The sequence below is a fragment of the Companilactobacillus halodurans genome (assembly GCF_009600985.1).
Classification (GTDB): Bacteria; Bacillota; Bacilli; order Lactobacillales; family Lactobacillaceae; genus Companilactobacillus; species Companilactobacillus halodurans.
On record NZ_VDFP01000002.1, the window covers coordinates 1 to 57,159 of the forward strand.

Here is a 57,159-nt window from a genome sequence, read left to right on the forward strand (position 1 = left end):
TTGCATCAAGACGAAAAACCTCTTTCATTGTTTGTGGAGAACTCCAATGATACCTGATTTTTTCGTCTTGGTGTTTTTATTTTGGAATTTTATTGAAAGTGGCTAACTTGATTATAAAATTCGCCGTCATGAATTTTGATTTAGAAAATAAAAAAAGCCACTAGACAGGCATCTAGTGGCTAAATGATATAAAAAAATGTCACAGGTGAGATTCGAACTCACGACCTACGGTTTAGAAGACCGTTGCTCTATCCAACTGAGCCACTGTAACATCACTTTTACTATTATAGTGAAAAGGTTCTATTTATGTCAATGTAAATTTCAATATAAATTAAAAAAATCTTAGTTAAGATAAAATAAAAGGTCCACTTAAAATTAAGCGGACCGACCCTTATAATAATTTACTAAAATTGCGTCATTTGCCAAAGATAAAAGCCTTGTTCTCGGCTTCTAGTTCGGATAGTACTTCTCTATCATGAGTGGAAGTCTCGTTTTTTTCGGCTTTTAATAATGATTTGATCCAATTTGTCAATTTCATAATCTTCATCTCCGAAATAATTGCAGCTTTTTACGTCATCAGCTTCTGGACTTTTGCGTTTAAGATAAGGCTTCCGTTTCCCCTATCTATGACAATATTATAACAAAATTATTACATTTGACATAAAAATAGCTCTTATTTCGGCAAAAAAGATTTTTGAATCAAATATGACTATATATTTTAATTAAATTTGATTACTCTGGATCTGCAGATAATTCTTTCCGACGATCTTCAATAATGTTTTGAAGTTCGATTAAATCATCTAGTGTTGACTTTTTTCTGATGAAGCTTCGAGCCGATGAACGCATTGCAATATAGTTTGCGCGATCACGGTGGTTCTTGTGCCATTTTTCATTGGCACGCTTTTGAGCGTCTGTTAATACCATATATTTCTCTCCCTTAAAAAACATATCTTTGAAATTATATACAAGACTATTTAACTAGACAAGGAAAATTGAGAATATTTTACATATAAGTTTATTGTTAGACTGATTACATGAAAATCTTGTACATTATTATTATTAGTTTAAAATGTTAACTAAATCGGTATTTTGTTCATTGGGGGTTTATTAATGAAGAAGATAATAAAAACTACCACAGGTACTTATCACGGAACCGTTGACCATGATCACATTGATTTTCTAGGAATTCCTTTTGGTTATGGTCGGAGATTTAAACGAGCTGAAGAATTTTCTCTAGCAAAATTTGGACCAAATGAAGTAAATAAGCTTCATTATGCCGTACACCATGGCGTTCAACCAATGCAAGATGAAGCTTTGGATCAGTCGAATAAATTACGCTTCGGCGAAAATTGTTTGAATCTTGATATTTGTACCCCTGATATAGAAGGAAAATATCCAATTGTTATTGAATTGTATGGTGGAGGATTCTTAAGAGGTGGAAATCACAGTAAACAGATGTCTTGGCTTGACCACGAGTCAGTCGTTCACGTGGTTCCAAATTATCGTTTAGGACTCTTCGGCTGGAGTAAAGTCGAGGGCGGAGATACTAATGTTGGATTATCTGACCAATTGATGGCGATTCAGTGGGTCATCGACAATGCCAAAAGTTTCGGTGGCGATATCAAGAATCTTACTTTAGTAGGTTTATCAGCTGGGGCAAAATCAGTTAGTGCTTTAATGTCTTCGAATTCAAACCTTTTAGATTGGGTAAAAAAAATAATTGTCTTTTCTGGTGGAGTTCAAACAATCAGAGATTTACAAACAGCTAAAAAGGTTACAGAAAATATTTGTCGAGACAATAATATAAAATCGACTCAGGACCTTTTCAATTTGACAGATGATGGACTACAATTAGTACAGGAGCATACCTTAGGGACTCATATCTCAACTAATTGGTTCGGACCAGTCATTGATGATGATTTAATTTCAAGCAATTGGCAAGATAAATTGATTCAGCGTGTCAAGAGGACACATTTTAAGACAATCATTTCCGCCGGTACTAATGAATTAGGTGCATATCGGAAGATGAATATCAATCATTTGGAAAATGAGGTGATGGTCGATTTATTTGGTGAAAATGCTGGCATTTTAAAGCAGTCTTTGATTAAAGAACCATATTCTAAAAATGAATTTGTCAAAATGCTTGGAATGGCGATGTATACATTGCCAGGCAGACGATTAGCTGAACTATTGACCCAAAGAAGCGATGCAGAGGTTTATTGTAATTTAGCTAGGGTATATGAAGGACAGCACGGTGGAGTTATTCGTTATTTAAATACACCAGAAACTGAAATTAATATCGATTATCGTAAGAACCGCCGGAATTTCTTGAATCTTCTACGAGACTTTATCGCCACTGGTAAGCCATATGTGGAAGATATCAAGTACGAATGGCCCTTGTACGACAATGATCGATTAGTTTTGGAGCTAGATTCAGATGATTTGAAGAGTGTTTCAATCATAGGTCATCGTTATCCAGATGATTTACCATGGCAGTCTTACAAATTATAAAAAAATAAATACTGTCACATGAACGTTTATAGGTTACCGATAAAAATGTACCTTGCAAAAATTATAAGTAGAACTTACAATGAAACGGTTATGCTTTGAGTTTAAGCGTTTTTAATGCTTGGGATTTTAGAGGTGGACGAATTTTGAAAAGAAAGTTTGCGTTTATGATTACAATTGCTTTCATTCTTATAGATGTTTTTGCTGCGTTTTTGACGCAAGAAGCAATTATTAGTAATTTAATGGGCGTCTTAATCGGCGTTGGTCTAATCATTGCATTGATATTAATAACGAAAGTCTTAACGAAACTTAACATTAGACAGGGGAAATTAGTATTTGTAGCAGTCTTTTTCTTCTTAATTTTAGGACGTCTAGTTATGACTACATTAACTGTGTAGTAAAAAAATGAATATTATCAAAGGATTGTGTAGTATAGCACAATCCTTTTTTAGTATAATAATTTTATAAATTATTAATAAAAGGGAGTCATCCCATGTCTAATCGTTCATGGAAAAGAATAATTTTAGGGATTATTTTTTTATTGTTAAGCATTTTTTATAGTGTTATGTTTTTTCAAAAAGCTGCTTTCAGCGACACGATGATTTTTAATATTGCCCATCTGAAGAGTCTGGAAAATATTTTTTCTTCGCCAATCAATTTTGATTATTGGAATCATTCCGGAAGCCAAATCAACTTGTTTAGCCCGTGGCTGACTATTTTGTCTGGTTTTATCTTTTTAAATACCAATATTTCGTATGGATTTGCAACCTATTTAACGCTGATAACTTTTTTAACTTTCGTGAGCGCTTATTATTATATGAAACGTTTTTCAAAAGATACCTTTGAATCGTTATTAGTATCAGTCATTTATACTTTTTCCTTGAATAGATTTTTTCAGGTTTTTTTGGAACAGCGAATCGAAAATTATTTAGTCATGATCTTTTTGCCAATGGTCTATTACGGATTATTTTGTTTTTTAAAGAATAAAGACTGGCATTTGTTGACCTGGGGGATGCTGTTGGTGATTTGGACTTCTCCATATATGGCAATTGCCGTTTTGCTAACAATTATCCTAGCAATCCCACTAATGATTTTTTCTAAAACGACCCATCATTGGAAGTATTGGGGTCAATTGATTTTAAATGGATTATTACTTTTAGGAATGACTTTTTTGACGACAATTGGTTTTATAGGGCCACTGTTCTTAAAACAATGGCAAACAAAGTTTAGGCAAGCTGGAATTAAAAATCCTAATTTTGTAACTATGTACCAAAACTTGAATTTATCGTTGATGAAACAATATCTTTTGTTAGGAATTTTAATTTTATTAGTTCTATTATTATTGTTAATTTTTCTAAAGAGCAATTTCAGTTATAAAATCATTCTGATAGAAATGATTCCATTGATTTTGAGCCTATTTTATCGCTTAAAAATTCCGGGAATCGAAGTAAGCCGGCTTTATCCAGCTTTGTTAGGTATTCTGGATTTGTTTTTGACTATTATCGTAAGTCGAATAATTATTATGATTTTTCAAGAGACCTCAAGCGTTTGGAAACTTTTGCTGGTAATTGCTTTTGTGAGTGGCCTCAGTCTTCTCGTTTTTGAACAGGCGCAACAATTAAACTTTAAAAAGACGTTAAGTACTAGTGAAAATGTAAATTATGAAAAGTTTGTACTTGATTATCACGATCACGCGAGCCAAATCCAACCAAAATTTTTAGCCAATGGTAAAAAAACAAAAGTAACTTTTTATACGAAAAAAAGCGACTACTGGATTCAATACTACAATCCAAAATCAGTTCAATTGGATTTGCCAATTCAAAGATATGATGGCTATCGTGTGCATTTGAACAATGAGTCTGTAAAAGTGACGACATCTAAACGACAAACATTGCAATTAAGAACGCATCCTGGTAAAAATATTATTGAGATTCATTCACGATATAATTTAATAAGTATACTTTTGCTTCTAATCAACTTAGTTGGATTTATTGGATTAGGATATTTGAGTTTAAAAAAATTCGTTTGGAAAACTAAAAAAAGTTCTTATAACGGTTGAAAAGTCAAGCAAAATTTGCTATATTTTATAAGTTGCAATCACTATTGCATCTACAACCGCTCAAAATTAGGTTTAAGCTATGTGCACCTAGTTGGCGAGTCTTAGAAAGGAGTGTACGCTTATGTACGCAATTATTAAAACTGGTGGTAAGCAATATAAGGTTGAAGAAAATTCTTCAATTTATGTTGAAAAGCTTGATGTCAAAGAAGGGGACGCAGTTACATTTGATGATGTAATCTTAGTTTCTGACGGCAAGTCTGTTAAAGTTGGTAGCCCTGTTGTTGAAGGTGCTAGTGTTTCTGGTAAGGTTGAAAAACAAGGTAAGGAAAAGAAAGTTGTTACTTACAAGTACAAACCTAAGAAGCATTCACACACAAAGACAGGTCACCGTCAACCATATACAAAGGTACTTATCGATAGTATCAAGGCTTAATCATGATTAGGGCAAGTTTTCACCAGAATTCAGATCAACAGATTGATTCTTTCTTAATTAAAGGGCATGCTGACTCAGGGCCATACGGTCAAGATTTAGTCTGTGCCGCCGTTTCGGCAGTCACGATTGGAACAATCAATAATCTGGAAAAACTTACTAAGGCCAAACCTCAGGTTGTCATGGATGAGGTAAATGGTGGTCATCTCGGCTGCCAATTTGACAAAGCGATATCACACGATACTGCCTTGTTATTGGATAACTTATTTTGGATATTGAAAGATATTGAGGGCAGTTATTCCAAAAACATTGAAGTCCAAGTACAAAAAAATAAAATAGATCTTGATTAGGAGGTAAACTTCATGCTTAAGATGAATTTACAATTTTTCTCTCACCATAAAGGTGGTGGATCAACAAGTAACGGCCGTGACTCAGCTGGTCGTAGATTAGGTGCTAAACGTGCTGATGGACAAGCTATTACTGCTGGTTCAATTATTTACAGACAACGTGGTACAAAGATTCACCCAGGTGCTAATGTTGGTCGCGGTGGCGACGATACATTGTTCGCACTTACTGATGGCGTTGTTAAGTTCGAAAGACTTGGCAAAGACGGAAAGAAAGTTTCAGTATACTAAGATATTGATTAAAAGAGGACAATGTTCCTCTTTTTTTTATATAATAAGTATGAGTTATTGCCATTAGTACTAAAATATTGGTAAGATAATGTGTAGTGTTCTATCGGCAAATTTTATGAACTAAGGGAGAATAGAATGTCAATTTCTGTAAATGATTTTAAAAATGGATTAACAATTGAAGTAAAAGATGGTATCTGGCGTGTTGTAGAATTCCAGCATGTTAAGCCTGGTAAGGGTAGCGCCTTTGTTCGTTCAAAGTTAAAGAACTTAAGAACTGGTGCCGTTCAAGAAATGACTTTTAGATCAACTGCTAAAGTTGAAAAAGCTAACATCGAAAACAAGAAGATGCAATATCTATATGCTGATGGTGAAAACCACGTCTTCATGGATACAACAACATACGAACAGTTGACTATCCCAGCAGAACAAATTCAAGAACAATTGAAGTACTTGAAAGAAAACATGGAAGTTAGCGTTTTGATGTATAATGGTGAAACAATTGGTGTCGATGTACCAAACACTGTTGACCTCAAGGTTGTCGAAACTCAAGCATCAATCAAGGGCGACACACAATCAGGTGGCTCAAAACCAGCTACTATGGAAACCGGTGTTGTTGTGCAAGTGCCATTCTTCGTCAATGAAGGCGATATGTTAACAATTAATACACAAGATGGTACTTACATTTCACGTGCTAATTAATAACTGATTATGGAGATAAGTTTATGGCTGAACAAAAATATGTTTCTCTACAACAAGATAGTGGAAAAATAAACGGTAATGTTGAAATATCACATCAGGTTATTGAAATCCTGTTAGGGATTGCTACAAATCAAGTTGATGGTGTATACGAAATGCGCGGAACTATTTCTAGTCGAATAGATTCACTTTTCGGAAGAATCAACCATGGTAAGGGCGTTGATGTGTCATTCAATGATGACAAAATATCTGCAGATGTATATGTATATTTGGATTATGGCGTATCAATTCCCAAAGTATCATTGGAGATTCAAAAATCAGCCATTGAGCAACTTGAATTCATGACCGATTTAGATTTAAGTGAAATTAACGTACATGTTGTAGGATTGATCGCTAAAAAAGAAACTGGCGAAATAGAACGTGTAACAACAGATAAAAAGGAATAAAACTAGTGATAAGTAGACATAAAATCAGAGAACTCGCAGTTCAATCACTATTTTCTATCGAGACTACTAAGGATGCTCCGCAAGACGCTATTTCTTCTACCATGCAATTATGCGATTTAGCTGATGAAGCGGTACCAGATTATTTAACTTTTTTAGTTTCAGGTGTAGTTGAACATCAAGATGAACTTGATAAAGAAATTGCCGCTCATTTGAAGAATAAATGGACAGTCCAACGTCTGTCCAAAATCGATCGCGTAATTTTACATGTTGGGTTATTTGAAATGGAAAACAGTTTGGAAGTTCCAAGAAAAGTAGCTATCGATGAAGCTATCGTTTTAGCTAGCGATTTTGGAGATAAGGACTCAAAGTCCTTCGTTAATGGTATTTTATCTAATTTTGTAGAAGGGTAAGGGCTGGTATATTTACCAGCCTTTTTATGGTGATTAGTGTGAAATTATTAGAAGGTAAAAAAGTAGCTCAAGCATTAGATGAAACAATGACAAAACGAGTTGAAGAATTGAAAGCTAAGGGCGTTACTCCTGGACTAGCCGTGATTTTAGTTGGTGACAACAGTGCTAGTGCTGTTTATGTTCGTAATAAGAAACGCCGTGCTGAAAAATTGGGAATTAATTTTCAATTGATTCATTTTGAACAAGATGTAACTGAAAAAGAATTGTTAACAAAAATCGATGAACTGAACCATGATAAAAATATTGATGGCTTCATCGTTCAATTACCAGTTCCAGATCATATTGATGAAGATAAGGTAATTGAAGCAATTGATCCAAGAAAAGACGTTGATGGCTTTACTCCTATCAGCGTTGGAAATCTCTGGATTGGTACACCTCTGACAAAACCAGCTACAGCTTCAGGTATTTTAATGATGCTCGACCACTATAAGGTTGATCTTGATGGCAAAAATGTTGTGATCGTTGGTCGTAGCAATATTGTTGGTAAGCCAACGGCTGCTTTAATGCTTGATCGTAATGCCACTGTTACGATTACGCACTCTCACACTAAGAACCTTAAAGAAATCACAAGTAAGGCTGATGTGCTAGTTGTAGCCATTGGTCAAGCTAAGTTCATCAAAAAAGACTACGTCAAAGACCAAGCCATTGTGGTCGATGTAGGAATGGATCGTGATGAAAATGGAAAACTTTGTGGCGACGTTGATTTCGATGATGTTTCCGATAAAGTTTCAATGATTACACCTGTTCCAGGTGGCGTTGGTCCGATGACAATCACAGCTTTGGTTGACCAAGTGATTGAATTAGCTGAAGGCAGGGCAAATGGATAGTGATAAGTATTTAACAGTTACCGCTTTGAGCCAATACTTAAAAAGAAAATTTGACGTGGACCCTTATTTGGGACACGTCTATTTAATGGGCGAAATATCTAACTTTCGATTAAGGAAAAATGGTCACCAATATTTTTCTTTGAAAGATGATAAAAGCAAGATTTCAGCGATAATGTTTAAAAGTAAATTCGAAAAGGTGAAATTTAAACCTGAAGAGGGGATGCAAGTCTTAGTTCAAGGCAGAATTTCTCTTTATGAACCCTCTGGCTCTTATCAAATCTATATTGATTCGATGGAACCAGTTGGTTTGGGGGCTTTATATGCGGCTTATGAGCAGTTAAAGAAAAAGTTAGCTGCTCAGGGCGTATTTGATTTGCCCAAAAAAGAAATCGTTAAATTTCCTAAGCGAATCGCAGTGGTAACGAGTCAATCTGGTGCAGTCATCCATGATATTATGACTACTGTTGCAAGACGTTTTCCAATCGTACAAATCGTTTTATATCCAGCGGTAGTCCAAGGTGAAGAAGCTGCTGGAACAATCGTGCAACAATTAAAACGAATCAATGAAGATGGCAATTACGATACGATTATCATTGGTCGTGGCGGTGGTTCAATTGAAGACTTATGGCCTTTTAATGAAGAAATAGTGGCTCAAGCAATCGTGCAAAGCAAGATTCCTGTTATTAGTTCAGTTGGACATGAGACTGATACCACGATTGCTGATTTGGTGGCTGATTTACGTGCAGCTACACCTACGGCTGCTGCAGAATTGGCAACTCCTGTTTTAAGTGATGTCATAACTCATTTGCAGGACTTGCAGACACGCCTTTACAGGGCACAAATGAATATTATTAATAACGACAAGCAAAGGGTCGATTCATTGTCTCAGAACGTCTTTTTGCAGCATCCAGAGCGAATCTATGACGTTTACTTACAAAAAGTTGATTATTTGCAAGATAAATTGCGTCAAAACGTTACTAATAATTTGAATCAATCTAAAACGAGATTGATTCAAGATGCTAATCGTTTAGTTCAAGTTTCACCTCGAGATAAAATTTATAGTTACGGCAATCAGGTAAATCGTTACTATCAAATTTTAATCAATAATGTAAATAAAGTTATCAATAAAAATCGTAATATATTTAATAGTCAGGTCGCAACGCTTGATTCTTTAAGTCCTTTGAAGACTCTAAGTCGTGGTTATGCAATTCCAACCAATAAAGCGGGTAAGGTTTTAAAAGACGTGACTGATTATCAGGTCAATCAAGAAGTTGACCTAAAAGTTAAAAATGGTAGTGTAAAGTTAATGACCAAAGAAGTAAGTGAGGATAATAATGGCTGAGAAAAAGAAAACATTTGAAGAAAATTTGGCTGATCTTGAGGCAATTGTTACCAACCTTGAATCAGGGAATGTTCCCTTAGAAGAGGCCATGGAAAAATTCAAAAAAGGTGTTACTTTAAGTAAAGAACTTGAAAAAACACTTAGTGACGCTGAACAGACAGTGACTAAGATCATGACTAAAGATGGTCAAGAAATTGATGTGAAAAATGATCAAAGCAATCAAGATGAAGGAAATGATTAGTAATGCAAATTAAAAAGTTTCCAGAGTTTTGCGAACAGGTTTTACCTGATTTCAATAAATTTTTGAATGATAAGCTAAATTCTGAGGTCAAACAAGACACATTAAGAGAAGCAATGCTGTATTCGCTCAATGCAGGCGGCAAGAGAGTTCGCCCAATGCTATTTTTAGCTACTGCTTATTCTTCCGGCGTCAAGTTGGAAGATTTATCAGATTATTTTGATATTGCTGGAGCAATTGAATTAGTTCATACTTATTCTTTGATTCACGATGATTTGCCTGAAATGGATGATAGCGATTATCGTCGTGGCAAATTAGCTAATCATAAGAAATTTGGAGTCGGTCCAGCTGTCTTAGCAGGCGATGGTCTGTTGACGCAAGCCTTTTATTGGATTGCTAAGTCTAATTTAAATACTGATAAACGTATGGCTGCTGTTAGAATTTTGGCCCACAACGCCGGTCCTATGGGAATGGTTGCTGGCCAAATGACTGATATCACCATGGAAGATAAGAAGCTATCAGAGAAAGATTTGACTACTTTGCATCAAGAAAAGACGGCCGATTTGATTGTTGCTGCCGTGACTATCGGGGCTTTTTGCGCCGATCACGAGTTATCGAAGAATTTGGTTTTGTATGCCAACAGCATTGGTCTCGCTTTTCAGCTTAAAGATGACTTAGATGACGCTGATGATGGTGAAGATGCTGATAAGAATACTTTCCCAAATTTGATTGGTAAAAAAGCCACTGAAGATAAATTAGCCGATTTAATCAAGCAAGCACTCAACGCAGTTTTAAAAGAAGAAAAATTCGATAAGAATTTATTGGTAAACTTTTTGGATTATTTTAAAGAATAGGTGACACATATTGGCAAAAAAAAGAATTGATGTTTTATTAGTTGAACAAAATTTATTTGAATCAAGAGAACAAGCTAAGCGCTCCGTGATGGCTGGTGAAGTTTATAATCAAGACAATTTACGCTTTGACAAGCCGGGTGAAAAAGTTGATCCGGATACTATTTTTCATTTGGCCAAGAATGCACATAGTAAATATGTCAGCCGTGGCGGTTACAAACTAGAAAAGGCAATTAAGTCGTTTGATATTGATTTGAGCGACCGTATTTGTCTTGATATTGGTTCCTCCACAGGTGGCTTTACTGATGTCGCCTTACAAAATGGTGCTACTAAGGTCTATGCCTTGGATGTTGGTTACAATCAATTAGCTTGGAAATTGCGTCAAGATAAACGAGTTGTCGTTATGGAACGTGTCAACTTTAGATACAGCAAACCAGAAGATTTTCAAGAAGGCTTGCCACAATTTGCGATGACTGATGTTTCATTTATTTCTTTGGAACTAATTTTGCCACCAATGTTCAACATCATTTTACCGGGTGCAGATGCTGTTTGCTTGATTAAGCCCCAATTTGAGGCTGGGCCTGAAAACGTTGGTAAACATGGAATCGTTCGCGACCATAAAGTTCACCAAATGGTTCTAGAAAAAATAACTAGTTTTGCTAAAAATGCCGGATTTATCGTTTCCGGTTTAGACTTCTCACCAATTAAGGGTGGCGAAGGAAATATTGAATTTTTAATGCATATCAGAAAACCAGAAGAGAAACAAGCTGGCGAAATCCTAGATAGTGTTTCAATTGAACAAACAATGGAAGCAGCATACTCAAATCTCAATAAATAGGTGAAATAATGCTAAAAAAACTAATAATCAATAATTTTGCAATCATCAATAAATTACAGATTGATTTTCGTGATGGGATGACTGCTTTAACTGGTGAGACTGGTGCCGGTAAGTCAATTATTATCGATGCCTTAGGATTATTGGTTGGAAGTAGATCATCGATTGATTTTATTAGAACAGGGCAGGAGCAATTAAAAGTACAAGGACTATTTGAGGTCAAATCAGGTAGTCCTCTTTTTGCTATATTGGACGAATACGGAATTGCTCATGAAGATCGTCAAATCATTATCAAACGAGAAATCAATCGCAAAGGTCGTAATGTTTGTCGGGTCAATAATGAATTAGTTAAGACCAATGTTTTACGACAAATGGGCCAATTCCTTGTTGAGATTCATGGTCAAAATCAACAACAAGAATTACTTGATGAAGAAAATCATATTAATATTTTGGATCGTTTTGCTGATGATAAATTTCAAAAGCAATTGGCCAAGTATCAAAATATTTATACCAATTATCAGGAAAAGCGCAGCCGCTTGCGCACGATTCAAAAAAATTCTCAGAATTTGGCTCAACGAATCGATATGTTGAAATTTCAAATTGAAGAGATTGACAGTGCACAAATAAAGGCTGGAGAAGATGACCAGCTAGAAGATGAAAAAAATCAATTAGCTAACTTTGAAAAAATCAGTTCAGCTTTACAAGAAAGCTATCGCGGTTTGTCTGAAAATAATGTGGGTGTGGTCGACGCTTTAGGTAATGTTCGTGATCAATTAGAAGATATTATGGATTATGATAATTCTTATAAAGAATTATATGATTCAGTTAATGGTGCTTATTATCAATTGCAAGATAATGCAGCGACGATTTCCGACCAATTAGAAAATTTAGATTTTGATGAAGGCCGTTTGGATAATATTCAAAAGCGTTTAATTACTTTAGATAGTTTGAAAAAGAAATATGGTCCTACCTTAGATGAAGTAATCGACTTTGGTAAAAAAGCTCATCAAGAACTGTCAGAAATTGATATTGATGACAACACTGAAGATAAATTAACTTCTGAAATAGATAAATTGCAGTCTGAATTGATTGATCTGGGAAAAGATTTATCGAAAAAGCGTCATAAAACAGCCACGACTTTGGAAAAATCGATTAATCATCAATTAAAAGATTTATACATGCCTAATGCTAAATTTGGAGTATCGTTTGTTTCCGGTGATGAATCATTGGCTGATAATGGGATTGATCAAATTCAATTCGATTTGAAGACTAATGTTGGTGAAGACTACAAGCCATTGGTTAAAGTTGCCTCTGGCGGTGAGCTTTCTCGAGTGATTTTAGCTTTCGAAGCAATTATTGCCGAAAAGATGAATGTGGAAACGATTGTTTTTGATGAAATAGATACTGGTGTCAGCGGCCGTGTTGCACAAGCCATTGGCGATAAAATCTATAAAGTTTCACAATCATTGCAGGTTCTTTGCATTACGCACTTGCCTCAAGTGGCAGCAATGAGCGACTTACAATTTGAGATAAAAAAAGAGACCGTTAAGGATAAAACTGAAACAAAAGTTTCATTACTTAACGATCACCAAAGAATTGAAGAGATATCATTGATGTTAGCAGGGACTAAGGTAACTGACTTAACCAGAGAACATGCCCAAGAATTGTTGGAATTAGCTCAAGGCGAACAAAAACGCTTAGATTAAATTAATCGACTTAACTAAATTTAACGAAACGATGCTAAAAAGCTTGGAATTGACCTGAAAAACGTATTTATTTTGATTAACTTGTGAAACAAATTTGCCTTGAACTTGTTTGTCGTTTAACATTGTAATAACGACAGAATAATTTTTTTGGAAACTTTGTTCTGCAAAAATTTCTAATTGCATTAAAGGCATTTGCTTTATTTTGATTTTGGGTGCAGTTTTGATGTTAAAATCAAAATTGTTATTAATAAAATTGGTTGTATTGTTGATTAAATTTGCAGTGAAACGATTACGTAATTGTCTTGCTTGCATTTTTAAGCCCCCGAACACTTGTTTGTACTTACATTATACGAACCTGTGTTCGAAAGAGCAACTTTATTTTGTTATTTCTTAAGTAATTTTTATCATGTAAAAGCCTAAAGTCTTGAAAAACATATGAATTTATTGCATGATAGATAACATATTATAAATAGATAGTAGGGATATTTTAATTATGTCAAGGGGAATGTTAATCGTTTTATCAGGTCCATCTGGAGTAGGTAAAGGAACTGTTCGCAAAGCAATGTTAAAGAATTCTTCAATTAAATTTGATTATTCTGTTTCGATGACTACTCGCCAAATGCGTCCCGGAGAAGTCGATGGAGTCGATTATTATTTCCGAACAAATGATGAATTTGAAGAAGAAATAAAAAATGGCGGAATGCTTGAATATGCTAAATACGTTGATCATTACTATGGAACTCCTTTAAAGTACGTCAATCAAAAGCTAGATGCTGGAATTGACGTTTTATTGGAGATTGAAGTTAATGGTGCAATGCAAGTCCGTGAAAAGATGCCCGATGGCGTGTTTATTTTCCTTACGCCACCTGATTTGACTAGCTTAAGAGATAGAATCACTCATCGTGGAACTGATGATGAAAAGACTATTGATAAGCGCATGGAAAAAGCCAAAAAAGAAATTCAAATGATGACAAGCTATGACTATGCCGTCGCTAATGATAAAATACCTAATGCAGTTGAAAAAATTGAAGGTATAATTAGAAGTGAACACTTAAGAGTGCCACGTGTAATTGATAAATATAAAAAAATAATAGGAGATTGATAAGTTATGATTATTTATCCATCCATTGATAAACTTTTAGATCGAGTTGATTCTCGTTACTCACTAGCAGTTTTAGCTGCTAAGAGAGCTCACCAATTAGAAGCTGGCGATATTGAATTATTGAACAAGTATGAATCACCAAGAACAGTTGGTCGTGCTTTTGAGGAAATTGCTGATGACAAGATTGAAATAGATCCTAATTCAATTCTTCTTGAAAAAGAAGCCGAAAAGGTTGAAGAAGAGAAAAAAGAAGAAAACGAATAAAATTATTCCTTCACTGATTTTCGAATTAGTGGGGGCTTTTTTATTCTTAAGTGAAAAATTTAAATAGGTGGTTTTTATGTCAGTAGCTGAAGTGATTGTTGATGTACCTACTATGCAAACTAATCGACCATTTGAATATCAGATACCAGAAGCATTAGAAGATGTAGTTGTTGCCGGTATGAGGGTGGAAGTCCCATTTGGTCGAGGTAAAAGAAGAATACAAGGATTTGTCATGAAGGTTAAAGATACTAGTGACTTTCAAGGCAAATTAAAACCTATTATACGTGTGATCGATTTAAAGCCAGTTTTATCTAAAGAAATGTTGGACTTATCTTATTGGCTAGCTGATCGGACGTATTCTTTTCAGATATCCTGTTTACAGACTATGTTGCCAAGCGTAATGCGGGCTAAATATAAAGAATATGTGATTCCATTAGATGATGCTAAAAACGATTCTGAAGTGGAAAATTTGCTAAATGGAGCCCAAACTCTAGAGATAACTAATCAAACTGATGAAAAAACTGTCAGGAAAATTAATAAACTACGAAAGGCAAAAAAAGTAGATATTCAATATGTTGTGGAAAATCACGCTTTACAAATAAAGCGTCAGGCTGTGACGACAGATTTGAATGTGATTCAACTCCATGAACAAAAGAGTAAATTACGTGCTAATGCTAAAGCACAAATAAAATTGCTCGACTTTTTAGCCAACCATTTAGGAGATCTTCCAGTCGAATTTAATGTTTTGCAAAAAGAATATGGAATTTCAAGAGCAGCAATCAAGACAGCTGAAAAAAATAATTTAGTTAAAGTAGTTGAAGTCACTAAATTACGTAAACCAGTTGGAATAAATGCTAAGAAAACTACAAATTTAGATTTAACTCCTGAACAAAAAACTGCCGTCGATAAAATTAATAGCTCGATTGTTAAAGAAGACCCACAGACTTACTTGATTGAAGGAGTCACAGGGAGTGGTAAGACAGAAGTTTATCTCCAGGCAATTGAAAAAGCTATTAAAAAGGGAAAAACGGCTTTGATGCTAGTTCCAGAAATTTCCTTAACGCCACAGATGGTCAATCGAGTGGTTGGTCGTTTCGGTGATCAAGTAGCGGTCCTACATAGCGGTTTATCTAGTGGCGAGCGTTATGACGAATGGACTCGGATTGAAAATCATCGTGTAAAAGTGGTTGTTGGCGCTAGAAGTGCCGTTTTTGCTCCCTTAGAAAAAATCGGTTTGATTATAATTGATGAGGAACATGAGGCTAGTTATAAACAAGACGATAATCCTAGATATCATGCAAGAGACGTAGCGTTGTGGCGAGCACAAGTCAACAAATGTCCAGTGGTCTTAGGAAGTGCGACTCCGTCACTAGAATCAAGAGCCAGAGCGCAAAAGGGCGTTTATCACTTGATTAGGATGACCAAGAGAATCAATAACCAAAATTTGCCACATGTACAAATCGTCGATATGCGGGATGCTGAAAATTCTGCAGTTAAAGGTGATTTTTCACCAGCCTTAAAAGAACATCTACAAGAAACTTTAAATCGGCATGAACAAGCAATCGTTTTGTTAAATCGTCGCGGTTATTCATCATTCATGATGTGTCGTGAATGTGGATTTGTTTTGAAGTGTCCCAATTGTGATGTTTCGCTGACTTATCATAAAGATTTACGTCGAATGAAGTGTCATTATTGCGGTCATGAAGAACCCGTACCAAATTCTTGCCCCAATTGTGGCAGCAAGAAGATTGGCTTTTATGGGACTGGCACACAAAATATTGAACAACAACTGAATGATTTGTTTCCTGAAGCAAGAATTTTACGAATGGATGTCGATACGACTAGAAGAAAGGGTGCTCATGCAAAAATTCTAGCCAAATTTGGCCAACATCAAGCTGATATTTTGTTGGGCACGCAGATGATTGCTAAAGGCTTAGATTTTCCAGATGTTACCTTGGTTGGAGTAATCAATGCTGATACGACTTTGAGTTTGGCAGATTTTCGAGCCAGTGAGAGGACCTTTCAACTTTTAACGCAGGTCAGTGGTCGAGCCGGTCGAGCTCAAAAGCCTGGTAAAGTAGTAATTCAAACGTTTAATCCTGATCACTATGCAATTAAGGATGCCGCCAAGCAAGACTACGAAACATTTTTCAAACAGGAAATGTTTATCCGTCATCAATCCAATTACACGCCATACTATTTCACGACTTTGATTAGTGTTGCTAATCAAGATGAAGGAAAAACTTTGAAACAGAGTTATTGGTTAAAAAAGCAGCTCCAAGGGGCATTGTCTAAGGATGCGATTCTTTTGGGACCTAGTCCGACGATGATTTCAAGAAAACAAAATAAATATTATTATCAAATTATTGTAAAATATAAACATGAGCCAAATTTACATCAACGATTGCTTGAAATTCTAAATGAAACGCAAGCTGATGCTAAACAAGGATATACAATTGCAATTGATAACGAACCACAACATATTGATTAAGCGAGGGTGATTGAATGACAAAAGTAATATTTTTAGGAACACCAGAATTTTCCGCTACTGTGCTTCGGGGACTTCTTAAAGAAGGGTATGACGTTATAGCGGCCGTAACGCAACCAGATAAGCCAGTTGGACGCAAACAAAAACTTCAAAAGAGTCCAGTTAAATTAATTGCTGAAGAAGAGAATATTAAATTATATCAACCAGCAAAATTGCCTGGTAGTCCAGAAGTTGAAGAGTTAAAAGAATTGAAGGCTGATTTGATTATCACAGCTGCTTACGGACAATTCTTGCCTACAAGTTTTTTGAATTCAGCTAAAGTTGCGGCAATCAATGTGCATGGCTCACTTTTGCCAAAATATCGTGGTGGCGCTCCAATCCAATGGTCGCTCTTAAATGGTGATAAGGAAACAGGGATTACCATTATGTACATGGTCAAGGGAATGGATGCCGGCGATATTATCAGTCAAGAAAAATTGCCAATTTCAAAAGACGATGATAATGGCAGTTTGTTTGAAAAATTAGCTATTGTTGGTCGTGAATTATTGCTAGATACGATTCCTAAGATTTTAAGCAATGATATTACGCCTATTAAACAAGATCCAGATAAGGTTGTTTTCTCACCTAATATCTCCAAAGAACAAGAAAAAATTGATTTTACTAAATCAGCACAACAAGTTTTCAACCAAATTAGAGCTTTAAGCCCTGATCCGGGTGCTTGGACAATGTTAGATGGTCAACGGACTAAGTTATACAAGACTGAAGTCGTGGACATCGATACTGACCAAGATGTTGGAACCGTTTATGATTTGGGCAAGAAGAAACTTATTATTGTTGCCGGTGACAAAAATGGCGTTTCAATTAAAAAGATTCAACCAGCCGGTAAAAAAGAAATGGATATTGCCAATTATATGAACGGATTAGGCAAAAACTTAGAAAAAGGACAACAAGTTATCAATGAAAAATAATCCCCGTGAATTAGCTGTGGAAGCATTAACTAGAATCTTTCAAAATAGAGCTTATTCAAATATCGAAATCAATAATATTTTAAATAAGGCCGATTTGTCAGATGCTGATAGTCGTTTGATGACAAATATTGTTTATGGCGTGATTCAAAATAAATATGTTTTGGAATATCAATTGGAACCATATTTGAAAGATAAGAAATTAGACTTGTGGCTAGATTTATTATTACAAACTGCGATTTACCAACTGGTTTACTTAGATAAAATTCCAGCTCATGCGGTTTTAAATGAATCGACTGAAATTGCTAAAGTAAAAGCCAATCGTGGTGCCGGTAATTTAGTTAACGCGGTTTTACGTAATTTTCAACGTAATGGCTATAAACAATTGCCAAAAAGTAATTCAGTTTACGATTTAAGTCGCTTATATAGCGTGCCACGTTGGTTAGTAAGTCAATTTATTGAGCAGCAAGGCTTAGCTAAAGCTAAAGAAATTTTGAAGTCGATCAATCAAGCTTCCAGCGTCTCGATTCGCGTTAATACTAATAAGACAACTGTGGCGGATTTGAAAAAGATTTTAAATGATAAAGGATTTGAAGTTCATCAAAGTAAAATTTCTTCAGTTGGACTAGTTTGTGATGGCGGCAATTTGGTCAATACGGATGAATTTAGGGATGGACTATATACGATTCAAGATGAGAGTTCAATGTTGGTTGCTCCAGCATTAGATATCAAGCCTGACAGTCACGTACTAGATGCCTGTGCTGCTCCTGGTGGCAAGACTACTCATATTGCCAGTTATATTAAAGATGGCGAAGTTACAGCTTTGGATATTCACAAACACAAAACTAAGTTGATTCGTGATAATAGCCAAAGAATGGGTTATAGCGATATTATTAGTACCGGAGCAATCGATGCTCGAAAAGCCAAGGATGTCCTCAACACAAAATTTGATCGAATTTTAGTTGATGCTCCTTGTTCTGGGTTAGGTTTGATTAGAAGAAAACCTGAATTAAGATACTTCCGTCAAGAAGAAGATCTTTTAAACTTACAAAGAGTACAGTTGCAAATTTTGGATAGTTTAGTTGATTTATTAGAAGTGAATGGAAAATTAGTTTTCAGTACTTGTACTTTTGATGAAGAAGAAAACGAAATGGTCGTAAAGAAATTCTTAGCAAAGCATGATAATTTTGCGATAGAGCCAGTTAAGCATGAAGCTGTGCTGGATAAATCAGTTAAAGATGGTATGCTCAAGGTATTACCTAGCGATTACTTTACAGACGGATTCTTTATAGCAACATTCGTTAGAAAAAATTAAAGAGGTAAGGTTGGAACTGATGGAATATGCGTTATTAACTGATGTTGGAAAACTCAGAGAAAACAATCAAGATTATGTGAATGTCTTTAAGAACAAAAAGGGCATTGTTTTTGGAATCGTGGCTGATGGTATGGGCGGACACCGTGGTGGTGACGTTGCTTCTGATATGGCTGTATCCCATTTAGGACATAACTTTGAAGAATCTGAAGTAGACAACATCGATGAGCTTCGCGAATGGATCATTCGCGAATTGAGTAAGGAAAATGACAGAATCGTTTCCGTTTCGAATCAGTTCGATGATTTGAGCGGAATGGGGACCACTATGGTTGGCGTTTTCTTTGTTGGTGGCAAAATGATGGTCGTAAATGTCGGTGATTCAAGATGTTATATCTATACTGACGGCGATTTGAAGCAATTGAGCGTCGATCATTCATTAGTTCACGAATTATTGGAGACAGGTCAGATCAGTCCTGAGGAAGCTAAGAACCATCCTCAGAAAAATATTATTACTCAAACATTAGGCGTTTCTCAAACTGTACAGCCGCGAGTTAAAGACTTCGACTTAGTAGAAAATGCTATTATTTTGTTATGTACCGATGGTTTGACTAACATGGTACCAGAACCAGAGATTAAAAAGATTCTCTCAGAAAAAATAAGTTTGGAAGCTAAATGTCATCTGTTAGTTGACAAAGCTAACTCTGCTGGTGGAAGAGACAATATCACCGCCTTACTCTTTTCTACAAAAGATAACGGAGGTAATCATTAGATGGAAAAAGGTTATCTAGTAGGCGGTCGTTATGAGATTCTAGGTACACTTGGTGAAGGCGGAATGGCTAATGTTTATTTAGCCAATGACACACTGTTAAATCGCAAAGTAGCAGTTAAAGCGTTGCGATATGATCTTCAAGATGACGAATCAGTTAAACGGAGATTTGGGCGTGAAGCCAAGGCAACTAGTGGTCTCTCGAATCCAAACATAGTAAATGTTTTAGATGTTGGTAATGACAACGGAGTGCAATACATTGTAATTGAATATGTCGATGGACCTAATTTGAAGAAATATATCCGGATGCATTTTCCAATTCCGTATCACGAAGTTGTCGATATAATGAAGCAAATTTGTATGGCAGTTTCAGATGCACATGAGCACGGAATTATTCATCGTGATTTGAAACCAGAAAATATTCTGGTCGAAGAGAAAAAAGATCCGATACAAGTCAAAGTGTCTGATTTTGGAATAGCCCTAGCTTTAAGCGAACGTTCGATTACGCGTACGAATTCGCTTTTAGGTTCAGTGCATTATATGTCGCCAGAACAAATCAAAGGACGCTCAGCAACCGTTTTGTCCGATATCTATGCTTTAGGAATAATTTTATTTGAATTATTGACCAAGCATGTACCTTTTACTGGTGACACAGCCGTAACAGTCGCATTGAAGCATTCTAAAGAAGAAATGCCTGACTTGAAAAAAATTGATCCTAATATTCCCCAGCCGCTGGAAAACGTTGTCTTAAAAGCAACAGCTAAAGACCCAGATCAACGTTACCAATCGGTCAAGGAAATGGGTGAAGATCTTAGCACTTGTTTAATGCCAGAACGTTCCCAAGAACCTAAATTTATCCCAACTCCAATAAATGATTTAGAGGAAACTCGAGTAATGGAGCCTTTGGATGAATCAAAGGATGAATCTACTTCGCAAGAAGAGCGTCCCAAGAAGAAAATGAGTCGTAAGAGAAAGATTGTTTTATTAGCGTCACTTGTGCCAATAGTATTGATATTGTTTGTGATAGCGATGGTAATTAAAAGCAATCAAGAGACGACAGTCCCTGATTTATATAATTTGACAGTCAAACAAGCTGGAGTCATGTTGAAGAGCTCGAATCTGTCGACCGGCGATGTTTCAAAAGAAAATGATGATGATATTGAAGCAGGTCATGTCATCAAATCAATTCCGGTCAAAGGTTTAAAATTGAAAAATGGCGCTAAAGTTAATTTGGTTGTTAGCTTGGGTGCTAAGTACTATAAAGTCCCTAAGCTGGTTGGTAAACAATATGACGACGTTTCTGATAATTTGGAAAAACGTGGTTTTAAAGTCAAATTGAAATATAAAGCTACGAATGATTATTCTGCAGGAACAATTATTAAGCAAAGTATTCCTGGTGGCAAAAAAGTCGTTACCAAGAATAAATCTTTGACATTGACGATAGCTAAAGTTAAAACCGTCAAACCGAAGATGGTCAAAGTACGTGATTTGACGGGTTATAATTTAAAGAGCATTCAAGATTATGCAGATGAAGCTGGTTTGACCTTGAGTACTTCTTATGAATATTCAGATGAAACTGAGGAAGGAATCTTGATAAGTCAAACTCCTTCCGCAAATAGTACTATTGCTAAAGGTGGCACATTATCAGTCGTTATTTCTAAGGGCCAAGATGAAAGCAAGTCTAATTCAAGCGATAAAGATAGCGACAGTGACAGCGATAGTAATAGCAGTAATGACAGCAATAATAGCAATAGTTCGTCAAGCACGACGACGGTAAATAAAGAAATCACGGTTCCTTTTGATAGCAATGGCGATAATGAAGTGACGATTTATATTTCTGATGCGACCCACAGTATCAATACGCCGTATAAGTCAATGACGATAACAGCAGATACACCAGTAACATTGAGTTTCAATTTAAGAGATGGACAAACTGGATCCTACGTAGTTGAACGTGATAACAAGACAGTTCTAGGCGGTTCAGTAAATAGGTGATGTATGGAAAAAACAGGTAGAATTATAAAATCAATCAGTGGATTTTATGATGTCTTAGATGATGAAAGTGAAGAACTGATTCGCACGCGTGCCAGAGGCAATTTTAGAAAACGTAAGATTAAGCCTTTGGTCGGCGACAAAGTTAAATTTGATGCCACCGGCGATTTAGGCTATATTTTAGAAATTTTGCCTCGTGACAACAGTTTAGTTCGTCCACCAATTGCTAATGTCGATCAAGCAATCGTGGTTACTTCATCAGCTGAGCCTAATTTTTCGAGTAATTTATTAGATAAAATTTTGCTTAATATTGAGCATAACGGGATTACACCTTTGATTTATTTAACGAAGGCTGATCTCTTAACAAATGAGCAATATTTAGAATTAAAACAAACTTTATCGGGTTATCATGAGGCAGGATATCAAGTATTTGATGACCAAGACAGTTATAATGAAAAGCAGGTCGATAAACTCAAACAAACTTTTGCTAATAAAGTGACTGTTTTTACAGGTCAATCAGGAGCTGGCAAATCAACTTTGTTGAATCATATTGATAAAGATTTGGGACTAGCTACAGCTGCAATCTCACAAACCTTGAATCGTGGGAAACATACAACTAGACAAGTTTCACTATTCGATATTTTTGACGGATTAGTGGCTGATACGCCCGGATTTTCATCGATTGACTTACAAACAATCACTCCAGAAGAGTTACCAACGTTATATCCTGAGTTTTTGAGATACAGTGGCGAGTGCCAATTTAGAGGCTGTCGTCATGTTAATGAACCAAATTGTAAGGTTAAAGAAGAACTTGCCGAGGGTAAGATAATGCAGAGTCGTTATGACAATTATCTATACTTTTTAAACGAAATTAATTCGTACAAAAAAAGATATTGAGGAGTTGAATTATATGACAGTAAAGATTGCACCATCAATTTTATCTGCAGATATTATGAATTTAGAGCGTGACGTGAAAGCAGCTGAACAAGCTGGAGCAGACTTATTCCATATTGATATTATGGACGGTCATTTTGTTCCAAATATGTCCTTTAGTCCTAGCGTGGTCGAAGGGATGTGTAGAGTCACTGATAAACCATTAGATGTACATATGATGATTGAAAATCCAGATGCATATGTTAAACCAATGGTCGATGCTGGTGCCGATACGATTTTAGTTCATGCTGAAAGTACGCAACATATTTACCGTTCAATTGATTTAATCAAGAGTTATGGCGTTAAAGCTGGAGTAGTCGTTAATCCGGGAACGCCTTTAGAAACAGTTAAAGAGTTATTCCCAGTGATTGATCAGATTCTTGTTATGACAGTTAATCCAGGCTTTGGCGGTCAAAAATTTATTCCTAATATGATTAAGAAAATTCAACGTTTGGATCAACTTCGTCAAACAGCAGCCGACGACGATTTTGAGATTGAAGTTGATGGTGGAATCAATGCTGACACAATTGCTAAATGTTCCAAAGCAGGAGCAGATATTTTTGTAGCCGGCTCATATCTTTTCAATGGTCAAGATGGACTGAAGGATAGGATCGACAACTTGAAGAAATTGGCAAAGAAAGAGGAATAATGAAACGAGTTAATATCCTCTTAGGCGGTCCTGAAAGTGAGTACCCTGATGAATTGAGCCAAAGTATCAAAGCTATTCCTGGACCATGGGTTGGTGCCGATCGTGGAGGCTTGCATCTTTTGGCTAACGGCATCATTCCAGAAATTGTTATCGGCGATTTTGACTCGATTGGGAAAAAGGAACAAAAACTCTTACGTGATAACGTACCTGATTTTGAGAAATTTCCACCAGAAAAAGATGATACCGATTCAGAATTATGTTTGTTAGCAGTTAGGGAAAAATTCAATCCTCAAGAATATTATGTTTATGGTGCCACGGGCGGAAGAATTGACCATTTTTTAGTTAATTTGTTCTTGCCCTATGACCCAAGATTTTTAGACTTTTTTGATAAATTGTATTTTAAAGCAGCTACGAATACGATTAGATTCTTTCGTCCCGGTCGCTATACGATTTATCACGAAAATAGCATGCAGTATGTGGCTTTCGTAAACCTGGGACCAGTGACGCATTTGAATTTGTTCGATGCTAAATATAAATTAAAAGATTTCAGCGCTGGTCACCCAATCAGTTGGGCCAGTAATGAATTTGTCAAAGGAACGATTGATTTCAGCTTTGAAAGTGGAATTGTCGCTGTCATCCAAAGTAAAGACAAAAAATAAAAATAAGTATTTCATAATCGTTTAATTTTTTTCGATATGAAATACTTATTTTTTTATTTCATAAGAGAATTGCTCTGTGAAATTTTCATGAACTTAAATAATGATAGAGGATTGTTAACCTCACAATTTGTCCTGTGTTTATAATTATTACACAGAGAACATTACTAGAAGATAAAAATGGAGAGAGGGAGCAATCTATTATTCTATATAATATTTTTCTTTAGTTATGTAATTATTTGCTTAATAATTTCAACAATTAAAACACTGGCGGGGCGTTTAATAACGGGGAAGAAAAAACATTCAAAAAAACTTTTTAGATAATTTTTTAAAAATCTTAGATCCAACAAAATGGATTTATTTATTTTTATAGAGAAACTAATAAATTTATCTATAAAACTACTTAATTAAAAAATTAAAAGTTTTTTTGAATTATTATTGACAAGATGAGTTTATAGGCGTAGATTTATCATCAATCAAACAATTAAAACTTATTTAATTTCATTAGGCGTTGAAGAGAAGAGTAGATCAATTATTAGTTTAGATAGTGACCGCTATTTAGTGAAAAGGCGGGACGAAAGTTGATTGAAGATGAGCTTGGAGTCTTACTGAGGTGAAAGCCAAAGTACGCAAGGATGCGATATCATCCCGGACATGTTAGTGTCGTTGAGGTATCTTGTATGAGCAAGATATGAATTAGGGTGGTACCACGGTGATCGTCCCTACATTGCAGAGTTAGTTTGTGTGCAGTGTAGGGGCGATTTTTGCGTTCTCTTAGTGGTTTCACCACTTAGAGAACGCAAACGGGGGCGTCTAATTGACGCCCGTGAATCATATTTCATAAAATCCATTTCCTTAATTTTAAGCACTTCAATTCAACCACCAAACCAATTCCTACCAACCAAGAACTACCACAAAAATACCACAAAAAAGCTGGTGGGAATTAACCAATAGAAATTAAATAAACCACATCAAACGAGGAGGCTTTACATGTTTGAGTTTTGGCTGATGCCAAACTGAAAAATTAGAGTTTGATTAGAACAATCGAGGGGGAGAATCATGAAGAATTCAAAAAGGATATTATTTTCAATCGTTTTAGCATTATCGGTGTTCTTATTAGTTGGCTGTGGCAAACAAGCTAAAGCAACTGAGGAAGGTAATGTGGTGATTGGTTCGCAAGGCTCAGACTTAAATATCTGGGAACATATTGCTAAGAGTCCACAAGCTAAAGATTTAGGCTTGAATATCAAGACCAAAGAGATTACTGATGGAGCTCAATTAAACAAAGCTACTACCGAAGGTGAAGTTGATGTCAATGCCTTTCAATCCTGGTCTTATTTCCAAGCTTACAATAAGCAAAATCCTAAAGGTAAATTAGCAGCTTTAGGTACAACTTACTTGGAACCTTTAGGAATTTATTCAAAGAAATATAAGAAAGTGAGCGATATTCCTGATGGTACGACCATTGCTATCGCTAATAATCCAGCCAATACATCACGTGACTTATTGTTATTGCAAAAAGCTGGTTTGATTACCTTGAAGAAGAATTTCAATGCTTTAGGCAATACCAAAGATATCACTGCTAATCCTAAGAATTTGAAATTCAAGGAAATCGATGATACTACCGGACCAAGAGTTTTGAATGATGTGCCAGTTGTTTTGATTTCTAACACAGTTGCTCTTGAAAGTGGTTTGCATGTTTTGACTGATTCGATTTATCACGAAAAAGTTGACCAAAGCACTCAAGATAACATCAACATCTTGGCAACAGCCAACAAGAATAAGAACAACAAAACTTATCAAAAACTTGTTAAGTTGTACCACAACAAGAAGATTCAAAAGTATATTCAAAGGAAATACTACGGAACAAAGATTGAGGTTAATAAATCAATCTCAGATTTAGATAAATAAAAATTTAGGAGATATTAATTATGGCAAAAGTTGAAAGTTTTACATTGGATCACACAAAAGTAAAGGCACCTTACGTTAGATTGATTACTGAAGAACATGGAGAAAAGGGCGACGCTATTTCAAACTTTGATTTGCGTTTAGTTCAACCAAATGAAAATGCAATTCCTACCGCTGGCTTACATACGATTGAGCATTTACTAGCTGGACTACTTAGAGATAGATTAGATGGCGTGATTGACTGTTCACCATTTGGCTGTCGTACAGGTTTTCACTTAATTACTTGGGGTGAACACTCAACAACCGAAGTTGCCAAAGCTTTGAAAGGCTCACTTGAAGAAATTGCCGATAAGGTTGAATGGAAGGACGTTCAAGGAACAGACAAGTACAGCTGTGGTAATTATCGTGACCACTCACTATTCTCAGCTAAGGAATGGTCAAAGAAGATTCTTGACGAAGGTATCTCTAACGACCCATACGAACGTCACGTAATCTAGTCAAAAGAAGGTAGAACAATGAGTCTATTTACATCCTTAGAAAAAGAAATTGTTCTTGTCACAGGTGGTTTTCAAGGGATTGGTCGACAAGTCGTTGAAACCTTCCAAGATGAGAAAGCAATTGTGATAGCGGCTGACTTAGCCTACCAAAACACGCAATTGGAACAGAAGAATGATCAAGAATATCAAATCAAGTTAGACGTCAGCAATGAAAAAAGCGTTCAGAATCTCGCTGAACAATTGAAATCGCAAAATCTAACTCCAAATATTTTGGTAAACGTTGCCGGAATTTCAACTATGGACTATTTGGTCGATAGTAAAACTTCTGACTTCGATAAGACAATTGCTGTCAATACTCGTGGGACTTATCTAGTGACCAAATATATCGTCAAATTGATGGTCGCAAAGAAACGTCCTGGAAAAGTTGTTTTGATTGCTTCACAAGCCGGTAAGAATGGTTATCGAGCTATGTCAGCCTATGTAGCTTCAAAGCATGCCGTTTTAAGTTTGACCAAGACCTTAGCGATTGAAGTTGCTAAAGACCAAATCAACGTCAATGCTGTCTGTCCCGGAATCATCGAAACTTCCATGAAGCACCGTGAAAGAAAAGATGGAGCAAAGATTCGTGGGTTATCACCAGATGACATTGAAAAAGAAGACAATAGTCAAGTTCCACTGGGAAGAACTGGAACTCCTCAAGATGTCGCTAACGTAGTGTTGTTTTTGGCTAGTCCACTGTCAGATTATATGACAGGACAAGGAATCAACGTTACTGGCGGCATGACGATGAATTAAAGATTTTTACTTATAAAATTCAAAAGTACGCACAGGATGCGAGTCATCCTAGATAATAGAATTTATTGAAATATTTTGTGAGAACAAAATATAGGGTGATGTCGCATAAAATGCGTCCCTATATCGTAGATTAACGATGTAGGGACGCATTTTTTTCAAATTTTTCTACCACGATTAAATTTTTGAAAAAGCAGAATATAAGGGGAAACTAGGGATGAAGAATTCAAAAAGGATATTTTTAGTAATTGGTTTAGCATTATCGATTATTTTATTGGTCGGCTGTGGCAAACAATCGAAGGCAGCTTCAGAAACAGGCACGGTCACGATTGGTTCGCATACTTCAGATTTACAGATTTGGGAACATATTGCTAAAAGTCCTCAAGCTAAAAAACTAAATTTGAAGATTAAAACTAAAGTAATTTCTGACGGAGCACAATTAAATGCTGCCACAAGCGATGGTCAAGTCGATGTCAATGCTTTTCAGTCGTATTCATACTTTGAGGCCTATAACAAACAAAATCCTAAGGGTAAATTAGCAGCCCTTGGAACGACTTATTTGGAACCAATGGGGATTTATTCAAAGAAATATAAAAAAATTAATGATATTCCTGACGGTACAACGTTCGCAATTCCTAATGATCCGGCTAATACTTCGAGAGCCTTGAAATTGCTGGAAAGTGCTGGTTTAGTCACATTAAAGAAAAGCTTCAATGCTTTTAGCGATACGAAAGATATTAAATCTAATCCGAAGAATTTGAAATTTAAAGAAATTGATGATGGTACAGGACCACGTGTTTTAAATGACGTACCGGTTGTCTTAATCGGAAACAGTATCGCTCTTGCTGGGGGATTGCACGTCTTGCAGGATTCAATTTATCATGAAAAGATTGACCAAAGCACTAAAGTAAATGTTAATGTTTTAGCGACAGCGCAGAAGAATAAAAATAATCCCACTTTCAAGAAATTAGTCGAGTTATACCACGATAAGGAAATTCAGAAATATATTAGTAAAAAGTATTATGGAACTAAAGTCGACGTTAATAAATCAATTTCATATTTGAATAAATAGGTTTGAAAACATTAAGAATTTAGTTATTCAGAAATAAAAAATGAGCAACTTCCAAACCTTTTGGCTTGTAGGTTGCTCATTTTTGTAAAAGCTTTTAAATCATTTTTTCAAAATTTATTAAGCTAATTCGTTAACGATAGCTTTGTTGAAGGCATCCAAATCATCAGGTGTGCGACTTGTGATCAAATGACGGTCGATAACAACTGGTTCGTCTTTGACGATTCCACCAGCATAGTAAAGGTCTGTTTGAACTGTTTCATATGAAGTCAAAGTTCTACCTTTAACGAGACCTGTTTGCATCAACAATTGTGGGCCGTGGCAAATTGAGAAGACGGCTTTGTCAGTCAACATGAACTTCTTAGCTAATTCTACGAAACGGTCATCGCTACGTAGATTGTCAGGTGAGAAGCCACCAGGAATCAAAAGTGCATCGTAATCGTCAGCCTTGATGTCATCGATACCTTTGTCAGTTGTAAATTCAGTACCGTGCTTACCAGTTAATTTTTCATTAGCGTTAGCACCAACTAAAGTAACTTCGTTACCTGCATCTGTTAAAGCCTTGGCAGGGGATGTATATTCGATATCCTCGACATCGTTTGCCATTACTGCAATAATTTTACTCATTATTCATACTCCTTCATTAATCAATAATTATAATTCTACTAGTAGTTAAAGGGATGAATCAAATATTTTACCTTATAAATAAAATTATTGTTAATATTAGAGGCGTGTGAGAGATAATTTGATGTTTTTGGTAAATCGATTAAGGAGGAAAAATATGACAGAATTCGATACGAAATTAGTTCATGGAAAACCACAAGATGATAATAATACAGGGGCGGTCAATGTCCCAATCTATAACTCTTCAACTTATATTTATCCATCGGTGGAAGCTGATGTGAAATATGATTATGAACGTTCAGGTAATCCAACTAGAAATTACTTGGAGGAGCAAGTGGCGCAATTAGAAGATGGTTATGGAGGATTTGCCTTTTCATCTGGTTCAGCAGCAATTCACGCTGTTTTAGCAATCTTTAAACCTGGCGACCACTTGATTATTGGAAAAGAGATTTACGGTGGCACTTTTAGAATCATCAATGAATTTTTTAAACGCTGGCAAATTGAATTTACTGCTGTGGATACACAAAATCCTTCAGAAATTGAACAGGCTATTAGACCAAATACTAGAGCAATTTATTTCGAGAGTTTTACCAATCCACTGTTACACGTCACAAGTGTCAAGAAAACGGCAGCAGTCGCCAAAAAGCATCAATTGTTAACGATTGTTGACAATACTTTCTTATCGCCTTACTTGCAACGTCCCTTAGATTTAGGAGCTGATATTGTGATTCATTCGGCTACTAAATATCTCAGTGGCCATTCGGATGTCATTGCCGGTATAGCTGTTGCAAAAGATAAAGCGATTGCTGATCGAATTTATTTCAATCAAAACAGTATCGGTTCGACTTTATCGCCGGAAGATTCCAATCTGGTTCGTCGTGGGATTCAAACATTAGCCGTTAGAATGGATCGACACCTCAGTAATGCTAAAAAAATCGTCGAATTCCTTCAAAAACGACCAGAAATTGAAAAAATTTACTATCCAGGCATCAGCGGCACGAAAGACCATGAAATAGCTCAAAAAGAGGCTGATGGCTTTGGTGGGATTGTCTCATTCGAGTTAAAAGAAGGATTAGATACAACCAAGTTTGTTGAAGGGACAAAATTGATTCAGTTAGCAGTCAGTTTAGGGGCTGTCGAGAGTTTGATTGAGTTGCCATATAAAATGACTCATGCAGAACTTTCGCCTGAAGAACAATTAAAGGCTGGCATCACGCATCAATTAGTTCGTCTATCAGTTGGAATTGAAGATCCTAAGGATTTGATTTCTGATTTAGCTCAAAGTTTAGACAAATTATAATTTAAAGTATGAAACAAAAAAGGCACTCGCAATTTAAAAATTGTGAGTGCCTTTTAATATTTAATCAGTTGGTGGTCGTCTGCCATCAACTAAAATTCGAGATGCTTCATCAAATTTGAAATGGATTCTTTGTGATTCCGGTTCAAAGTTATCCACCGCAAAGCTGCTCTTGAGAATTCTGATTTGAGGAGAATTCCTAATAAAAATTAAATCTTGGCCAATCATTTCTGAAGAGCTTTTAACAGCCAAATCATTTTTATTGAGAGTTTTCGTAGAATCGACAGTCAAATTCTTGAAGAATAATTGTGAGTGACGTCTTAATTCCAATTTATGAGCCACAAAAGAATTTCTCAAAAAGACGGTCGAATTCTTTTGGAACAACAATTGAAAGAAAGTACTGTCCGCAAATAATTGACTGTTCTCAAGCGAAAGTCCAATGGCTTTAGTTTTAGCACCGGTCAAAATATTGGAGTCTTTAAATGAAAAGGAGGCATTTTGACCATAGATTGTATCCCAATCATCAGAAGTATTGCGGTCAATAGTGATGTTATTGCCGTATACCTTAGCTCCATCATAAGCAGATAGGGTATTATCAGAATCTGCCGTATAATTAATGGTGAGATTTTTAAAAATTACCAAGCAGTCGGCGCCAATTGTAAAGCTGCAATATAATTTAACGGCACCTTTAGTATTTGATTTGCCGACAATGGTTATATTTCGTCTAACGGTACAAATAAAGGGATTATTTTTTGAAAAATATTCTCCAGGCATTAATTCGATTATGTCGCCATCTCGAGCATTGACGATAGCTGAAGAAAGCAGTTCATCAGTGTTATTTTGATTGCCAATTGTGATTTTCATAAAAATCCCTCCTTGATCTACTACTATTGTAAAATAAAAGAGACCAACAACTTAAGTGTTAGTCTCTTTTAAATTATTAAGTGATAATTATACACGAGTAACTTTTCCTGATTTCAATGCTCTAGCTGAAACCCATACACGTTTTGGCTTACCATCAACCATGATACGAACTTTTTGCAAGTTTGGCTTCCAAGAACGTTTTGACTGGTTAAGAGCGTGTGAACGTTTGTTACCGAACACTGTTTTACGGCCTGTAATAATATCTTTTGCCATGGGACCGACCTCCTTTGGCTACATGTTTTTTCTTTAAAATATCACCTGACTAATTTACCATAACTAGAAACCTAAATCAATAGAATAATTAGGGATTAATCTGCTTTTCTGTGGTTTAAATCTTTAATTAGAATTGTTGCTATGATAGAATTTTATTGTTTATGATAGATTTAGGTCCAAAGAATAGGAGGATCCAGAAATGGCAGTTACAATTAAAACAAAACATGGTGAAATTGATGTTTCAACAAATACTGTTGCCACAATCGTTGGTGGCGCTGCATCTGATATCTACGGTATCGTAGGGATGGCAAGCAAGAATCAATTGCGTGATGGCATGAATACAATTTTGAACCGTGAAGATTTTTCTAGAGGTATAGTGATCCATCAAGAAGATGGTAAACTGGCCGTTGATGTCTACATAATCGTTGGATATGGCATTAAAATATCTGAAGTAGCAAAAAATTTAAAAGAAAAAGTAAAATACAACCTAGAAACAATGCTTGGTACACCAGCTGGCACTGTTAATGTTTACGTTCAAGGAATTAAAGTTTTGGACGATATTGAATAGATAAAGCTGGTTGGAGGGGAAACTTTTGAGCAAAGAAACAATTACAAAAAAAGAATTTTCAGATATGGTGCGAGTTGCATCCCATAGACTGGAAAAGAATGCTAAGTTTGTTAACTCATTGAACGTCTTTCCGGTTCCTGATGGCGATACCGGAACTAATATGAGTTTGACAATACAAAGCGGTTTTAAAGCTGTTAATGAATCAGAAAGCGATCACGTCGGTACTTTGGGAAAAGCTCTGGCAAAGGGAGTTTTGATGGGTGCTCGTGGTAATTCTGGAGTTATTACATCACAAATTTTCCGTGGCTTTTCAAAAAGTATCGAGAAAAAGGATAGCTTAACGGCTATGGATTTAGCTAAAGCTTTTGACGATGGGGTCAAGACGGCTTATAAGGCTGTTATGAAACCAGTTGAAGGAACTATCTTAACAGTCGCACGTTTTGGTGCCGAAGCTGGAATGAAAAAAGTTAAAACGACTAACGATTTAGTTGAAGTGATGAAGGCAGTTGTTAAGGGTTCTAAAGCCGGTTTGGAGAAAACTCCATCATTGCTTCCAGTTTTAAAGGAAGTTGGCGTAGTTGATTCAGGTGGACAAGGATTAGTCTTTATCTATGAAGGCTTCTTAGAAGGCTTGAGTGGCGAAAAGGCCAGTGACGAAGAATATATCCCTGATGAAAGAGATATGACTGAGATGGTCAATGCTACGCATCATCAATCAGTTCAAGGTCAATTCAATACCGATGAAATCAAAAATGGTTTCTGTACTGAAATGATGGTTGAATTGGGTAAAGATGCTACGACTGATGAAAAATTCGATAATGATACATTACGCAATTATTTAGATAAAATTGGTGATTCATTAATTGTTGTCTCTGATGATGAAGTCGTCAAAGTCCACGTTCACACTAACTATCCTTATAAAGTTTGGGAAGCTGGTCGAAAATATGGTGCTTTAACTAAAATCAAGATTGATAATATGAGATTGCAACACGAAACAATCGTTGATGAAGATGAGCCAGTAACTCCAGAAACTAATGCACAGCCAATTGATTATGCGGTGATTGCAGTTTCATCTGGTGAAGGTCTAACTAAATTGTTTGAGAGTTTAGGCGTAACTAGCGTTATCAGTGGTGGTCAAACAATGAATCCATCAACGAATGATATTGTTGATGCAATCAATAAATCTAATGCTAAGCGTGCTTTGGTCTTGCCAAATAATGGAAATATCATTATGGCTGCAAAACAAGCGGTTGATTTAGTTGATATTCCAGTTGCTATCGTTGGTTCTAAGACAATTTCACAAGGAATGACAGCTATGCTTTCATTCAATCCTGAAGCTGAACTAGAAGAAAACGAAGAAAACATGGAAGATTCATTGGACACGGTTAAGAGTGGTCAAATCACTCAAGCTATCCGTGATACTGAAATCGACGGTTTGAAGATTACTAAAGGTCATTACATGGGCATCGTTGACGGCAAGATTTTAGTTGATGATGAAGACATCATTGATGGTACTGAAAAAATGCTCGATCAAATGATCGATGAAGACAGTGAAGTTATTACGATTTTGGTGGGTCAAGATGGTGATAAGAAAGATGCACAAAAAGTTGCTGATTACTTAGATGATAAATATTCAGACTTAGAAACTGAAATTCATCAAGGTGACCAACCCGTATACCCATACTTAGTTTCGGTTGAATAATAAGGAGGAGGCTGTGATGAAACGATTCGTTTTGTCATGGTCTTTTTATTTTCTAAGAGCTTTTTAGAGAAAAGGAGGGAAAATGTATGGATCTAAGAAAAGTGTCACTCTCGGTTTTGCCCGGTGTTGGTCCAAAGAGATTAGAATCGCTTCAGTCTCTAGGAATCAATAATGTCTATGATTTGTTGTTCTACTTTCCTTTTCGCTATGAGGACATGGAGGCAAAGTCATTAGACCAAGCCGCTGATCAAGAAAAAATACTCTTAAAAGGAGTCGTTGCTAGTGATCCCGCGGTGTTTAGATTTGGTTATAAGAAAACTCGTTTAAATGTGCGCTTGTTAGTTGAGAACGAATCAATTATGGTGACTTTTTTCAATCAACCTTGGTTGAAAGATAAATTTGAAACTGGCAATGAAGCCGCTGTTTATGGCAAATGGAATGAGAACCGCCGGTCTTTGACGGGGATGAAGGTCATTGATGTCAATTCTGATGACTCGATTGATTCAGTTTATTCAGTCAATAAGAGTATTCATCAAAAAACTTTGGTCAATTTGATTAAAGCAGCTTATGAAAAATATGCTGACGAAATTGAAACCATCATTCCTGATTATTTGCGTGAAAAATATAAATTGTTAGATGATCGTCAAATCGTTTCTGGAGTTCATTTTCCAAAGAGTGAAGAACAAAGCGATGCGGCCAGAAGAAGTGCTAAGTTTCGAGAGTTTTTCTTATTCCAATGCGGTTTACAGAGTATTAAACTAGAAGATGAACAAAAAAATATTGGCATCGAAGAAAAATATGATCAGACCTTTATTGATAAATTTGTTCAAGGGTTACCTTTTGAATTGACTGAAGCTCAAAATCGAGTCGTTCAAGAAATTTTAAATGATATGGCATCAAAACATCATATGAATCGTCTCTTGCAAGGTGATGTTGGTTCTGGTAAAACTATCGTTTCAGTCATTGCCATGCTAGCTTCAGTGACAGCCGGATATCAGGCTGCAATTATGGCGCCGACTGAAATTTTAGCTCAGCAACACTTTGATAAAATTAGTAAATTGTTGACGCCTTTAAAAATGCGAACAGCATTATTGACTGGTTCGCAAACAAAAAAAGAACATGATTTTATTACTGGCGATATTAAAAATGGCAAAACGAATGTTATTGTTGGAACCCACGCTTTGATTCAAGATAGCGTCGATTTTAAGAATCTGGGCTTGATTGTAATTGATGAGCAACATCGATTTGGGGTTAATCAGCGTAAAGCAATGCGTGAAAAGGGCGATAATCCAGATGTTTTAGCGATGACAGCGACACCGATTCCTCGAACCTTGGCTATCACGACTTACGGTGATATGGATGTTTCAAGAATTGACCAATTGCCAGCTGGACGTAAGAAAGTTGAGACATATTGGATTAGAAGTCAAAAAGTCGAACAAATGTATCATTTTGTTGAAAAAGAATTAACGACTGGTGCTCAGGTTTATGTGGTTACACCCTTGATTTCGGAATCTGAAAAAATGGATTTAAAAAATGCTGAGTTGATTTATGACAAATTCACGGAATTATTTGGCGATAAATACCAAATTGGGCTCTTGCATGGACAAATGCCAAATGATCAAAAAGAAAGCGTCATGAACGATTTTAGCGATAAAAAAATTGATATTTTGGTTTCAACCACAGTCATTGAAGTTGGAGTCGATGTTCCCAATGCTTCGGTAATGGTAATTTATGATGCCAATCGATTTGGCTTGTCGCAACTGCATCAATTGCGTGGTCGAGTTGGACGAGGAAAAAAGCAATCGTATTGTATCTTGATAGCAGATCCTAATAATGAAGCCGCGGTGGAACGGATGAAAATTTTGACTTCGACAAATGATGGTTTCGTCTTAGCCGAAGAGGATTTGAAGATGCGTGGTGCTGGAGATCTGTTAGGTAATCGGCAATCAGGTTTGCCTGAATTTAAGGTCGGTAATCCAATCAATGATATTAATATACTAGAAGTTGCTCAAGAAGAGGCCACGAGATTATTTACTGACAAGAAGTTGTTAAATAGTCCAAAGACCAAAGCACTTAAAACGTTTATCGGACAAGAGTTCGATCAATTAAATAACTTTGATTAAATTTAAGAATAATTAAGGAAAAATCTTGCTTTTTGGTATCTCGTTTTGAATTGTAAGGATACACTTAAGATATTGGATTTTTTCAAGCTAAATCTAAATAGGTGAGGAAATAAAATGAAAATAGCAGTTGACGCTATGGGTGGAGATAACGCTCCCCAAGTAGTCGTTGAGGGAATTGAAAAAGCTCGCGATGAATGGTCAGATTTAGAATTTACTTTGTATGGTAAAGAATCAGAAATAAAAAAATATTTAAAAGATGATAAGAATATCAAAATCGTTCATACTGACGAACAAATTTTGGGAACAGATGAACCTGTAAGAGCGATTCGTTCGAAAAAGAATGCTTCAATGGTTTTAGCAGCTAAGTCAGTTAAAGATGGCGAAAATGATGCTTTGTTTTCTTTAGGTAATACAGGTGCTTTATTAGCAGCTGGAATCTTTGTCGTTGGCCGAATCAAACAAGTTGCTAGACCAGCTTTAATGCCAACTTTGCCAGCTACCAATTCAACACGCGGGGTCAATATGTTAGATGTTGGCGCTAATGCTGAAGCTAAGCCCGCCTATTTACAGCAGTGGGCAATCATGGGGTCGATTTATGCACATGATGTTAAAAAAATCGACAATCCACGAGTTGCTTTGTTGAATAATGGGGCTGAATACGACAAGGGCGATAAGTTGCATAAAGAGACTTATCAACTATTAAAAGAGACCAAGGGCATCAATTTTATTGGTAATTTAGAATCGAATAATATCTTAGCTGGAAAAGCTGATGTCATCGTTACTGATGGCTTTACTGGAAATGCGGCTTTGAAGGCAACTGAAGGAACCGCTACGATCTTGTTGAAACAGCTTAAAGATGCCTTGCTAAATAATGGTATCTTTACTAAAATGGGTGCAGCTATCGTTTCTCCATCGCTTAAAGGTATGAAGAAAATGTTTGATACTTCGCAAGCTGGTGGAGCTGTTTTACTCGGTTTAAAGTCACCAGTGATTAAAGCTCACGGTGCGGCTGACAGTAGAACGGTCTATTATACTGTTAAACAAATTTATGATATGTTATCTAACGATACTATTAATAAAGCAAATAAATATTTTGAACAAATGGATCAAGAAGAAAAATAAGGGAGAACCTCTATGACAGAACAAGAAGTTTTTGACAAAATCGTTTCATTGATTGCAGATAAATTTGAAGTAGAACCATCGACAATTACTAAGGAAACATCTTTCACCAAGGATCTTGATGCTGATTCAATCGACCTTGTTGAATTTGTTTTGGAACTTGAAGATGCTTTCGGTTCAGAGATTCCAGATGACGATGCCGAGAAGATTACGACTGTCGGCGAAGCAGTCAGCTATATTTCATCACATCAAAAATAAGGCCATGAGGTCTTATTTTTTTATCCAACGAATTATTTAAGTAAAAAGTTTAGTATAATTAGTATTATTGGAAAGGGGACACGTTATGTTAGATCCAAAATTCTTAGAATTTTTAGATGAAAAATACGGAATTAAATTTGACAATAAAAAATTAGTCGAAAGAGCAATGACTCATTCTTCTTTTGACAATGAACATAAAGAATTAGGTATCGGTGACTATGAAAGATTGGAATTTTTGGGGGATGCTGTCCTAGAAATCAATATCTCACGTTATCTATTTGAAAAATATCCTGACTTGCCCGAAGGTAAATTGACTCGCTTAAGATCAGATATCGTCAGAACGGATAGTTTTGCCCGTTTTGCCAAGGAAATCAATATTGATAAGTATCTATTGATTGGTAAAGGTGAAGAAAAACAAGGCGCTCGTCAAAGACATACTTTACTTGAAGATATCTTTGAAGCCTTCAACGGTGCTCTTTACTTAGATCAAGGCAATCAAGTAGTCAACGATTTCTTGAAAAAGGTCGTTTATCCACATATCGATTCAGGGGAATTTTCTGAAGATACTGACTTTAAGACTCACTTGCAGGAAAGATTGCAACAATCTGGAGAAGTTGAAATTGATTACAAAGTAATCGATGAAGAAGGTCCTGATCACGATAAGAAATTCAAAGTTGAATTAATCGCTAACGGAAAGATTTTATCTAAGGGCTTAGGTTACAGCAAGAAGCACGCCGAACAAATGGCAGCTAAGAGAGTATTAGAAGAATTATAGGAGTTTTGAATTTATGCCATTAAAATCATTAACGATCAATGGGTTCAAATCATTTGCTGATAAAACAAAGATTGATTTTACTAGTGGAATTACTGGTATCGTCGGACCCAACGGGAGTGGAAAATCAAATATTACTGAAGCTATTCGTTGGGTCATGGGCGAACAATCAGCAAAGAGTTTACGTGGAGACAAAATGGTCGATGTGATTTTTGCTGGGAGTGCCACACGTCCGCAAATGAATCGTGCAGAAGTGATTTTAGAATTTGATAATCGTAATAAAGAATTAAAATCAGAACAAGAAAATCTCAATATTTGTCGTCGTCTATTCAGAAATGGCGATACTGAATTTTTAATTAATAATAAACAATGTCGCTTGCGTGATATTACTGAATTATTTATGGATTCAGGAATGGGCAAACAGTCATTCTCAATTATTTCTCAAGGTCGAGTTGAAGAAATCTTTAACAGTAAACCAGTCGAAAGAAGAAGTATCATTGAAGAGTCAGCTGGAGTTTCTTTATTTAAGCAAAAGAAGCAACAAGCTGAAAACAAAATGACCGAAACCACAGATAATTTGCATCGTGTCTCTGATATCGTTTCAGAATTATCGAAGCAAGTTGAACCATTGAAGAAGCAGGCTAGTATTGCTCGAGATTATAAAGATCAAAAGCAAAAATATGACAGTATTTATCAAAAGATTTTGACGATTGAAATCAAAAATTTGTCGGCTCAAAAACGTCAAGTTGAAAAAGATTTGCGTGAAGTTAAGATGAGTTTGCAAAATATCTCTTCAGAAGTTACGAAGTCTAATAAACAAGTTGAAGAGAATAATATTGCTATTCATGAGCTGACGGATAAAATTGATGCCGAACAATCTAAATTGATTGAATCAACTAGGAAATTAGAAGTTTTTAATGGTCAAATTGCCGTTGCAGACCAAAGAACTGACTTTAATTCGACTAATAAACAAACTTTAAGCAATCAATTAGAGACTTTGCAGCAACAAAAAGAAGCCAATCAAAAGAAATTAATTGCTTCAAATCAGAAAATGACCTCATACAAGGAACAAATTGCTGATTTTGAAAAGCAGTTGCGAGAGATTCAACAACTTAAAAAGAAGACTCCGGAAGATATTCAAAAAAATATTGAAGACCTACGGAATTCTTATGTTAATTTGTTGCAAGATCAAGTCTCAAATAATAATGAGCAAAAATTTTCTAATCGCCAATTAACACGAGTTAAGGCTAATTTAGATGAACAAAATTCAAGATTAGCTGGGATTCAAAATGATTTAGCTTCTTCTGAAACTGATAAACAGGGAACTAGTCAAAAAATTCAAGCTTTAATCAATGACAATCAAAGTTTGATTAAGCATGATCGAGAATTGACCAATTCAATTGAAACAATCACTGAAACTGGTAAAAAAGAGAATCAAAATTATTTAAAGATTTTAGAGAATCTGCAGGAAATTAAGGCACGTAAAAAAGTTCTCGAAAATATGGAACAAGAGCATGCTGGTTTCTTTGAAGGTGCTAAGCATGTTTTAAACAACAAAGATAAGATTGCAGGTATCGTTGGAGCCGTAGCTGAATTAATTCGTGTTCCCAAAGAATATCAGCTAGCAATCGAAACGGTAGTCAGCAATCAATTGCAATCCATCGTAACTGAAAATGAAACTGCTGCTAAAAAAGCGATTGCTTTTTTGAGACAAAGTCGTGGCGGTCGCGCAACTTTTCTACCAATCAATATTATTCAACCGCGAAACATTTATACTAATGACTTGAACAAAGCTAAAGCAGTCGCAGGTTTTGTTGGTGTCGCTAGTGAGTTGGTTTCATACGATGATAAGGTTTCAAATATTGTTCGAAATATTTTGGGGAATTTATTGGTAGCAAAAAATATTGATCAAGCTACCAAAATTTCTGCTGCGGTCAGTCGAAAATATCGGGTAGTTACTTTAGATGGTAATGTCGTCAATGCTGGGGGTTCTTTAACTGGTGGTCAACAGCGTCGAGTCAATTCTAGTATTTTGACTAGAAAAGATGAGCTGGCCTCTTTAACTAAAGAATTATCGAAGCAAGAATTGTTGATGGATCAAAAACAAAAAGCTGTGCAAGATTTGCGCAATGAATTGGTTAAAGTTAATGCTGAAAAGAAGACAGTCGATGAAAAATTGGCTAACTTTAATCAGCAAAAGAATCAACTGGAACAAGCTGACTCAACTTATCAAAATGAAGTAAAGCATTATAATGAACAAATTGAAGTTATTAAATATAACTTGTCGCAAAATCAAACTGAACAAACTGAATTAGAAAAGAACTTAAAGCAACAAAATGAAACTGCTGAAAAAATAAAAGCTGAAATTGAGCAGACTCAAAAAGAAATCAATCAAAAGCAAAAACTCTTGACTGACTTTGACGCTGAATTAAGTTCTGTCAATGAAAAGCAACAAGATAAACAAACTAAATTGGCTGTTTTGAAAAATAATTTTGCTAATGAAACAACGCAAAACAATGATTTGACTGATTTATCAAATAAAACTCAAAAACAAATTGCTGATATTAAGAGCAGATTGGAAACTCTGGATTCTGAAAAGAGTCAATTGGATTTAAGCAATGCTGAAGTGAAAACTCAGATTACAAAACTTCAAAAAGAAATTGCCACTTCTAAAGAAAGTTTAGCTTCTTTGAAGGATAAAAGAGCCAAAGAACAAGCTAAGTCGAGTGATTTGAACAATAATGCGCAACGTAGTTTTGATTTGCAAAAAGCTGCTTCTGACCAACAGGAAAGTCTGGCAATCAAGAATACAAAGTTCTCTAACCAAATTGATTCAAGGCTTGATACTTTGTCGCAGGATTATCAAATAACTTATGAGGCATCGTTACAACAGCTGAAACAGGCTGATTATGATGCTGACGAGTTACAAAAAGAGGCTCGGTTGTTGAAGATGGGAATCGATGAGTTAGGAACGGTCAATTTATCATCAATTGAAGAGTATGATAAAGTTAAAGATCGTTATGAATTCTTGACTCAGCAACAAAATGATCTTTTGCAAGCTCGAGCTCAATTATTAGAAACAATGACTGAAATGGACAAGGAAGTAACGACTCGTTTCAAGAAGACTTTTGATCAAGTCAGCGATGCTTTTGAGGATATTTTTCCACAGATGTTTGCTGGTGGACGAGCCAAATTGGTTTTAACTGAACCGAATAACTTGTTAGAATCAGGTATTGAGATTATTGCTCAACCACCTGGGAAGAAATTCCAGCGAATGAGTTTATTATCTGGTGGCGAAAAAGCCTTAACGGCGATTACGCTCTTGTTTGCTATCATAAAAGTTAAACCTGTGCCATTTTGTATCTTAGACGAGGTTGAAGCTTCGCTTGATGACGCCAATGTCTATCGTTTTGCAAATTACCTAAATCAATATGACAATAATACAGAATTTATCGTGATTACTCACCGTAAGGGTACAATGATGAATGTCAATCGTTTATATGGGGTAACGATGGAAGAGTCCGGTGTTTCAAGGATGCTGTCTGTTAAAGTTAAAGAATAGGAGTTAAATATGGGATTATTTGATCGAATTAAAAAAGCCTTTACTGGTAAAGATGATTCAAAAGAAGATTTAGAAAAAAAATCTCAAGAAGAGGAAGCTACAAAAGAATCTGCGGAATCTGAAAATAATCAATCTGACCAAGAAAAGTCTGACCAAAAAGAAGAATCCAGTGATACTGCTTCTAAAAAAGAATTAAATGAAAATAATGCACCAAAAGAATCTGCAGAAGAATCGACCAATGAAACTTCAGATGAATCAAATGATGAAGGTACTAGTAAACCAGCAGATGATAATAAGGAAACTGAACCAGTAAACAAATCTGTCGAAGAGGCATCTGAAGAAAAGACGGTTGAAACTTCTGAAGATACAACTAAAGAGTCAAAACCAGAATCAGAAACAAAAGAGTCTGTTGAACCTAAGTCTCAAGTTGAAGAAGAAGCAAAACCAGAAGCAAAAGCAGAGTCACAAACTCAAACTACAGATGAATCTGAAGAAACAACGAAGACTTCAAAGCAAGCAGAAAACCCAGATAAAAATGAAAATCAGGTTTCTGAATTTGAAACTGAAGCAAAAGAGCAACAAGATGACATCGAAGAATACGATAAGGGTCTCAAAAAGAGTCGTAATTCATTCAGCGCTCGGTTTAATCGTTTCATGGCTAATTTCAGAAGCGTCGATGAGGACTTCTTTGATGACCTTGAAGAATTATTGATTGAATCGGATGTCGGGTATGAAACAGCTATCAAAATTTCTGATGAGTTGCGTGAAGAAGTTAAATTGGAAAATGCCAAGAAACGTTCCGATGTTTCTAATGTCATTGTTAAAAAATTAGTCGATATGTATGGCGAAGAAGGCAAAGAAGAGGATAATTCCTTAAAATTCAGTACCGACAAAACGCCTACAGTCTTCTTGTTCGTTGGAGTTAATGGTGCCGGAAAAACAACGACTGTTGGCAAGTTAGCTCACAGATATCAACAAGAAGGTAAAAAAGTGCTTTTGGCAGCTGCTGATACTTTCAGAGCTGGTGCGATTGAACAGTTGCAAGAATGGGGCAAACGTGTCAATGTACCCGTTCAAGCAAGTAAAGCTCACACTGATCCTGCTTCAGTTGTTTATGATGCCGTTCAACGTGCTCAAAAAGAAGATTTCGATATCCTCTTAGTAGATACAGCTGGTCGTTTACAGAATAAACAAGGCCTGATGAGAGAACTTGAAAAAATCAAACGAGTTATCAGCCGTGAATTGCCACAAGCACCTCAAGAAGTTTTATTAGTCTTAGACGGTTCGACCGGACAAAATGCCTTGAGTCAAGCAAAGCAATTTAAGGACACGACTGACGTAACCGGAATTGTTTTGACTAAACTGGATGGAAGTTCTCAAGGTGGTATCGTTTTAGCCATCAGAAACGAACTGCATTTAGCAGTCAAATTAGTTGGTCTTGGTGAACAAATGGACGATTTACGCGACTTTGATCCTGAAAAATTCATCTATGGATTGTTCAAGGAATTGATTGTCGGGTCATCTGATAAATAGCTATGGATATAGATGAGACGACACGAGTAAATTTGTTGTATAATTTTTATCAATCACTATTGACCAAGAAACAAAGTCGGTACATGGATCTTTATTATGTAGAAGATTTTTCTTTAAGCGAGATAGCAGAGCAACTAGAAGTATCTCGTCAGGCGGTTTTAGACAACTTGCATCGCTCGGTCAATTTGTTAGAATCGTTTGAAAAAGAATTGGGTTTAGTTGAAAAAACTCAAGAAATCGATGATATTTCGGAACAATTGGATCAGTTAGTTCAAAAAAAATATCCACGTGATAAAGAACTATTAAAACTAGTAAAAAGAATTTCTAAAATAAATGAAATGTAGGAGTAGAATATGGCTTTTGAAGGATTAAGCGAACGTTTACAAAAAGTGTTCTCTTCTTTAAAGGGAAAAGGTAAGCTCTCTGAAGAAGATGTTCGTAAAGTAATGCGTGAAGTACGTATGGCTTTACTTGAAGCTGATGTTAACTTCGATGTTGTAAAAACCTTTGTCAAAACAGTTCGAGAACGTGCTCTAGGCGCTGAAGTTATGGAAAGCTTGACGCCTTCGCAACAAGTTATCAAAATCGTTGACGAAGAATTAACCAAATTAATGGGACAAGAAGCTGTTCCGTTGAATAAAGCACCACATATTCCAACAATCATCATGATGGTTGGTCTTCAAGGTGCTGGTAAAACTACCACGGCTGGTAAATTAGCTAACCGTTTAAAGACGACTCAAAAAGCTCGTCCATTATTTATCGCTGGAGATGTTTATCGTCCCGCTGCTGTTGAACAATTGAAAACGATTGGTCAACAATTAGATGTTCCGGTTTATGATGAAGGAACTGAGCACGATCCAGTTGATATTGTTAAAAATGGGCTCAAACAAGCGGCTGAAAATAAGAATGACTATGTCATTATTGATACCGCTGGACGTTTGGAAATCGATGAACAATTGATGAATGAGCTTCAAAGAATCAAAGATTTAGCTCATCCAAATGAAATCCTTTTCGTAGCTGACTCAATGACTGGTCAAGTTGCTGCTAAAGTTGCACAAGGATTTGATGAACAACTCGATATTACTGGTGTCGTCTTAACTAAGTTGGATGGTGATACCCGTGGTGGTGCTGCTCTATCAATTCGTTCTGTCACTGGTAAACCAATCAAGTTCATTGGACAAGGTGAAAAATTAGACCAATTGGATGTCTTCCATCCTGATCGTATGGCTAACCGTATCCTCGGTATGGGTGATATGTTGACCTTGATTGAAAAAGCTCAAACTGATTACGATGAAAAGCAAGCTAAAGAAGTTGCTGAAAAAATTCGTGAGAACAGTTTCGACTTCAATGACTTTATCGACCAAATGGACCAGATTCAAAAAATGGGACCTTTGGATGAAATCATGAAGATGATTCCAGGAATGGCTAATAATAAAGCTTTGGCAAATATCAATATCGGTGAAAAAGATATTGCTCATTTGAAAGCTATCGTTTATTCAATGACGCCTAAAGAACGTGAAGACCCTGACCTTTTGAATCCATCAAGACGACGCAGAATCGCTAAAGGTTCTGGTCAAAGCGTGCAAAATGTTAATCGGATGATTAAACAATTCAAGCAATCACGCGACATGATGAACAAGATGAGTAAAGGTAACATGTCTGGCATGGACCAACTAATGGGTAATGGTGCTTCTGGTCGTTTGGTTAAAATGGCAATGCACTCTATGGTTAGAAAGAGCAAGAAACGTAAGAAGAAGCGCTTAAAGAAGATTAAACGTTTTAAATCATAAAAAAATCCGATGGTGTAAAGAAAAAAACTTTACAGCACCTATTTTTTTGTGTATACTAACGAAGTTAAGTATTTAGGAGGAAACAAACATATGTCAGTTAAAATCAGAATGAAACGTATGGGTAGTAAGTTAAGACCATTTTATAGATTAGTTGTTGCAGATTCACGTTCACCACGTGATGGCCGCTTCATCGAACAAGTTGGTTACTACAACCCAATCTCACAACCAGAAGAAATCAAATTAGACGATGACAAGATCGTTGAATGGTTAAACAAAGGTGCACAACCTTCAGATACTGTTCGTCACTTGTTGAAACAACACGGAATTATGCAAAAGTTCCACGAAAGCAAGTATACTAAATAGTAATTTATGATGGGACCAGACATGTTTGTCGCGGTCCTATTTTTATTCACGGAGGAAAAATGACCGAAAAATTATATCGAGTTGGTACAATCGTCAATACTCATGGTATTAAAGGCGAATTGCGAATAGTCCCCATTACAGATTTTCCAGAAGATCGTTTTAAAGCTGGTGCTAAGCTTTATTTGAAAAATAAAGAACAGATCAGTGAATTTACCGTCGAATCATCACGTCCACATAAAAATTTTGTTTTATTGAAATTTAAAGGCTATGACAATATCAATGACGTTGAAAAATATGTTAAGTCAGAATTATTTGCTAGCGGTGAAGAAACCCCTAATTTAAATGAGGGCGAATTTCTCTACAAACAGATAATTGGTTTAACAGTTATCGACAAAGATTTGGGCGAAGTTGGTAAAGTAACGGAAATTATGGAATTAGGTTCAAACGACGTTTGGGTCGTCAAAGGTCCTAAATATAAAGAGGTTTTATTGCCTTATATTGAAGACGTAATTAAAAAAGTCGACCTTGATAAGGGAATTGTCAAAGTCGAAATACCGGATGGATTGATAGACTAATGGATATTACAATTTTAAGTATTTTTCCAAGAATGTTTAATGCACTAAACGAATCTTTGATTGGCAAGGCGCAAGAAAAAGAGCTTGTGAATATTGATGTCGTGGATTTTCGCAAGTTCACGACTAATAAACAAAATCATGTGGATGATTCGCCATATGGTGGTGGAGCAGGGATGCTCTTGCAAGCTCAACCAATTTACGATGCAATGGATTTTGTTGAAAAAGAAAAGCCAGGTAAAAAACGGGTCGTTTTGTTAGACCCAGCTGGAAAAACTTTTAACACAAAAATGGCACAAGATTTTGCTAAAGAAGACCAATTAGTCTTTATCTGTGGGCATTATGAAGGCTTTGACGAACGGGTCAAAGATTTAGTTACCGATGAAGTTTCCATTGGCGATTACATCCTAACAGGTGGAGAATTGCCTACCATGAGCATGATCGATGCTACTTTGCGCTTTGTGCCCGGAGTATTAGGTAATTCATTTTCGGCAGAGGAAGAATCATTTTCCCATGGACTGTTAGAGTACCCTCAATATTCGCGTCCAGCCGATTTCCGTGGTAAAAAGGTGCCCGAAGTATTAACTAGTGGGGATCACGAAAAAATCCGTCTCTGGCGTTTAACGCAAGCTTTGAAAAAAACCCTAGAGCGTCGTCCTGATTTATTAGAGTCTACAGACCTGACAGATGAGGAACAAAAGCTCTTGCACAAAATTCGTCAGAATTATTAGTTTACAATTAAGTTCAAATAAAGTATCATATTAAGAGTGTTTGAACGCACATATTAACGATATTCCGCTGTATGTCAGAGATATATAAGAGTGTCGGCAGGGAGAAATTATTTATGAATAAATTAATTCAAGATATTACAAAAGAACAATTACGTTCTGATATTCCTGACTTCCGTAGTGGTGACACTGTTCGTGTACATGCTAAGGTTGTTGAAGGATCACGTGAACGTATCCAACTATTCGAAGGTGTCGTAATCAAGAGACATGGTACAGGTATCAGTGCTACTTATACTGTTCGTAAGGTAAGTAATGGTGTTGGTGTTGAAAGAACATTCCCATTGAACACACCTCGTGTAGAACAAATCGAAGTTATCAGACATGGTCGTGTACGTCGTAGCAAGCTTTACTACCTACGTAACCGTACAGGTAAGGCTGCACGTATTAAGGAACTTCGTCGTAACTAATACGTTAGTAAATTAACTTGATAAAAATAAACTGTCATGCTCGTAAAAGAGATGACAGTTTATTTTTTTACGCAAAATATATCAATTTTATATATTAAAATTGATAAAAATTCTCTTAATTTTTCAAAGACTTTGCTTTATTGACTATTAAATGGCAAACTAAATCATGTTAAATAAAAATTTTTAGTATTTTATTTTTCCATTAGTAAATACGTTTGAAGACCTCACACAAACAAGGAATCTCATCATTAAATTCCTTGCCAGATTCTTGGTATTCTTTTCTAAAAAAATCTTCATGGACTTTACGCCAATAAGTTAAGGTTTTGTCACCTTCGCCTTCATGGTAGGCATGTTCAGCACTGACGTATTTAAAAGGAACGACTTCAGTAACGACAGTTTTTGTAATGCAGATAGGATTTTCTTGACCGTCCAAGATGATGTTATAATCTCCAACTTGAGGCAAGTACTCATTAGGCTCATATAAATCGTAAGATGATGTCGTTGCGGTTTTTACGCCATCACAAACTAGATTGGCTAATTTATCTGGTTCAGCACCAAAAGACGAAATATCTCCTAATGGGTAATAGAGTGAATTCTTGTCTTGCAAAAAATTGAACCAATAATCGTGGATTTTTTCTTTGTCCATACTGCGCACCTCATAATATCAATATATTTTTATTAAAACACACCTTAATAAAAAGATAAATTTAATTAGGAATTTTGATTTATGGGTATTTGAGTATCAAACTGAATAATAAATAAATTTAGGATGGATTATATTATGAAGCAAATTATAACCATCGATGTTGGTGGAACTAGCATCAAATATGGTTTATGGAATCATAAGTATCGAAACCTAAGCTCAAAAGGAAAAATTAAAACACCTGATAATCTTGAAGATTTTTATCAAGTGCTAGAAATAATCGTTGCTAATTTCAGCGATGAACAAATTGATGGCGTTGGTCTCAGTATCCCTGGTGCTGTTGACCAAAGACGAGGCATGATATGCGGAATCAGCGCTTTGCCATATATTCATAATTTTCCCATTCAAGCAGCTATTGAAGAACGTTTAGGCTTGCCTGTAACAATGGAAAATGATGCTAATTGTGCAGCTTTAGCGGAGATTTCGATGGGCGTTGCTACGCATATGCAAAATATTATTTTCGTAGTAGTTGGAACTGGTGTTGGCGGGTCAGTAGTAGTCCATCGCCAAATTGTTCATGGAAGCCATCGCTTAGGTGGAGAGTTTGGTATGATATTAGGGCATGGAAATAAGCGTTTGAGTTTTCTTGGAACCGCGGTCCACATGGCACAAGATTATAATCGGGCTAACCAAACTAATTTAACCGGCAAAGAAGTGCTCCAATTAGCTGAAAATGGAGATAAGAAAGCTCAAAAGTATACTAAAAGCATGTTTTATAATCTTGCTAAAGTAATTTATAATTTACAATTTGTGATTGATCCAGAAGCAATCGTCATCGGTGGTGGCGTGTTAGAGAATCAATATTTCCTCGATACTTTGGAATCAACGATCAAAAATTTAGTTGAAAATATTGAAGACATCAAATTGATTCCTCATCTAATTCCCGCAAAGTATCACAATGATTCTAATTTAATAGGTGCAGCTTATAATTATTTTTATGGTTAAGAGTATAACTAGCTTTTGAGTATTAAAACAGATAACTTAAGATAAAGTGTAATATGACGTCCTCCATAGCAAAGCAAATTTGGCTGGAACGAAGTGGGCACGACTTTAAGCCTTTGCCAAGATTAGGCAAAGTCTTAAAGCTCGGCCTTATTCTAAGCAATAAATTGCTAAGAATAATTTCACATCTGAGCCAATTTGCTTTGCTATTCCGGACTAGATAGTGGTTTTGTTTTTAAATCAAATAGCAAAAGCATTCGTTTAGATAAGAGAGTTTATCGACTTTATATTTAAATGAATGCTATTTATGATTTGAAAATATTAGAATAGACGGTAAGTGACATTATCCAATCGGGAGTATCAATGATTCATAAATTTTTAAATACGACCCCTCAAAAAATAAAAGAACTAGGCACAATTAAATGTAAAAAAATCGGTTACCAATAATTATGAGAACATCATGTACAAAATGATGTTGGCAGGATACTCAGATACGATCATTTTCTTGTATGTATTGAGTAAGTGATATGATAAAAATCAAACAACGTTTTGGTCCTGCATGTACACTATTGGTAAAAATAATTTCAAGGGTGAGAAACAGAGGGTTAACACCACTTAGTTCTAGAATCAAGATATCCAAAAGATATCACTATAATTAAATATAAATGTATGATAAACAATTTACTAAAAAATGATCCAATGACTATAAGTACAAAGATATTATTGAATCTAATTTTCCAATAATTAAAAAGTTTTCGGAAATTTATTCTGCAATAATGAGGACCAATGTAAAGGCAATATATAATTTTGTAAAAAAATATAGTAAGTCCGAAATATCTTCATTCATTAACTCTGGTTTCGTTGAAGGCAATAACAACAAAGTCAAACTTATGGGACGAATTGTATACGGTGAAACTAATTTTGACAATTTATTTAAGAAATTTAGGCTAGTCCTTTTGGGAACATCAGATGAATTAAATATAGATGAATTCCTTAATTGAATATGTCCCTTTATTAAAGTAACCAACCTCTTCCATGAATCGATAAATCGCTAAGTACAATTTCAGTACTGATCATTCACAAAGCTGCCACTGCCGATTGGATAACGTCATTCATTATTTATTTCAAGTAATTCCAAATCAAATAAGCATCTATCTAGATAGTCGACAAACTGTTATCTAGACAGGTGCTTTTTGCTTTAAGATATTAAAAATAAAACCACTATCCAGTCCGGAATAGCAAAGCAAATTGGCTCAGATGTGAAATTATTCTTAGCAATTTATTGCTTAGAATAAGGCCGAGCTTTAAGACTTTGCCTGATCTTGGCAAAGGCTTAAAGTCGTGCCCACATCGTTCCAGCCAAATTTGCTTTGCTATGGAGGACGGCATATTACACTAACTAAAATGAAAAATACCTTGATTTTAATTACCTTTTCTTACTCGATTTAAGCAAGAAAAGATATGTTATGTTTCAAAATTTTCAATACAATTGATTATAGTATTCGAGGTAAAATTCGTTTGTCTTAGGTAAGACGGTGATTTTGGAAATACTGGTGTTGCGCGGTTCTGGTAAGGCCATCACATCTTTAGGCTGTAAAATATCTAAAGCTGCCGCCTTAACAGTAAAACCATGCGTAACACAAATTATTTTCTCATTAGGATATTTATTGGCCATTTCTTTAATGAATTCATCGACTCGTTTGATAACATCATCAAAAGTCTCACCATCGGTAGCATATTTAACATACATTGGTAAGACATCATTGAGATAGTCGTTATAAGCATCGGGATGGATTTTTCTAAGATCAGCATTTTTTTGACCATCCCATTGGCCGTAAGAAATCTCCACTAAGCGCTTATCGTAACTGACTGGCAGGTGAGCTGATTGGTTCAAAATAGCTGTCGTTTGCTTAGTTCTCTCTAATGGACTAGAAATTACACGGTCGGCAAAACTGATATCAAAGTTGTCGGCTAATTTTTGAGCTTGCTTTTGACCATTTTCATTAAGATAAGTGATTTCTGTGTTGATAGTTCCTTGTTTCATCTTCATCACGTTGGCTTTAGTCTGTCCGTGACGAATAAAATAAAATTCTGTCATTTTTATTCCTCTTAAGTTGTTTTTACAATGAATACATTAAGCAAATTATACAATATTTACTCCATTGATAGTTGACAATTAAAAATGAAATGTTAAAGTGTCTTTAAGTTAATTGGAGGTATTTTAATATGATAAAATTTAATATTAATAATTTAACAGTCTCCTCCAAGTCTACACGTTATACATGTAGGCTTATTAACTGACACAATAAACCTCATGTATGTAAGACAATTACATCTGTGAGGTTTCTAAAAATTAGAATTAATAATCCTCACAGAATATTGTCTGTGGGGATTTTTATTTTAATTTAAAAGGAGCTTTTGAATATGGAAGTATACAATTTTTCAGCAGGGCCAGCGACTTTGCCCAACTCAGTGATTCAACAAATTAAAGATGATTTGCCATCCTATAAAAATTCTGGAATGAGTGTTATGGAAATCTCTCATCGATCAGAATTGTTTGAAGAAATTATTCAACAAGCTCAACAAGATTTACGAGGTTTATTACAGATTCCTGATAATTATAGTGTGCTCTTTTTTCAGGGTGGCTGTACCTTGCAATTTAGTGCTGCACCATTAAATTTAGCAATAAAATATCATCGAATTGCTCTATTAGATAGTGGTCACTGGGCAATTAGAGCGATGGAAGAAGCTAAGAAAGTCAAAACTACGGTTGATATTTTAGCTTCTACAAAAAAGAACCATTATTCAAGATTGCCAACTTTGAGTGATTTTCCTCAAGATGAGTACGATTATCTACACATTACAACTAATAATACGATTGAAGGGACAGCTTATAAAAAAATTCCCCAAATAGGACAGACTCCTGTGGTAGCTGATATGTCATCTAATTTTCTTGGACAAAAATATCAAATTACGGATTTTGGATTAGTAATGGCAGGAGCTCAAAAAAACCTTGGAATAGCTGGTTTAACCGTTGTAATCGTCAAAAATGATTTATTTGCTCATGCTAAAAATTTGCCAAGTATGTTAGATTATCAACTTTTTTCTCAAAAAAATTCCATGTTCAATACGCCACCAGTTTTTGCAATTTATGTTGCTGGATTAGTTTTACGATGGTTGAAGCAACAAGGTGGAGTTTTGGAAATGCAAAAGCGTAATCAGAAAAAATCTAATTTGTTATACGATTTTTTGGATGAATCAAAACTTTTTACAGCACCTGTGAAAAAAGCAGACCGTTCTTTAACAAATGTTGTTTTTGTAACTGGTGATAAGTCAATCAATAGTCAATTGATAGCCCAAGCAAAAGATTATGGACTTTTAAATATTAAAGGTCATCGATTAGTCGGTGGAATGCGAGCCAGCTTGTACAATGCTATGCCTTATGCAGGAGTTGAAAAGTTGGTCAGCTTTTTAGGAAAATTTGAAAAAGATTATTGGGGGAAACACTAATGTATCAAGTTAAAACTTTTAATGCGATTGCCAAAAGTGGTTTAGAAATTTTTACAGATGATTTTCAAATCAATCAAACAGATAATCCTGATGCTTATTTGATTCGTTCGGTTAACTTATTGAATCAAAATTTGCCTCAGAACTTAAAAGCCATTGTTAGAGCTGGTGCTGGAGTTAACAATGTTCCTTTGAAACAAGCAACTAAAAAAGGAATAGCTGTTTTTAATACACCAGGCAGCAATGCAAATGCAGTTAAAGAATTGGTGATTTCCTTGATGATTGCTACCACTAGAAATCTTTTTTCAGCAAATGAATATTCAATAGCCCATGCTCAAGCGGATATTTCACAAAGAACCGAAAAAGATAAGACCAAATTCAACGGCAGTGAATTGGCTGCAAAAAAGTTAGCTGTGATTGGTCTGGGTCATGTTGGATCATTGGTGGCAAATGCAGCCATGCAATTAGGAATGAAGGTCATTGGTTTTGATCCTTATTTATCTACTAATGGAGCCTGGCGAATTGATAATAAAGTTAGGCGAGTCGATTCGATAAAAAAAGCTGTTCAAAATGCTGATTTTGTGACTGTTCACGTACCCAAAAATGATGCAACAATCGATTTAATTGGGACTAAAGAAATCGATGAAATGAAGGAAAATGTCATTTTATTTAATTATTCAAGATTAGGGATAATTAATAATAAAGCAGTTGTAAAAGCACTTCGTCATCAAAAAATCAGTCATTACTGTACTGATTTTGGAGAACCTTTGATTGCAGGAAATTCTTCGATTACAATCACGCCTCATATTGGAGGTTCAACAATTGAAGCTGAATCTAATGGTGCCACTCAAGGAGCAAAAACGGTAATGGATTATTTGGAATCAGGGGATACTAAACATTGCGTCAACTTGCCGAATCTTGAAGTTCCATTTGAAACAGAATTTAGAATTACGGTGATTCATCAAAATATTCCTAATATGGTTGGTCAGATCAGTACCCAAATCGCCAATAAAAAAATCAATATAGAGAATATGAGTAATGCAGCAAAAGGAGAAATTGCTTATACGATTGTTGATGTTGACAATTTAAAAACAAATGATATCGACGAATTGAAAAATGCTTTAGAGTCGGTTACAGAAGTTTATCGTGTTCGTATAATTAAGCATCAGTAAAAAATACGAAAAAAAAGATTGCTAACTTTTCAATCAGCAATCTTTTGATAGTTTTAAAAAATTTGTGAACGGTATAAGCCAACAACTTTGCCGAGAATTTCAACATTATCCAAAATGATTGGATCCATGGTATCATTTTCTGGTTGAAGGCGATAATGACCGTGTTCTTGATAAAATCTCTTACATGTTGCTTCGATGTCTTCAGTCATTGCAATAATGATTTCGCCGTTATTGGCAAAATTTTGCTCATGGACGATGACGTGATCGCCATCGTAAATTCCAGCATTGATCATACTTTCACCGTGAATCTCAAGCATGAACAATTCGCCAGAATCACGATTCAAGTCAGGTGGAATTGGGAAATAACCGTCAGGGTTTCTTTCAGCGGTAATTGGTTGACCAGCGGCAACAGCACCCAAGATAGGGATTTGTTTTGACTTGATTCCAATAGAGTTTAGACCGGCACCAGTTAACTCGATTGCTCGAGGCTTGGTAGGGTCACGTTGAATGAATCCTTTTTTTTCAAGACGAGATAGGTGACCATGAACCGTTGATGTTGAAGATAAATCTACGGCTTCGCAAATCTCTCTTACAGTTGGCGGATATCCATGTTCATCTAAATAATCATAAATGCATTGTAAAATTTTTGACTGTTTAGAGCCTTCAGCTTTTGACATTAGAACACCTCATTGTTAATATCTTAAATAGATTGTATCAAAATTTGAATACAAGTTCAAACAAGTGTTCGATGTAATGAGGAGAGACAAAGTTATGAACGAACAAGATGAGTTGTTAAAGAAGATTAACGAACTAGCTCACAAGGCTAAAGCTGGTACTATTACTAAAGAAGAAGAGGACCAACAAGCTCAATTGCGTAAGGAATACCTCAAGAATTTCCGTGCAAGTTTTAAGTCTCGATTAGAAATGTTGAGAGTTTATAATAAAGAGGGGGAAGAAGTTACTCCGGAAAAAGTTCGCGAAATTCAACGCAAAAAGGGATTACGTGACGATTAAGGCTTTCAATTAGGGAGTTTTTTTTGTAATATTAATAGATGTATGGAAAGGGTGAAACATAAATGGGAACAACTATAGTCGTTGGTATTTTAGCTCTATTGGTTGGTTTAGTTGGTGGTTTCTTCGCTGCCAGATGGTACATGAAGAAATACTTCCAAGATAACCCACCAATCAGTGCGGATATGATTAAGCAAATGATGGCTCAAATGGGACAAAAACCATCACAGAAGAAACTTAATCAATTGATGAGTACCATGAAGAATTCACAAAAGAAGAACAAGTAAGATATTATTTAGGATAATAGTTTTTGATTATTTTCTTAAATTGAAAAGGACTTAAAAATCGTATAACGATTTTTAAGTCCTTTTTTTTTTTGCATAAATCAAGAGAATATCTTTATATTAAATCATTAATTAATTCCGAACTTTAAACTGTATTATTTAAATTAAATTACAAATGAAACCGATAAGTACGAATAATTATTAAAAATAAAAGTATAAAATTCGTATTTACCGTTGAAACCTAACGCATATCTTGGTAAACTTTGAATACCAAAGCAAGAAAGGTGGAATTTTTAATGAGTGATGTCGCAATCGTAATGGGCTCGATTTCTGATTTAAAAGTTATGCAAAACACGATCGATGTCTTGGATGAGTTGGGTGTAAGTCACCAAACCAAAGTTATTTCAGCACATCGAATGCCTCAAGAAATGTTAGATTTTGCAAAAAAAGCTGTGGATGATTTCCAGGTAATTATTGCTGGTGCTGGTGGGGCAGCGCATTTGCCGGGGATGATTGCTTCTTCGACAGTCTTACCTGTAATTGGAGTTCCGGTTCCTTCTAAATATTTAAAAGGAATGGATTCATTATTATCAATTGTTCAAATGCCAGCTGGAGTTCCAGTAGCAACAGTTTCGATTGGTGAGGCAGGGGCGAAGAATGCCGCGATTCTTGCTACAAAAATTTGTGCTTTGAAAAATGAAGCTTATCAAAAATCCTTAGTTGATTATCAGCAACAAATGCACGATAAGTCACTGGAAAGTGGGAAAAATCTTGACTAAAAGCATATTGCCTAATTCCACGATTGGAATTATCGGTGGCGGTCAATTAGGTCAGATGATGGCTTTTGAAGCTAAAGCTATGGGTTATAAAGTTATTATTCTTGATCCTCAAGAGAATTGTTCCGCTGCCCAAGTTTCTGACGACCAGATTGTCGCCAATTATGACGATTTAGAAAAATTGATTGAACTAGCTAAGCGTTGCGATGTCTTGACATATGAGTTTGAAAACGTTGATGCTAAAGCAATTAATGAAGTTAAAAAATATACTCAAGTTCCTCAAGGTACCAAAGCTTTAAGCGTGACGCAAAACCGTGTTTCTGAGAAAGATTTTATTGAACAAAGCGGCTTTCAAACTGTTCCTCACGTCGTAATTAAAAATATCTTCGAATATCATCGAGGCATCGAAAAATTAACTGCTCCCGTAATCTTAAAGACCATTAGAGGCGGCTATGATGGGAAAGGTCAAATACTAATCGAAGATCCAGATGACGTTTGTTATGCCGATATTGAAGAATTGTTGATGCAAGGTCCATGCATGTTAGAGAAGAAGATCAATTTGAAAAAAGAAGTTTCAGTTGTAGTTTCTGCTAATAGTGATGGTCAAACTTCAATTTTTCCCATTATTGAAAATGTTCATCGTCACAATATTTTGCACCTCAGTACTTGCCCAGCTCAATTGAGCGAACAAGCCAGTCAACACATTTACCAAGTTGGCGAGACTTTGGCTAAGGAATTGGAACTAGTGGGTACGATGTGTATTGAATTTTTTGTTTCAGATGACGATGAAGTGTTTGTTAATGAAATTGCACCGCGACCACATAATTCCGGTCATTTAACGATTGAAGCTTGCAATATTTCACAATTCAATAGCCATATCAGAGGCGTCTGCAACTTACCAATGCCTGAGGTCGAACTATTTAAACCAGCTTTAATGGTTAATTTATTAGGACAGCACTTAGAAAATGCGAAAGCTGAATTGAATTTGCATCCGGAATGGAACTTCCATGATTATGGAAAAGATGCCATTAAAGAAAATCGTAAGATGGGACATATCACAGTTTTAAGCGACAATTTAACACAAGCAAAACAAGCTATCGAAAATAATCCAATTTGGAGAGTGTAAATTATGACTGATGAGAAGTTGCTCTATGAAGGAAAAGCCAAGAACGTCTACCAAGCAAAACAGGCTGATGAAGTTTTGATGGTTTATAAAGACCAAGCTACTGCTTTTAATGGTAAGAAAAAAGAACTTGAACCAGGCAAGGGCGTTTTGAACTGCAAAATATCAAGTTTAGTTTTTGATTATTTAATTAAAAATGGCATCAAAACTCATTTAGTAAGAAATGTTTCAGATCATGAACAATTGGTTAAAAAAACTGAAGTCTTTCCTCTGGAAGTCGTTTTAAGAAATATTACAGCTGGAAGTTTTGCTAAGAAATTCGATGTCGAAACTGGAACGCACTTAGAAGAACCTATCATCGAATTTTATTACAAGAGCGATGCTTTAGATGATCCCTTTATCAATGAATCACAGATTCACGCCTTGAAAATTGCTGACAAACAAGACATTCAATATATCAAAGAATTAACTTTAAAAATCAATCAGTTGTTGATTCCATTTTTTGCTCAAGGCAATTTTGATTTGGTCGATTTTAAATTAGAATTTGGCAAAATTGGTTCAGAAATTATTTTAGTCGATGAATTTTCACC

62 protein-coding genes, 1 tRNA gene and 1 other annotated feature (1 of these 64 only partly in view) are annotated in these 57,159 nt (G+C 35.6%); of the genes, 53 read left to right on the top strand and 10 right to left on the bottom strand.

Features of this window, described 5'->3' with window-relative positions; genetic code table 11:
* Positions 1-197 precede the first annotated feature (197 nt).
* The 3 genes from FHL06_RS01315 to FHL06_RS01320 all read right to left on the bottom strand — a co-directional run bounded on the left by FHL06_RS01315 (position 198) and on the right by FHL06_RS01320 (position 924).
* Positions 198-271, bottom strand: a tRNA-Arg gene (locus FHL06_RS01315).
* A gap of 144 nt (positions 272-415) precedes the next feature.
* The gene (locus FHL06_RS14880) at positions 416-538 is read right to left on the bottom strand and encodes a hypothetical protein (RefSeq protein ID WP_272950434.1); all 123 of its coding nucleotides are present in this window, start codon (positions 536-538) and stop codon (positions 416-418) included.
* A gap of 194 nt (positions 539-732) precedes the next feature.
* A complete protein-coding gene (locus FHL06_RS01320; RefSeq protein ID WP_153384449.1) occupies positions 733-924 on the bottom strand; it encodes a hypothetical protein in 192 nt (63 codons plus the stop codon).
* 186 nt (positions 925-1,110) lie between these two features.
* Here FHL06_RS01320 and FHL06_RS01325 point away from each other — a divergent pair, with 186 nt between their 5' ends.
* The 15 genes from FHL06_RS01325 to recN all read left to right on the top strand — a co-directional run bounded on the left by FHL06_RS01325 (position 1,111) and on the right by recN (position 13,043).
* Positions 1,111-2,511: a carboxylesterase family protein gene (locus FHL06_RS01325; protein WP_153384450.1), complete on the top strand. Its 1,401-nt coding sequence runs from the start codon at positions 1,111-1,113 to the stop codon at positions 2,509-2,511.
* A 143-nt stretch (positions 2,512-2,654) separates the two neighbouring features.
* Complete coding sequence (locus tag FHL06_RS01330) at positions 2,655-2,906, top strand: hypothetical protein (RefSeq protein WP_153384451.1); 252 nt, start codon at positions 2,655-2,657, stop codon at positions 2,904-2,906.
* 95 nt (positions 2,907-3,001) lie between these two features.
* Positions 3,002-4,567: a hypothetical protein gene (locus FHL06_RS01335; RefSeq protein WP_153384452.1), complete on the top strand. Its 1,566-nt coding sequence runs from the start codon at positions 3,002-3,004 to the stop codon at positions 4,565-4,567.
* Positions 4,568-4,611: 44 nt separating this feature from the next.
* Positions 4,612-4,679 (top strand) — a sequence feature (ribosomal protein L21 leader region).
* Positions 4,680-4,688: 9 nt separating this feature from the next.
* Entirely contained in the window at positions 4,689-5,000 is a 312-nt protein-coding gene (rplU, locus tag FHL06_RS01340) for a 50S ribosomal protein L21 (RefSeq protein WP_059073571.1), read from the top strand.
* A 2-nt stretch (positions 5,001-5,002) separates the two neighbouring features.
* Positions 5,003-5,347, top strand: coding sequence for a ribosomal-processing cysteine protease Prp (locus FHL06_RS01345; protein WP_153384453.1), 345 nt, complete (start codon positions 5,003-5,005; stop codon positions 5,345-5,347).
* A gap of 12 nt (positions 5,348-5,359) precedes the next feature.
* Complete coding sequence (rpmA, locus tag FHL06_RS01350) at positions 5,360-5,632, top strand: 50S ribosomal protein L27 (protein WP_153384454.1); 273 nt, start codon at positions 5,360-5,362, stop codon at positions 5,630-5,632.
* 135 nt (positions 5,633-5,767) lie between these two features.
* Positions 5,768-6,331 carry an elongation factor P gene (efp, locus tag FHL06_RS01355; protein ID WP_153384455.1) on the top strand — a complete coding sequence of 188 codons (564 nt, stop codon included), beginning with the start codon at positions 5,768-5,770 and terminating at the stop codon, positions 6,329-6,331.
* Between the two features lie 23 nt (positions 6,332-6,354).
* Positions 6,355-6,774, top strand: a complete 420-nt coding sequence (locus FHL06_RS01360; RefSeq protein ID WP_153384456.1) for an Asp23/Gls24 family envelope stress response protein — start codon at positions 6,355-6,357, stop codon at positions 6,772-6,774.
* 5 nt (positions 6,775-6,779) lie between these two features.
* Positions 6,780-7,184 carry a transcription antitermination factor NusB gene (nusB, locus tag FHL06_RS01365; protein WP_162000186.1) on the top strand — a complete coding sequence of 135 codons (405 nt, stop codon included), beginning with the start codon at positions 6,780-6,782 and terminating at the stop codon, positions 7,182-7,184.
* 26 nt (positions 7,185-7,210) lie between these two features.
* Positions 7,211-8,071 (top strand): bifunctional 5,10-methylenetetrahydrofolate dehydrogenase/5,10-methenyltetrahydrofolate cyclohydrolase, encoded by an 861-nt coding sequence (locus tag FHL06_RS01370; RefSeq protein WP_153384457.1) that lies wholly within the window; start codon positions 7,211-7,213, stop codon positions 8,069-8,071.
* A complete protein-coding gene (gene xseA, locus FHL06_RS01375; protein ID WP_153384458.1) occupies positions 8,064-9,413 on the top strand; it encodes an exodeoxyribonuclease VII large subunit in 1,350 nt (449 codons plus the stop codon). The genes FHL06_RS01370 and xseA overlap by 8 nt, the downstream gene beginning before the upstream one ends.
* Complete coding sequence (locus FHL06_RS01380) at positions 9,406-9,654, top strand: exodeoxyribonuclease VII small subunit (protein ID WP_153384459.1); 249 nt, start codon at positions 9,406-9,408, stop codon at positions 9,652-9,654. The genes xseA and FHL06_RS01380 overlap by 8 nt, the downstream gene beginning before the upstream one ends.
* A 2-nt stretch (positions 9,655-9,656) precedes the next feature.
* Positions 9,657-10,505, top strand: a complete 849-nt coding sequence (locus FHL06_RS01385; RefSeq protein ID WP_153384460.1) for a polyprenyl synthetase family protein — start codon at positions 9,657-9,659, stop codon at positions 10,503-10,505.
* Positions 10,506-10,515: 10 nt separating this feature from the next.
* Positions 10,516-11,340, top strand: a complete 825-nt coding sequence (locus FHL06_RS01390; protein ID WP_153384461.1) for a TlyA family RNA methyltransferase — start codon at positions 10,516-10,518, stop codon at positions 11,338-11,340.
* Positions 11,341-11,348: 8 nt separating this feature from the next.
* Positions 11,349-13,043 (top strand): DNA repair protein RecN, encoded by a 1,695-nt coding sequence (gene recN / locus FHL06_RS01395; protein WP_153384462.1) that lies wholly within the window; start codon positions 11,349-11,351, stop codon positions 13,041-13,043.
* On the opposite strand, the gene FHL06_RS01400 is transcribed toward recN, so the two are convergent.
* Positions 13,035-13,355: a hypothetical protein gene (locus tag FHL06_RS01400; protein ID WP_153384463.1), complete on the bottom strand. Its 321-nt coding sequence runs from the start codon at positions 13,353-13,355 to the stop codon at positions 13,035-13,037. The genes recN and FHL06_RS01400 overlap by 9 nt on opposite strands.
* 178 nt (positions 13,356-13,533) lie before the next feature.
* Between FHL06_RS01400 and gmk the strand changes: the two genes are divergently transcribed.
* The 14 genes from gmk (at position 13,534) to FHL06_RS01470 (ending at position 28,439) form a co-directional block, all read left to right on the top strand.
* The gene (gene gmk / locus FHL06_RS01405; protein WP_337692517.1) at positions 13,534-14,145 is read left to right on the top strand and encodes a guanylate kinase; all 612 of its coding nucleotides are present in this window, start codon (positions 13,534-13,536) and stop codon (positions 14,143-14,145) included.
* Between the two features lie 6 nt (positions 14,146-14,151).
* Positions 14,152-14,409, top strand: coding sequence for a DNA-directed RNA polymerase subunit omega (gene rpoZ / locus FHL06_RS01410; RefSeq protein WP_153384465.1), 258 nt, complete (start codon positions 14,152-14,154; stop codon positions 14,407-14,409).
* A 76-nt stretch (positions 14,410-14,485) separates the two neighbouring features.
* Positions 14,486-16,900: a primosomal protein N' gene (gene priA, locus FHL06_RS01415; protein ID WP_153384466.1), complete on the top strand. Its 2,415-nt coding sequence runs from the start codon at positions 14,486-14,488 to the stop codon at positions 16,898-16,900.
* A 14-nt stretch (positions 16,901-16,914) separates the two neighbouring features.
* Positions 16,915-17,865, top strand: a complete 951-nt coding sequence (gene fmt, locus FHL06_RS01420; RefSeq protein ID WP_153384467.1) for a methionyl-tRNA formyltransferase — start codon at positions 16,915-16,917, stop codon at positions 17,863-17,865.
* Positions 17,855-19,177, top strand: a complete 1,323-nt coding sequence (gene rsmB / locus FHL06_RS01425; RefSeq protein WP_153384468.1) for a 16S rRNA (cytosine(967)-C(5))-methyltransferase RsmB — start codon at positions 17,855-17,857, stop codon at positions 19,175-19,177. Before fmt ends, rsmB begins: the two co-directional genes overlap by 11 nt.
* Before the next feature lie 19 nt (positions 19,178-19,196).
* Positions 19,197-19,943, top strand: coding sequence for a Stp1/IreP family PP2C-type Ser/Thr phosphatase (locus tag FHL06_RS01430; protein ID WP_153384469.1), 747 nt, complete (start codon positions 19,197-19,199; stop codon positions 19,941-19,943).
* Positions 19,944-21,935: a Stk1 family PASTA domain-containing Ser/Thr kinase gene (pknB, locus tag FHL06_RS01435; RefSeq protein ID WP_153384470.1), complete on the top strand. Its 1,992-nt coding sequence runs from the start codon at positions 19,944-19,946 to the stop codon at positions 21,933-21,935. It abuts the gene before it with no gap.
* A 3-nt stretch (positions 21,936-21,938) separates the two neighbouring features.
* Positions 21,939-22,829 carry a ribosome small subunit-dependent GTPase A gene (rsgA, locus tag FHL06_RS01440; protein WP_153384471.1) on the top strand — a complete coding sequence of 297 codons (891 nt, stop codon included), beginning with the start codon at positions 21,939-21,941 and terminating at the stop codon, positions 22,827-22,829.
* A gap of 13 nt (positions 22,830-22,842) precedes the next feature.
* Entirely contained in the window at positions 22,843-23,514 is a 672-nt protein-coding gene (gene rpe / locus FHL06_RS01445) for a ribulose-phosphate 3-epimerase (protein ID WP_153384472.1), read from the top strand.
* On the top strand, positions 23,514-24,173 hold the full coding sequence (locus FHL06_RS01450; protein WP_153384473.1) for a thiamine diphosphokinase: 660 nt from the start codon (positions 23,514-23,516) through the stop codon (positions 24,171-24,173). Before rpe ends, FHL06_RS01450 begins: the two co-directional genes overlap by 1 nt.
* A gap of 1,056 nt (positions 24,174-25,229) precedes the next feature.
* The gene (locus tag FHL06_RS01455; protein ID WP_153384474.1) at positions 25,230-26,081 is read left to right on the top strand and encodes a MetQ/NlpA family ABC transporter substrate-binding protein; all 852 of its coding nucleotides are present in this window, start codon (positions 25,230-25,232) and stop codon (positions 26,079-26,081) included.
* Positions 26,082-26,101: 20 nt separating this feature from the next.
* Positions 26,102-26,575: an S-ribosylhomocysteine lyase gene (locus tag FHL06_RS01460; protein WP_153384475.1), complete on the top strand. Its 474-nt coding sequence runs from the start codon at positions 26,102-26,104 to the stop codon at positions 26,573-26,575.
* Between the two features lie 18 nt (positions 26,576-26,593).
* Positions 26,594-27,370, top strand: coding sequence for an SDR family oxidoreductase (locus FHL06_RS01465; protein WP_153384476.1), 777 nt, complete (start codon positions 26,594-26,596; stop codon positions 27,368-27,370).
* A gap of 214 nt (positions 27,371-27,584) precedes the next feature.
* Entirely contained in the window at positions 27,585-28,439 is an 855-nt protein-coding gene (locus tag FHL06_RS01470; RefSeq protein ID WP_153384477.1) for a MetQ/NlpA family ABC transporter substrate-binding protein, read from the top strand.
* 117 nt (positions 28,440-28,556) lie between these two features.
* Here the strand turns inward: FHL06_RS01470 and FHL06_RS01475 are convergent, their stop codons facing one another.
* The gene (locus FHL06_RS01475; protein ID WP_153384478.1) at positions 28,557-29,063 is read right to left on the bottom strand and encodes a type 1 glutamine amidotransferase domain-containing protein; all 507 of its coding nucleotides are present in this window, start codon (positions 29,061-29,063) and stop codon (positions 28,557-28,559) included.
* 154 nt (positions 29,064-29,217) lie between these two features.
* Between FHL06_RS01475 and FHL06_RS01480 the strand changes: the two genes are divergently transcribed.
* Complete coding sequence (locus FHL06_RS01480) at positions 29,218-30,360, top strand: trans-sulfuration enzyme family protein (protein ID WP_153384479.1); 1,143 nt, start codon at positions 29,218-29,220, stop codon at positions 30,358-30,360.
* 60 nt (positions 30,361-30,420) lie between these two features.
* Here the strand turns inward: FHL06_RS01480 and FHL06_RS01485 are convergent, their stop codons facing one another.
* Both FHL06_RS01485 and rpmB read right to left on the bottom strand, forming a co-directional pair.
* Positions 30,421-31,221 (bottom strand): DUF1565 domain-containing protein, encoded by an 801-nt coding sequence (locus tag FHL06_RS01485; protein WP_153384480.1) that lies wholly within the window; start codon positions 31,219-31,221, stop codon positions 30,421-30,423.
* Positions 31,222-31,308: 87 nt separating this feature from the next.
* Positions 31,309-31,494: a 50S ribosomal protein L28 gene (gene rpmB / locus FHL06_RS01490; protein ID WP_010019437.1), complete on the bottom strand. Its 186-nt coding sequence runs from the start codon at positions 31,492-31,494 to the stop codon at positions 31,309-31,311.
* A 199-nt stretch (positions 31,495-31,693) separates the two neighbouring features.
* On the opposite strand from rpmB, the gene FHL06_RS01495 reads away from it, so the two are divergent.
* The 14 genes from FHL06_RS01495 to rplS all read left to right on the top strand — a co-directional run bounded on the left by FHL06_RS01495 (position 31,694) and on the right by rplS (position 47,051).
* Positions 31,694-32,062 carry an Asp23/Gls24 family envelope stress response protein gene (locus FHL06_RS01495; RefSeq protein WP_102195136.1) on the top strand — a complete coding sequence of 123 codons (369 nt, stop codon included), beginning with the start codon at positions 31,694-31,696 and terminating at the stop codon, positions 32,060-32,062.
* A gap of 64 nt (positions 32,063-32,126) precedes the next feature.
* A complete protein-coding gene (locus FHL06_RS01500) occupies positions 32,127-33,764 on the top strand; it encodes a DAK2 domain-containing protein (RefSeq protein ID WP_162000187.1) in 1,638 nt (545 codons plus the stop codon).
* A gap of 86 nt (positions 33,765-33,850) precedes the next feature.
* Positions 33,851-35,887, top strand: coding sequence for an ATP-dependent DNA helicase RecG (recG, locus tag FHL06_RS01505; RefSeq protein WP_153384482.1), 2,037 nt, complete (start codon positions 33,851-33,853; stop codon positions 35,885-35,887).
* 114 nt (positions 35,888-36,001) lie between these two features.
* Positions 36,002-37,009: a phosphate acyltransferase PlsX gene (gene plsX / locus FHL06_RS01510; RefSeq protein WP_153384483.1), complete on the top strand. Its 1,008-nt coding sequence runs from the start codon at positions 36,002-36,004 to the stop codon at positions 37,007-37,009.
* Positions 37,010-37,021: 12 nt separating this feature from the next.
* Entirely contained in the window at positions 37,022-37,264 is a 243-nt protein-coding gene (acpP, locus tag FHL06_RS01515; protein WP_153384484.1) for an acyl carrier protein, read from the top strand.
* An 85-nt stretch (positions 37,265-37,349) separates the two neighbouring features.
* A complete protein-coding gene (rnc, locus tag FHL06_RS01520; protein ID WP_153384485.1) occupies positions 37,350-38,039 on the top strand; it encodes a ribonuclease III in 690 nt (229 codons plus the stop codon).
* 13 nt (positions 38,040-38,052) lie between these two features.
* Positions 38,053-41,598, top strand: coding sequence for a chromosome segregation protein SMC (smc, locus tag FHL06_RS01525; protein ID WP_153384486.1), 3,546 nt, complete (start codon positions 38,053-38,055; stop codon positions 41,596-41,598).
* A 9-nt stretch (positions 41,599-41,607) separates the two neighbouring features.
* On the top strand, positions 41,608-43,131 hold the full coding sequence (gene ftsY, locus FHL06_RS01530; RefSeq protein ID WP_153384487.1) for a signal recognition particle-docking protein FtsY: 1,524 nt from the start codon (positions 41,608-41,610) through the stop codon (positions 43,129-43,131).
* A 2-nt stretch (positions 43,132-43,133) separates the two neighbouring features.
* Positions 43,134-43,475, top strand: a complete 342-nt coding sequence (gene ylxM, locus FHL06_RS01535) for a YlxM family DNA-binding protein (RefSeq protein ID WP_153384488.1) — start codon at positions 43,134-43,136, stop codon at positions 43,473-43,475.
* 9 nt (positions 43,476-43,484) lie between these two features.
* Entirely contained in the window at positions 43,485-44,921 is a 1,437-nt protein-coding gene (ffh, locus tag FHL06_RS01540; RefSeq protein WP_153384489.1) for a signal recognition particle protein, read from the top strand.
* Positions 44,922-45,011: 90 nt separating this feature from the next.
* Positions 45,012-45,284, top strand: a complete 273-nt coding sequence (rpsP, locus tag FHL06_RS01545) for a 30S ribosomal protein S16 (RefSeq protein WP_057740148.1) — start codon at positions 45,012-45,014, stop codon at positions 45,282-45,284.
* Positions 45,285-45,343: 59 nt separating this feature from the next.
* Positions 45,344-45,859 (top strand): ribosome maturation factor RimM, encoded by a 516-nt coding sequence (rimM, locus tag FHL06_RS01550; protein ID WP_153384490.1) that lies wholly within the window; start codon positions 45,344-45,346, stop codon positions 45,857-45,859.
* Positions 45,859-46,587, top strand: coding sequence for a tRNA (guanosine(37)-N1)-methyltransferase TrmD (gene trmD / locus FHL06_RS01555; RefSeq protein WP_153384491.1), 729 nt, complete (start codon positions 45,859-45,861; stop codon positions 46,585-46,587). Before rimM ends, trmD begins: the two co-directional genes overlap by 1 nt.
* A 113-nt stretch (positions 46,588-46,700) precedes the next feature.
* On the top strand, positions 46,701-47,051 hold the full coding sequence (gene rplS / locus FHL06_RS01560) for a 50S ribosomal protein L19 (protein WP_153384492.1): 351 nt from the start codon (positions 46,701-46,703) through the stop codon (positions 47,049-47,051).
* A gap of 202 nt (positions 47,052-47,253) precedes the next feature.
* Here the strand turns inward: rplS and FHL06_RS01565 are convergent, their stop codons facing one another.
* Complete coding sequence (locus FHL06_RS01565; protein WP_153384493.1) at positions 47,254-47,697, bottom strand: ASCH domain-containing protein; 444 nt, start codon at positions 47,695-47,697, stop codon at positions 47,254-47,256.
* A gap of 135 nt (positions 47,698-47,832) precedes the next feature.
* Here FHL06_RS01565 and FHL06_RS01570 point away from each other — a divergent pair, with 135 nt between their 5' ends.
* Together FHL06_RS01570 and FHL06_RS15075 are read left to right on the top strand one after the other, a co-directional pair.
* Positions 47,833-48,699 (top strand): ROK family protein, encoded by an 867-nt coding sequence (locus tag FHL06_RS01570; RefSeq protein WP_153384494.1) that lies wholly within the window; start codon positions 47,833-47,835, stop codon positions 48,697-48,699.
* 740 nt (positions 48,700-49,439) lie between these two features.
* The gene (locus tag FHL06_RS15075) at positions 49,440-49,697 is read left to right on the top strand and encodes a transposase (protein ID WP_420360957.1); all 258 of its coding nucleotides are present in this window, start codon (positions 49,440-49,442) and stop codon (positions 49,695-49,697) included.
* 479 nt (positions 49,698-50,176) lie between these two features.
* On the opposite strand, the gene FHL06_RS01580 is transcribed toward FHL06_RS15075, so the two are convergent.
* On the bottom strand, positions 50,177-50,794 hold the full coding sequence (locus FHL06_RS01580) for a histidine phosphatase family protein (protein WP_153384496.1): 618 nt from the start codon (positions 50,792-50,794) through the stop codon (positions 50,177-50,179).
* Between the two features lie 326 nt (positions 50,795-51,120).
* Between FHL06_RS01580 and serC the strand changes: the two genes are divergently transcribed.
* Together serC and FHL06_RS01590 are read left to right on the top strand one after the other, a co-directional pair.
* Positions 51,121-52,206, top strand: coding sequence for a 3-phosphoserine/phosphohydroxythreonine transaminase (serC, locus tag FHL06_RS01585; protein WP_153384497.1), 1,086 nt, complete (start codon positions 51,121-51,123; stop codon positions 52,204-52,206).
* Positions 52,206-53,375 (top strand): 3-phosphoglycerate dehydrogenase family protein, encoded by a 1,170-nt coding sequence (locus FHL06_RS01590; protein WP_153384498.1) that lies wholly within the window; start codon positions 52,206-52,208, stop codon positions 53,373-53,375. Before serC ends, FHL06_RS01590 begins: the two co-directional genes overlap by 1 nt.
* A 53-nt stretch (positions 53,376-53,428) precedes the next feature.
* Here FHL06_RS01590 and lexA read toward each other — a convergent pair whose 3' ends face one another.
* Positions 53,429-54,052, bottom strand: a complete 624-nt coding sequence (lexA, locus tag FHL06_RS01595) for a transcriptional repressor LexA (RefSeq protein WP_153384499.1) — start codon at positions 54,050-54,052, stop codon at positions 53,429-53,431.
* 94 nt (positions 54,053-54,146) lie between these two features.
* Here lexA and FHL06_RS01600 point away from each other — a divergent pair, with 94 nt between their 5' ends.
* The 5 genes from FHL06_RS01600 to purC all read left to right on the top strand — a co-directional run.
* Positions 54,147-54,389 (top strand): DUF896 domain-containing protein, encoded by a 243-nt coding sequence (locus FHL06_RS01600; protein WP_153384500.1) that lies wholly within the window; start codon positions 54,147-54,149, stop codon positions 54,387-54,389.
* A 62-nt stretch (positions 54,390-54,451) separates the two neighbouring features.
* A complete protein-coding gene (locus FHL06_RS01605) occupies positions 54,452-54,673 on the top strand; it encodes a YneF family protein (RefSeq protein WP_153384501.1) in 222 nt (73 codons plus the stop codon).
* A 293-nt stretch (positions 54,674-54,966) separates the two neighbouring features.
* Positions 54,967-55,449, top strand: a complete 483-nt coding sequence (gene purE / locus FHL06_RS01610) for a 5-(carboxyamino)imidazole ribonucleotide mutase (protein ID WP_153384502.1) — start codon at positions 54,967-54,969, stop codon at positions 55,447-55,449.
* Positions 55,442-56,572 (top strand): 5-(carboxyamino)imidazole ribonucleotide synthase, encoded by a 1,131-nt coding sequence (purK, locus tag FHL06_RS01615; protein WP_238333938.1) that lies wholly within the window; start codon positions 55,442-55,444, stop codon positions 56,570-56,572. Before purE ends, purK begins: the two co-directional genes overlap by 8 nt.
* A gap of 3 nt (positions 56,573-56,575) precedes the next feature.
* Positions 56,576-57,159, top strand: the 5' portion of a protein-coding gene (purC, locus tag FHL06_RS01620) for a phosphoribosylaminoimidazolesuccinocarboxamide synthase (RefSeq protein ID WP_153384504.1). It continues 130 nt past the right edge of the window; the window shows 584 of its 714 coding nt (coding positions 1-584); the start codon lies at positions 56,576-56,578; its stop codon lies off the right edge, out of view.

What these genes read in the sequence shown, in the direction of transcription:
- FHL06_RS14880 (WP_272950434.1), bottom strand. Translation starts at nt 538, where the DNA reads ATGAAATTGACAAATTGGATCAAATCATTATTAAAAGCCGAAAAAAAC.
- FHL06_RS01320 (WP_153384449.1), bottom strand. Translation starts at nt 924, where the DNA reads ATGGTATTAACAGACGCTCAAAAGCGTGCCAATGAAAAATGGCACAAG.
- FHL06_RS01325 (WP_153384450.1), top strand. Translation starts at nt 1,111, where the DNA reads ATGAAGAAGATAATAAAAACTACCACAGGTACTTATCACGGAACCGTT.
- FHL06_RS01335 (WP_153384452.1), top strand. Translation starts at nt 3,002, where the DNA reads ATGTCTAATCGTTCATGGAAAAGAATAATTTTAGGGATTATTTTTTTA.
- rplU (WP_059073571.1), top strand. Translation starts at nt 4,689, where the DNA reads ATGTACGCAATTATTAAAACTGGTGGTAAGCAATATAAGGTTGAAGAA.
- FHL06_RS01345 (WP_153384453.1), top strand. Translation starts at nt 5,003, where the DNA reads ATGATTAGGGCAAGTTTTCACCAGAATTCAGATCAACAGATTGATTCT.
- rpmA (WP_153384454.1), top strand. Translation starts at nt 5,360, where the DNA reads ATGCTTAAGATGAATTTACAATTTTTCTCTCACCATAAAGGTGGTGGA.
- efp (WP_153384455.1), top strand. Translation starts at nt 5,768, where the DNA reads ATGTCAATTTCTGTAAATGATTTTAAAAATGGATTAACAATTGAAGTA.
- FHL06_RS01360 (WP_153384456.1), top strand. Translation starts at nt 6,355, where the DNA reads ATGGCTGAACAAAAATATGTTTCTCTACAACAAGATAGTGGAAAAATA.
- FHL06_RS01370 (WP_153384457.1), top strand. Translation starts at nt 7,211, where the DNA reads ATGGTGATTAGTGTGAAATTATTAGAAGGTAAAAAAGTAGCTCAAGCA.
- xseA (WP_153384458.1), top strand. Translation starts at nt 8,064, where the DNA reads ATGGATAGTGATAAGTATTTAACAGTTACCGCTTTGAGCCAATACTTA.
- FHL06_RS01380 (WP_153384459.1), top strand. Translation starts at nt 9,406, where the DNA reads ATGGCTGAGAAAAAGAAAACATTTGAAGAAAATTTGGCTGATCTTGAG.
- FHL06_RS01385 (WP_153384460.1), top strand. Translation starts at nt 9,657, where the DNA reads ATGCAAATTAAAAAGTTTCCAGAGTTTTGCGAACAGGTTTTACCTGAT.
- recN (WP_153384462.1), top strand. Translation starts at nt 11,349, where the DNA reads ATGCTAAAAAAACTAATAATCAATAATTTTGCAATCATCAATAAATTA.
- FHL06_RS01400 (WP_153384463.1), bottom strand. Translation starts at nt 13,355, where the DNA reads ATGCAAGCAAGACAATTACGTAATCGTTTCACTGCAAATTTAATCAAC.
- rpoZ (WP_153384465.1), top strand. Translation starts at nt 14,152, where the DNA reads ATGATTATTTATCCATCCATTGATAAACTTTTAGATCGAGTTGATTCT.
- priA (WP_153384466.1), top strand. Translation starts at nt 14,486, where the DNA reads ATGTCAGTAGCTGAAGTGATTGTTGATGTACCTACTATGCAAACTAAT.
- fmt (WP_153384467.1), top strand. Translation starts at nt 16,915, where the DNA reads ATGACAAAAGTAATATTTTTAGGAACACCAGAATTTTCCGCTACTGTG.
- rsmB (WP_153384468.1), top strand. Translation starts at nt 17,855, where the DNA reads ATGAAAAATAATCCCCGTGAATTAGCTGTGGAAGCATTAACTAGAATC.
- FHL06_RS01430 (WP_153384469.1), top strand. Translation starts at nt 19,197, where the DNA reads ATGGAATATGCGTTATTAACTGATGTTGGAAAACTCAGAGAAAACAAT.
- pknB (WP_153384470.1), top strand. Translation starts at nt 19,944, where the DNA reads ATGGAAAAAGGTTATCTAGTAGGCGGTCGTTATGAGATTCTAGGTACA.
- rsgA (WP_153384471.1), top strand. Translation starts at nt 21,939, where the DNA reads ATGGAAAAAACAGGTAGAATTATAAAATCAATCAGTGGATTTTATGAT.
- rpe (WP_153384472.1), top strand. Translation starts at nt 22,843, where the DNA reads ATGACAGTAAAGATTGCACCATCAATTTTATCTGCAGATATTATGAAT.
- FHL06_RS01450 (WP_153384473.1), top strand. Translation starts at nt 23,514, where the DNA reads ATGAAACGAGTTAATATCCTCTTAGGCGGTCCTGAAAGTGAGTACCCT.
- FHL06_RS01455 (WP_153384474.1), top strand. Translation starts at nt 25,230, where the DNA reads ATGAAGAATTCAAAAAGGATATTATTTTCAATCGTTTTAGCATTATCG.
- FHL06_RS01460 (WP_153384475.1), top strand. Translation starts at nt 26,102, where the DNA reads ATGGCAAAAGTTGAAAGTTTTACATTGGATCACACAAAAGTAAAGGCA.
- FHL06_RS01465 (WP_153384476.1), top strand. Translation starts at nt 26,594, where the DNA reads ATGAGTCTATTTACATCCTTAGAAAAAGAAATTGTTCTTGTCACAGGT.
- FHL06_RS01470 (WP_153384477.1), top strand. Translation starts at nt 27,585, where the DNA reads ATGAAGAATTCAAAAAGGATATTTTTAGTAATTGGTTTAGCATTATCG.
- FHL06_RS01475 (WP_153384478.1), bottom strand. Translation starts at nt 29,063, where the DNA reads ATGAGTAAAATTATTGCAGTAATGGCAAACGATGTCGAGGATATCGAA.
- FHL06_RS01480 (WP_153384479.1), top strand. Translation starts at nt 29,218, where the DNA reads ATGACAGAATTCGATACGAAATTAGTTCATGGAAAACCACAAGATGAT.
- FHL06_RS01485 (WP_153384480.1), bottom strand. Translation starts at nt 31,221, where the DNA reads ATGAAAATCACAATTGGCAATCAAAATAACACTGATGAACTGCTTTCT.
- rpmB (WP_010019437.1), bottom strand. Translation starts at nt 31,494, where the DNA reads ATGGCAAAAGATATTATTACAGGCCGTAAAACAGTGTTCGGTAACAAA.
- FHL06_RS01495 (WP_102195136.1), top strand. Translation starts at nt 31,694, where the DNA reads ATGGCAGTTACAATTAAAACAAAACATGGTGAAATTGATGTTTCAACA.
- FHL06_RS01500 (WP_162000187.1), top strand. Translation starts at nt 32,127, where the DNA reads ATGGTGCGAGTTGCATCCCATAGACTGGAAAAGAATGCTAAGTTTGTT.
- recG (WP_153384482.1), top strand. Translation starts at nt 33,851, where the DNA reads ATGGATCTAAGAAAAGTGTCACTCTCGGTTTTGCCCGGTGTTGGTCCA.
- plsX (WP_153384483.1), top strand. Translation starts at nt 36,002, where the DNA reads ATGAAAATAGCAGTTGACGCTATGGGTGGAGATAACGCTCCCCAAGTA.
- acpP (WP_153384484.1), top strand. Translation starts at nt 37,022, where the DNA reads ATGACAGAACAAGAAGTTTTTGACAAAATCGTTTCATTGATTGCAGAT.
- rnc (WP_153384485.1), top strand. Translation starts at nt 37,350, where the DNA reads ATGTTAGATCCAAAATTCTTAGAATTTTTAGATGAAAAATACGGAATT.
- smc (WP_153384486.1), top strand. Translation starts at nt 38,053, where the DNA reads ATGCCATTAAAATCATTAACGATCAATGGGTTCAAATCATTTGCTGAT.
- ftsY (WP_153384487.1), top strand. Translation starts at nt 41,608, where the DNA reads ATGGGATTATTTGATCGAATTAAAAAAGCCTTTACTGGTAAAGATGAT.
- ylxM (WP_153384488.1), top strand. Translation starts at nt 43,134, where the DNA reads ATGGATATAGATGAGACGACACGAGTAAATTTGTTGTATAATTTTTAT.
- ffh (WP_153384489.1), top strand. Translation starts at nt 43,485, where the DNA reads ATGGCTTTTGAAGGATTAAGCGAACGTTTACAAAAAGTGTTCTCTTCT.
- rpsP (WP_057740148.1), top strand. Translation starts at nt 45,012, where the DNA reads ATGTCAGTTAAAATCAGAATGAAACGTATGGGTAGTAAGTTAAGACCA.
- rimM (WP_153384490.1), top strand. Translation starts at nt 45,344, where the DNA reads ATGACCGAAAAATTATATCGAGTTGGTACAATCGTCAATACTCATGGT.
- trmD (WP_153384491.1), top strand. Translation starts at nt 45,859, where the DNA reads ATGGATATTACAATTTTAAGTATTTTTCCAAGAATGTTTAATGCACTA.
- rplS (WP_153384492.1), top strand. Translation starts at nt 46,701, where the DNA reads ATGAATAAATTAATTCAAGATATTACAAAAGAACAATTACGTTCTGAT.
- FHL06_RS01565 (WP_153384493.1), bottom strand. Translation starts at nt 47,697, where the DNA reads ATGGACAAAGAAAAAATCCACGATTATTGGTTCAATTTTTTGCAAGAC.
- FHL06_RS01570 (WP_153384494.1), top strand. Translation starts at nt 47,833, where the DNA reads ATGAAGCAAATTATAACCATCGATGTTGGTGGAACTAGCATCAAATAT.
- FHL06_RS01580 (WP_153384496.1), bottom strand. Translation starts at nt 50,794, where the DNA reads ATGACAGAATTTTATTTTATTCGTCACGGACAGACTAAAGCCAACGTG.
- serC (WP_153384497.1), top strand. Translation starts at nt 51,121, where the DNA reads ATGGAAGTATACAATTTTTCAGCAGGGCCAGCGACTTTGCCCAACTCA.
- FHL06_RS01590 (WP_153384498.1), top strand. Translation starts at nt 52,206, where the DNA reads ATGTATCAAGTTAAAACTTTTAATGCGATTGCCAAAAGTGGTTTAGAA.
- lexA (WP_153384499.1), bottom strand. Translation starts at nt 54,052, where the DNA reads ATGTCAAAAGCTGAAGGCTCTAAACAGTCAAAAATTTTACAATGCATT.
- FHL06_RS01600 (WP_153384500.1), top strand. Translation starts at nt 54,147, where the DNA reads ATGAACGAACAAGATGAGTTGTTAAAGAAGATTAACGAACTAGCTCAC.
- FHL06_RS01605 (WP_153384501.1), top strand. Translation starts at nt 54,452, where the DNA reads ATGGGAACAACTATAGTCGTTGGTATTTTAGCTCTATTGGTTGGTTTA.
- purE (WP_153384502.1), top strand. Translation starts at nt 54,967, where the DNA reads ATGAGTGATGTCGCAATCGTAATGGGCTCGATTTCTGATTTAAAAGTT.